The organism is Kocuria kalidii (assembly GCF_044462225.1).
In the GTDB taxonomy this organism is placed as follows: Bacteria; Actinomycetota; Actinomycetes; order Actinomycetales; family Micrococcaceae; genus Kocuria; species Kocuria kalidii.
In genome coordinates this window covers 1-56,393 of record NZ_JBISWJ010000008.1, presented here as the reverse complement: position 1 = coordinate 56,393, position 56,393 = coordinate 1, and the positions used below count along the sequence as shown (strand labels likewise).

50 protein-coding genes and 1 pseudogene (1 of these 51 running past the window's edge) are annotated in these 56,393 nt (G+C 73.6%); 21 read left to right on the top strand and 30 right to left on the bottom strand.

The window, feature by feature from the left end; all coding sequences use genetic code 11:
• Both ACH9D3_RS01160 and ACH9D3_RS01155 read left to right on the top strand, forming a co-directional pair.
• A protein-coding gene (locus tag ACH9D3_RS01160) for a hypothetical protein (protein ID WP_396409541.1) crosses the window boundary here: on the top strand, positions 1-524 show its 3' portion. It extends 196 nt beyond the left edge of the window; the window shows 524 of its 720 coding nt (coding positions 197-720); its start codon lies beyond the left edge, outside the window; the stop codon is at positions 522-524.
• A 293-nt stretch (positions 525-817) separates the two neighbouring features.
• Positions 818-1,540 (top strand): peptidoglycan DD-metalloendopeptidase family protein, encoded by a 723-nt coding sequence (locus tag ACH9D3_RS01155; RefSeq protein ID WP_396409540.1) that lies wholly within the window; start codon positions 818-820, stop codon positions 1,538-1,540.
• Positions 1,541-1,706: 166 nt separating this feature from the next.
• Here the strand turns inward: ACH9D3_RS01155 and ACH9D3_RS01150 are convergent.
• Positions 1,707-2,210, bottom strand: a pseudogene (locus tag ACH9D3_RS01150) (dihydrofolate reductase family protein); the annotation flags it as partial.
• Positions 2,211-2,378: 168 nt separating this feature from the next.
• Positions 2,379-3,590: an aminotransferase class I/II-fold pyridoxal phosphate-dependent enzyme gene (locus tag ACH9D3_RS01145; RefSeq protein ID WP_396409565.1), complete on the bottom strand. Its 1,212-nt coding sequence runs from the start codon at positions 3,588-3,590 to the stop codon at positions 2,379-2,381.
• Between the two features lie 1,147 nt (positions 3,591-4,737).
• On the opposite strand from ACH9D3_RS01145, the gene ACH9D3_RS01140 reads away from it, so the two are divergent.
• From ACH9D3_RS01140 to ACH9D3_RS01125, 4 genes are all read left to right on the top strand, one after another.
• Positions 4,738-7,260, top strand: a complete 2,523-nt coding sequence (locus ACH9D3_RS01140) for a PEP/pyruvate-binding domain-containing protein (protein WP_396409539.1) — start codon at positions 4,738-4,740, stop codon at positions 7,258-7,260.
• A gap of 34 nt (positions 7,261-7,294) precedes the next feature.
• Positions 7,295-7,648: a hypothetical protein gene (locus ACH9D3_RS01135; protein WP_396409538.1), complete on the top strand. Its 354-nt coding sequence runs from the start codon at positions 7,295-7,297 to the stop codon at positions 7,646-7,648.
• Between the two features lie 204 nt (positions 7,649-7,852).
• Positions 7,853-8,164: a putative quinol monooxygenase gene (locus ACH9D3_RS01130; RefSeq protein ID WP_396398045.1), complete on the top strand. Its 312-nt coding sequence runs from the start codon at positions 7,853-7,855 to the stop codon at positions 8,162-8,164.
• A gap of 479 nt (positions 8,165-8,643) precedes the next feature.
• Positions 8,644-10,731, top strand: a complete 2,088-nt coding sequence (locus ACH9D3_RS01125; RefSeq protein WP_396409537.1) for a M3 family metallopeptidase — start codon at positions 8,644-8,646, stop codon at positions 10,729-10,731.
• Between the two features lie 157 nt (positions 10,732-10,888).
• Here ACH9D3_RS01125 and ACH9D3_RS01120 read toward each other — a convergent pair whose 3' ends face one another.
• The 5 genes from ACH9D3_RS01120 to ACH9D3_RS01100 form a co-directional block, all read right to left on the bottom strand.
• Positions 10,889-11,467, bottom strand: coding sequence for an HIT family protein (locus tag ACH9D3_RS01120; RefSeq protein ID WP_396398043.1), 579 nt, complete (start codon positions 11,465-11,467; stop codon positions 10,889-10,891).
• Positions 11,464-13,581: a threonine--tRNA ligase gene (gene thrS / locus ACH9D3_RS01115; protein ID WP_396409536.1), complete on the bottom strand. Its 2,118-nt coding sequence runs from the start codon at positions 13,579-13,581 to the stop codon at positions 11,464-11,466. The genes ACH9D3_RS01120 and thrS overlap by 4 nt, the downstream gene beginning before the upstream one ends.
• Positions 13,582-13,802: 221 nt before the next feature.
• On the bottom strand, positions 13,803-14,705 hold the full coding sequence (locus ACH9D3_RS01110; protein ID WP_396409535.1) for a DUF2382 domain-containing protein: 903 nt from the start codon (positions 14,703-14,705) through the stop codon (positions 13,803-13,805).
• Positions 14,706-14,948: 243 nt separating this feature from the next.
• The gene (locus ACH9D3_RS01105) at positions 14,949-18,431 is read right to left on the bottom strand and encodes a DNA polymerase III subunit alpha (protein ID WP_396409534.1); all 3,483 of its coding nucleotides are present in this window, start codon (positions 18,429-18,431) and stop codon (positions 14,949-14,951) included.
• A gap of 96 nt (positions 18,432-18,527) precedes the next feature.
• On the bottom strand, positions 18,528-19,922 hold the full coding sequence (locus tag ACH9D3_RS01100; RefSeq protein ID WP_396409533.1) for an FAD-binding protein: 1,395 nt from the start codon (positions 19,920-19,922) through the stop codon (positions 18,528-18,530).
• 622 nt (positions 19,923-20,544) lie between these two features.
• Between ACH9D3_RS01100 and ACH9D3_RS01095 the strand changes: the two genes are divergently transcribed.
• The 3 genes from ACH9D3_RS01095 (at position 20,545) to ACH9D3_RS01085 (ending at position 23,300) form a co-directional block, all read left to right on the top strand.
• Positions 20,545-20,733, top strand: a complete 189-nt coding sequence (locus ACH9D3_RS01095) for a BBE domain-containing protein (RefSeq protein WP_396409564.1) — start codon at positions 20,545-20,547, stop codon at positions 20,731-20,733.
• 400 nt (positions 20,734-21,133) lie between these two features.
• Positions 21,134-22,084, top strand: a complete 951-nt coding sequence (locus ACH9D3_RS01090; protein ID WP_396409563.1) for a LysR substrate-binding domain-containing protein — start codon at positions 21,134-21,136, stop codon at positions 22,082-22,084.
• Between the two features lie 118 nt (positions 22,085-22,202).
• Positions 22,203-23,300: a tartrate dehydrogenase gene (locus ACH9D3_RS01085; protein WP_396409532.1), complete on the top strand. Its 1,098-nt coding sequence runs from the start codon at positions 22,203-22,205 to the stop codon at positions 23,298-23,300.
• 26 nt (positions 23,301-23,326) lie between these two features.
• Here the strand turns inward: ACH9D3_RS01085 and ACH9D3_RS01080 are convergent, their stop codons facing one another.
• A complete protein-coding gene (locus tag ACH9D3_RS01080; RefSeq protein WP_396409531.1) occupies positions 23,327-23,902 on the bottom strand; it encodes a hypothetical protein in 576 nt (191 codons plus the stop codon).
• 257 nt (positions 23,903-24,159) lie between these two features.
• Positions 24,160-25,101: an EamA family transporter gene (locus ACH9D3_RS01075; RefSeq protein ID WP_396409530.1), complete on the bottom strand. Its 942-nt coding sequence runs from the start codon at positions 25,099-25,101 to the stop codon at positions 24,160-24,162.
• Between ACH9D3_RS01075 and ACH9D3_RS01070 the strand changes: the two genes are divergently transcribed.
• The gene (locus tag ACH9D3_RS01070) at positions 25,100-26,512 is read left to right on the top strand and encodes an aminotransferase class I/II-fold pyridoxal phosphate-dependent enzyme (RefSeq protein ID WP_396409529.1); all 1,413 of its coding nucleotides are present in this window, start codon (positions 25,100-25,102) and stop codon (positions 26,510-26,512) included. The genes ACH9D3_RS01075 and ACH9D3_RS01070 overlap by 2 nt on opposite strands.
• Before the next feature lie 95 nt (positions 26,513-26,607).
• The gene (locus ACH9D3_RS01065) at positions 26,608-27,180 is read left to right on the top strand and encodes an MOSC domain-containing protein (RefSeq protein WP_396398034.1); all 573 of its coding nucleotides are present in this window, start codon (positions 26,608-26,610) and stop codon (positions 27,178-27,180) included.
• Positions 27,181-27,310: 130 nt separating this feature from the next.
• On the opposite strand, the gene ACH9D3_RS01060 is transcribed toward ACH9D3_RS01065, so the two are convergent.
• From ACH9D3_RS01060 to ACH9D3_RS01050, 3 genes are all read right to left on the bottom strand, one after another.
• On the bottom strand, positions 27,311-28,279 hold the full coding sequence (locus ACH9D3_RS01060) for a TIGR03885 family FMN-dependent LLM class oxidoreductase (RefSeq protein WP_396409528.1): 969 nt from the start codon (positions 28,277-28,279) through the stop codon (positions 27,311-27,313).
• 75 nt (positions 28,280-28,354) lie between these two features.
• Positions 28,355-29,194, bottom strand: coding sequence for a fumarylacetoacetate hydrolase family protein (locus ACH9D3_RS01055; protein WP_396409527.1), 840 nt, complete (start codon positions 29,192-29,194; stop codon positions 28,355-28,357).
• Between the two features lie 63 nt (positions 29,195-29,257).
• Positions 29,258-29,581 (bottom strand): DUF6504 family protein, encoded by a 324-nt coding sequence (locus ACH9D3_RS01050; protein WP_396409526.1) that lies wholly within the window; start codon positions 29,579-29,581, stop codon positions 29,258-29,260.
• A 303-nt stretch (positions 29,582-29,884) separates the two neighbouring features.
• Between ACH9D3_RS01050 and ACH9D3_RS01045 the strand changes: the two genes are divergently transcribed.
• Positions 29,885-30,388 (top strand): GNAT family N-acetyltransferase, encoded by a 504-nt coding sequence (locus tag ACH9D3_RS01045; RefSeq protein ID WP_396398030.1) that lies wholly within the window; start codon positions 29,885-29,887, stop codon positions 30,386-30,388.
• 25 nt (positions 30,389-30,413) lie between these two features.
• Here the strand turns inward: ACH9D3_RS01045 and ACH9D3_RS01040 are convergent, their stop codons facing one another.
• The 8 genes from ACH9D3_RS01040 to ACH9D3_RS01005 form a co-directional block, all read right to left on the bottom strand.
• Positions 30,414-30,806, bottom strand: a complete 393-nt coding sequence (locus tag ACH9D3_RS01040; protein WP_396409562.1) for a pyridoxamine 5'-phosphate oxidase family protein — start codon at positions 30,804-30,806, stop codon at positions 30,414-30,416.
• Between the two features lie 23 nt (positions 30,807-30,829).
• Positions 30,830-31,669 (bottom strand): SOS response-associated peptidase family protein, encoded by an 840-nt coding sequence (locus ACH9D3_RS01035; RefSeq protein ID WP_396409525.1) that lies wholly within the window; start codon positions 31,667-31,669, stop codon positions 30,830-30,832.
• Positions 31,670-31,707: 38 nt separating this feature from the next.
• A complete protein-coding gene (locus tag ACH9D3_RS01030) occupies positions 31,708-32,424 on the bottom strand; it encodes a lipoate--protein ligase family protein (protein WP_396398028.1) in 717 nt (238 codons plus the stop codon).
• Between the two features lie 44 nt (positions 32,425-32,468).
• Complete coding sequence (locus ACH9D3_RS01025) at positions 32,469-33,038, bottom strand: nucleosidase (RefSeq protein WP_396398027.1); 570 nt, start codon at positions 33,036-33,038, stop codon at positions 32,469-32,471.
• A gap of 320 nt (positions 33,039-33,358) precedes the next feature.
• A complete protein-coding gene (locus ACH9D3_RS01020; RefSeq protein ID WP_396409524.1) occupies positions 33,359-34,366 on the bottom strand; it encodes an MsnO8 family LLM class oxidoreductase in 1,008 nt (335 codons plus the stop codon).
• 81 nt (positions 34,367-34,447) lie between these two features.
• A complete protein-coding gene (gene sufU / locus ACH9D3_RS01015; protein WP_396409523.1) occupies positions 34,448-34,912 on the bottom strand; it encodes a Fe-S cluster assembly sulfur transfer protein SufU in 465 nt (154 codons plus the stop codon).
• A gap of 113 nt (positions 34,913-35,025) precedes the next feature.
• A complete protein-coding gene (locus ACH9D3_RS01010) occupies positions 35,026-36,309 on the bottom strand; it encodes a SufS family cysteine desulfurase (RefSeq protein ID WP_396409522.1) in 1,284 nt (427 codons plus the stop codon).
• Between the two features lie 83 nt (positions 36,310-36,392).
• A complete protein-coding gene (locus ACH9D3_RS01005) occupies positions 36,393-36,770 on the bottom strand; it encodes a hypothetical protein (RefSeq protein ID WP_396409521.1) in 378 nt (125 codons plus the stop codon).
• Between the two features lie 213 nt (positions 36,771-36,983).
• Between ACH9D3_RS01005 and ACH9D3_RS01000 the strand changes: the two genes are divergently transcribed.
• Positions 36,984-37,442, top strand: coding sequence for an ArsI/CadI family heavy metal resistance metalloenzyme (locus tag ACH9D3_RS01000; protein WP_396409520.1), 459 nt, complete (start codon positions 36,984-36,986; stop codon positions 37,440-37,442).
• Positions 37,443-37,689: 247 nt separating this feature from the next.
• On the top strand, positions 37,690-38,931 hold the full coding sequence (locus ACH9D3_RS00995; RefSeq protein ID WP_396398021.1) for an FG-GAP repeat domain-containing protein: 1,242 nt from the start codon (positions 37,690-37,692) through the stop codon (positions 38,929-38,931).
• 134 nt (positions 38,932-39,065) lie between these two features.
• Here the strand turns inward: ACH9D3_RS00995 and ACH9D3_RS00990 are convergent, their stop codons facing one another.
• A complete protein-coding gene (locus ACH9D3_RS00990; RefSeq protein ID WP_396409519.1) occupies positions 39,066-39,584 on the bottom strand; it encodes a hypothetical protein in 519 nt (172 codons plus the stop codon).
• 369 nt (positions 39,585-39,953) lie between these two features.
• Between ACH9D3_RS00990 and ACH9D3_RS00985 the strand changes: the two genes are divergently transcribed.
• On the top strand, positions 39,954-41,039 hold the full coding sequence (locus ACH9D3_RS00985) for an excalibur calcium-binding domain-containing protein (protein WP_396409518.1): 1,086 nt from the start codon (positions 39,954-39,956) through the stop codon (positions 41,037-41,039).
• Between the two features lie 134 nt (positions 41,040-41,173).
• Positions 41,174-41,884, top strand: coding sequence for a hypothetical protein (locus ACH9D3_RS00980; RefSeq protein WP_396409517.1), 711 nt, complete (start codon positions 41,174-41,176; stop codon positions 41,882-41,884).
• A gap of 30 nt (positions 41,885-41,914) precedes the next feature.
• On the opposite strand, the gene ACH9D3_RS00975 is transcribed toward ACH9D3_RS00980, so the two are convergent.
• The 3 genes from ACH9D3_RS00975 to ACH9D3_RS00965 all read right to left on the bottom strand — a co-directional run bounded on the left by ACH9D3_RS00975 (position 41,915) and on the right by ACH9D3_RS00965 (position 44,386).
• The gene (locus ACH9D3_RS00975; protein ID WP_396409516.1) at positions 41,915-43,378 is read right to left on the bottom strand and encodes a protein adenylyltransferase SelO family protein; all 1,464 of its coding nucleotides are present in this window, start codon (positions 43,376-43,378) and stop codon (positions 41,915-41,917) included.
• A gap of 60 nt (positions 43,379-43,438) precedes the next feature.
• Positions 43,439-44,053, bottom strand: a complete 615-nt coding sequence (locus ACH9D3_RS00970) for a class I SAM-dependent methyltransferase (RefSeq protein WP_396398016.1) — start codon at positions 44,051-44,053, stop codon at positions 43,439-43,441.
• Between the two features lie 93 nt (positions 44,054-44,146).
• A complete protein-coding gene (locus tag ACH9D3_RS00965) occupies positions 44,147-44,386 on the bottom strand; it encodes a hypothetical protein (RefSeq protein ID WP_396409515.1) in 240 nt (79 codons plus the stop codon).
• 303 nt (positions 44,387-44,689) lie between these two features.
• Here ACH9D3_RS00965 and soxR point away from each other — a divergent pair, with 303 nt between their 5' ends.
• Complete coding sequence (gene soxR / locus ACH9D3_RS00960; protein ID WP_396409514.1) at positions 44,690-45,139, top strand: redox-sensitive transcriptional activator SoxR; 450 nt, start codon at positions 44,690-44,692, stop codon at positions 45,137-45,139.
• A 73-nt stretch (positions 45,140-45,212) separates the two neighbouring features.
• Entirely contained in the window at positions 45,213-45,737 is a 525-nt protein-coding gene (locus ACH9D3_RS00955; RefSeq protein ID WP_396409513.1) for a flavin reductase, read from the top strand.
• A 116-nt stretch (positions 45,738-45,853) separates the two neighbouring features.
• Here ACH9D3_RS00955 and ACH9D3_RS00950 read toward each other — a convergent pair whose 3' ends face one another.
• Complete coding sequence (locus tag ACH9D3_RS00950; RefSeq protein ID WP_396409512.1) at positions 45,854-46,219, bottom strand: hypothetical protein; 366 nt, start codon at positions 46,217-46,219, stop codon at positions 45,854-45,856.
• Positions 46,220-46,519: 300 nt separating this feature from the next.
• Between ACH9D3_RS00950 and ACH9D3_RS00945 the strand changes: the two genes are divergently transcribed.
• Together ACH9D3_RS00945 and ACH9D3_RS00940 are read left to right on the top strand one after the other, a co-directional pair.
• Complete coding sequence (locus tag ACH9D3_RS00945) at positions 46,520-47,287, top strand: hypothetical protein (RefSeq protein WP_396409511.1); 768 nt, start codon at positions 46,520-46,522, stop codon at positions 47,285-47,287.
• 149 nt (positions 47,288-47,436) lie between these two features.
• The gene (locus tag ACH9D3_RS00940) at positions 47,437-48,612 is read left to right on the top strand and encodes an MFS transporter (RefSeq protein WP_396409510.1); all 1,176 of its coding nucleotides are present in this window, start codon (positions 47,437-47,439) and stop codon (positions 48,610-48,612) included.
• Positions 48,613-48,643: 31 nt separating this feature from the next.
• Here the strand turns inward: ACH9D3_RS00940 and ACH9D3_RS00935 are convergent, their stop codons facing one another.
• The 5 genes from ACH9D3_RS00935 to ACH9D3_RS00915 all read right to left on the bottom strand — a co-directional run bounded on the left by ACH9D3_RS00935 (position 48,644) and on the right by ACH9D3_RS00915 (position 55,212).
• The gene (locus tag ACH9D3_RS00935) at positions 48,644-49,762 is read right to left on the bottom strand and encodes a GTP-binding protein (protein ID WP_396409509.1); all 1,119 of its coding nucleotides are present in this window, start codon (positions 49,760-49,762) and stop codon (positions 48,644-48,646) included.
• Entirely contained in the window at positions 49,759-51,438 is a 1,680-nt protein-coding gene (locus ACH9D3_RS00930) for an amidohydrolase family protein (RefSeq protein ID WP_396409508.1), read from the bottom strand. Before ACH9D3_RS00930 ends, ACH9D3_RS00935 begins: the two co-directional genes overlap by 4 nt.
• Before the next feature lie 146 nt (positions 51,439-51,584).
• The gene (locus tag ACH9D3_RS00925; RefSeq protein ID WP_396409507.1) at positions 51,585-53,042 is read right to left on the bottom strand and encodes a sodium:solute symporter family transporter; all 1,458 of its coding nucleotides are present in this window, start codon (positions 53,040-53,042) and stop codon (positions 51,585-51,587) included.
• A gap of 254 nt (positions 53,043-53,296) precedes the next feature.
• On the bottom strand, positions 53,297-53,584 hold the full coding sequence (locus tag ACH9D3_RS00920) for a DUF4287 domain-containing protein (RefSeq protein WP_396409506.1): 288 nt from the start codon (positions 53,582-53,584) through the stop codon (positions 53,297-53,299).
• Positions 53,585-53,703: 119 nt separating this feature from the next.
• Entirely contained in the window at positions 53,704-55,212 is a 1,509-nt protein-coding gene (locus ACH9D3_RS00915) for an MFS transporter (protein WP_396409505.1), read from the bottom strand.
• Positions 55,213-55,571: 359 nt separating this feature from the next.
• Here ACH9D3_RS00915 and ACH9D3_RS00910 point away from each other — a divergent pair, with 359 nt between their 5' ends.
• On the top strand, positions 55,572-56,192 hold the full coding sequence (locus tag ACH9D3_RS00910) for a dihydrofolate reductase family protein (protein WP_396409504.1): 621 nt from the start codon (positions 55,572-55,574) through the stop codon (positions 56,190-56,192).
• Positions 56,193-56,393: the final 201 nt, after the last annotated feature.

Here is a 56,393-nt window from a genome sequence, read left to right as displayed (position 1 = left end):
CGCCGGCGGCAGGAGCGACCCGCCGGGACCGGCAGCACGTGCATCGCCGGGCGGGACTGGAGCTCCAGCACCACGCGCTGGTGCTGCGCCGGATCACCACCGCCTACGTCGTGGACGTGGCCAGGCCCTGCTTCGAGGCCGGCTGGAGCGTCGCCGACGTCCTGCACGCCCTGGACTGGACACCGCAGGGGGTGCGCTACCCCCACGACTCGGTGACCGGGATCGAGAACCCCGGGGCCTGGTTCGCCGCCCGCCTGCGCACCTGGACCCACCAGGACGGCACCCCGATGCGCTCGATCGGCCAGCGCGCCGCCGTGGAGGCCGAGCAGCGGCGTGCGGAGGCCCTCGCGGCCGCTGAACGGCACGCCGACCGCCGGCGGGCCGGGACGGACGCCGGCGCGGACGAGGCGGCCGCGACGGCGCCGCAGGCGGCAGACCCGGACCGGCGGCCGTTCCGGGAGCGCTGGGCCGCCCAGATCGCCGCCGGCCGCGCGGAGGCGAGCCGGCCGGGCCGGGAACGGTGACCCGAAGCGGCGGCCGAGGCGACAGTGCGGATCGGCTGCGCGGGTGCCCGCTGTCGCGCGGTGAGCGGAGCCTGATCAGGACGTCGAGTGCCGTGCCGAGGAGCAAGGAAGGAAGGGACGGGAGGACCGGCCGACGCGGGTCGGCGCAACCGGCGTAGCATTCTCCGGGTACCTGCGGCCCGGGGCCGTCCGCACCTCGAGCCGGCCGGGGAGTCGCAGGCCGCCGCGCCGAGCCCCTCGAGGGGTCGAGGCGGACCAGCGCAGCGGAGCACCGTAGGAACAGGGTGACGGGCATGAGAATCAGCTGGGGAGCAGCCGCCGGCCGGGCCGTGACCGGGCGGCCCGCTCCGGGCCCGCGCCGCCGGACGGCCGCCGCCTCCTCGGCGGATGCGGTGGTCCTCGACCTTCCCTTCCGGGGCAGCTGGCGGGTGGAGAACAGCCCGGCCCGCCGGGTGCCCAGTCACGGCACCGAGGCCTTCGGCAGCTCCCACGCCATCGACTTCGTCGCCGTCGACGCCGGGGGCAGATCCGCACCCCGGACCTGGCGCGGCCTGGCGGCCGCGGAACCCCCGGAGCTCTTCCGAGGCTTCGGGGCGCCGATCCTGGCGCCGGTGACCGGGACGGTGGTGCTCGCCCATGACGAGGAGCCGGACCACGAGGCCCGACGTTCACCGTTGACGCTGGTGCCCTACATGCTGGGCCAGGCGGGACGGGCGCGCGGCGGCGTCGCGGCACTGGCCGGCAACCACGTCGTCGTCGCGGTGGGCCCGGGGGGCCCGTTCGTGGTGCTGGCCCATCTGCGCCACGGTTCGGTGCAGGTGCGTCCGGGCCAGCGCCTGCGCGTCGGCGCGGTGCTGGCCGAGTGCGGCAACTCGGGCAACAGCACCCAACCGCACGTGCACGTCCAGGTCTCCGACTCCACCGACTGGCACCGGGCGCACGGTGTGCCGCTCGCCTTCCGGGACCGGACGGGCCGGACGTGGGTGCCCGCCGAGTCCGAGGTCGTCCGCGCCTGACTCCGGTGCCGCCGGCCCACGCACCCGGGTCGATGTCCTGAGCGCGCCCACCGTCGTCCCCGGCGGAGCGCGCTGCAGCAGGGTGCCCGTGCCCCCGCTGCGCCGGCTCGCGCGGGCAGCCCGGCGGCCACCTCCTCGGCTCGTAGCGCATCGCCACGGCTCCCGAGCCCAGTTCCCGACGGCCGACGAGCGTCAGGTCGAGGTGCCTCGACAGCCCCGCGAACACGACCGGTCCGTGACCCGCGAGCCGGGGGTGCACCACGAACTCGTACTCGTCGATCAGGCCGAGCTCGGCGAGCGCGAGCAGGAGCCGCACCCCTCCGACGAGCAGTCCCCGGTCCGACTCCCGCTTGAGGTGCCGCACGGCCTCGCCCAGGTCTCCGCGCACGAGTTCCGCGTTCCAGTCGACCTGCTCCAGGGTGCTGGGCACGACGTACTTGTGCGCCGCGTCGATCGTCCGGTCGAAGGGCTCCAGCTCCTCGGCTCTCGTTCCCGCCGGCGGCCGCCACCCCGACTCCATCATCTGGTAGGTCACCCGGCCGAAGAGGAGGGCATCCGCCCGGCCGAGGGTCTCCGCCGCGTGACGATGCAGCTCATCGTCCGCGGGGATCGCACGATGGTCGCAGCACCTGTCCAGGGTGACGTTGATGGAGTACCGCAGAGGTCCCATGGCGCCGGAGTACCCCCGGTGGGCCGCCCGGCCGCTGTGTGGAGGGGGTCTCGCCGGACCCGCCCGACGGGCATCCGGCGGGAACCCGGACGCGACCACAGCGGGCGGGACGGCCGCCACAGGGCGTGCGCGCCCGAGCCCGCGGGATGCCCACGGACAACGGTGGGGTCAGGGCAGGCCCCGCACCGCCTGTCCCATGCGGGTCAGCGCCTCGGTGAGGATGCTCGGCGAGGTGGCGAAGTTCAGGCGCACGTGGCCGGCTCCGCCGGTGCCGAAGACGTGCCCGGAGCTCAGGGCGACCCGGGAGCGGTCCAGGAACAGCCGGGCGGTCGCGGCCATGTCCGAGACGACGGCGAGCCCGCCGGGGCCCGCGCCGGACTCCACGCCCAGTGGGCGGCAGTCCAGCCACGCCAGGTAGGTGCCCTGCGGCGGGGTGTACCGCACCCCCGGCAGGTGCTGTGCCAGCAGGCGGCCGAGCAGTGCCCGGTTGGCGTCCAGGCCCTGCAGGAGCGCGTCCAGCCACGTGTCCCCGTCGGTGAAGGCCGCGGTGTGGGCGATGATCCCGACGTGACTGGGCCCGTGACCGACCTCTTCGGGCATGCGCTGCAGGTCCGCGGCGGACTCCGGGCCGGCGACGGCCAGCGCGGCCTTGAGCCCGGCGAGATTCCATCCCTTGGAGGCCGACAGCAGCGCGAACCCGTTCTCGGCACCGGGCACGCTCAGATACGGGGTGAACCGGGCCCCGGGCAGCACCAGGGGCGCGTGGATCTCGTCGGCGACCACCCGCACCCCGTGCCGGCGGGCCAGCTCGGCCACCGCGGCCAGTTCTTGACGGGTGTGGACGGTGCCGGTGGGATTGTGCGGGTTGCTCAGCAGGTAGGCGACCTTGCCCCCGTTCGCCCGGGCACGCCGGAACGCCGACTCCAGGACGTCCGGATCGATCCGCCCGTCATCGCCCAGCGGTGCTTCCACCACGCGGCGGGCGTCGTGGGAGACGAAGGCGTAGAACGGGGCGTAGACCGGGGAGTTCACCACGACCGCGTCCCCCGGGTCGGTCAGCAGGCGCAGCAGCTCGACCGCCCCCAGCATGACGTCCGGGACGACGGCGGTGCGCTCCACCGCGATCCCGTCCCACTGCCATCGCCGGGCAGCGAAGGCGCTCAGCGCCTCGGCGTAGTCGGTGCCGGCCGGGTATCCGGTGTCACCGCGATCGATGGCCTCGTGCACTGCCCGAGCCACCGCCGGAGCCAGAGAGACGTCCATCTCCGCGACCCACAGCGGCAGCACGTCCTCGGGATGGGCCCGCCACTTGATGCTGGTGCGCCGGCGCAGCTGATCCAGCGACAGCGTCTCCAGGGGATTCGGCACTGCGTCCACCATCACGGAACCTCCCTGGCCACCGGATCAACCGTCAGCGGCCGGCGATCGTGCGGGGCACGCCACCAGCGCTCAGCACCTACGATGCCACAGCCTGCCGTGCGTGCCGCCCGACGACCGGTGGCGGCGCCGGAGGACCGACCCTCGGCGCCCCGCAGGGGCCGACGACGCGCAGCGACGCGTGCACCGGACGGCCGGAGCCCCCGACGTGCCTCGTCCAGCCACCTCGGCCGCCGCGGCCGTCGAACAGCCGGAGTGTCACCGGAGGAGGGGACGATGCGGAACTCCTCCGGCACGGTCACGACAGGGCCGTTCGTCCTGGTGGGGGTCGCGAGCCGGGGCACGACCACCGGCCCGGGAACGGCGCTCCTGGCGCTTCCCGCCGTCGCGCCGGGACTGCTCGGGCCGGCGCCGAGGCCACCATCGCCGCCATCGCCACGACTGCGGAACTCCGCGCCGCCGACACGTCTGGCGCCGTCCGGTCGCGGAGTCCCTGTCGCCCCCGGTGATCGGTCCACCGACTGCTGCGCCTGACTCGCCGCGGTGGTCCGAGGCGAACCGGATGGGCGTCGATGCCGAACCACCGCACCCGGAATCACGCGTCCTTGCCGACGGCGCCCGGGGTGGTCGGCATCGTGGTCGGCATCGTGTCCGGCTGCGGTGACGGCACCGATGAGCTGCCGGTCGTCGGTTCCCCGGACACCCCCGCTCAAGCCGTCGACGAGGTCGTGGACTGCTCCGAGGACGCCCCGGAGCCGGCCGTGAGGCTGCCGGGGTCCGGCGAGCCCCCCAAGGATCCGACCTCCGCGTCCCGGCGCCGGCCGGCGCCGGGATCCGCGGGTGGATCGTCGTCGACCGGATCATCGCAGTGGTCGCCTCGCTGTTCTGGGTCGTCGACCAGCTGACAGCCCGTCGCGGCCGACCCGGGACCGGCCCGAACGGTCCGCCTGGGTGGACCGACCCCGCCGACGGGACCCGTCCTCGTCCACCACCGGCACCGCCGCGCACAGACGCCGGCGCCTCAGGGCACGGGGAGGTTGACCTGCCAACGGCCGGACTGGATCATCGGCTACGAACGGGGCATCGGACGCTCGGATGGCACTGCGCCTTCCTCAGCTCCCGTCGCCCCCGGGCAACAGAGAGGCATCCCATGGACCTGATCGACCTCGCCCACATCACCCCGGGGACGACCGAGCTCGTCGGGGGCAAGGCTGCCGGCCTCGGGGCCCTCATCGCTGCGGGCGAGCGCGTCCCGGACGGGTTCTGCCTGACCACCGAGGCCTACCGCTCGGGCGCCGTCCCCGAGCGGGCGGTCCGGGCAGCCTACGAACACCTCGGCGGCGGCCCCGTCGCCGTCCGCTCCAGCGCCACGGCCGAAGACCTGCCGGACGCCAGCTTCGCCGGCCAGCAGGACACCGTCCTCGACGTCCTGGGCGGGGACGCACTGCTCGAGGCCATCCGGCAGTGCTGGGACTCTGTGGACAGCGAACGCGCCGTCGCCTACCGGGCCGGGCAGGGGCTGGAGGCCGGCGAGCTGGCGATGGCCGTCGTCGTGCAGCGCATGATCACCCCGACGGCCGCCGGGGTGATGTTCACGGCCAACCCGCTGACCGGCACCCGCACCGAGACCGTCGTCGACGCGGTCCCGGGGCTCGGCACCGGCGTCGTGGACGGCACCAGGGACACCGACCACTACGTCCTGCCCGGGCACGGCCCGCTCCCCGGGCACCAGGACCACGGCTGCCTCTCCCCCGCCCAGCTGCGCGACCTCCAGCAGACCGGGCAGCGGGTGCAGCGCGCCCTCGGGAGCCCGCAGGACATCGAGTTCGCCTACGATGCGGACGGCACCCTGTGGCTGCTGCAGTCCCGGGCCGTCACCACCCTCTTCCCCCTCCCGCCCGGGACCGACCCGGTGCGGGGAGACCCCCGTGTCTACCTGGAGATCGGCCACATGCAGGGCCTGCGGCGCCCGGTCACCCCCATGGGCGTGTCCGTGCTGCGGGAGACGACCCGCCGCTGGCTGCAGATCATCGGCGTCGACGACGCCGTGGTCGATCAGTTCCTCGTCGACATCGGCGGCCGGCTGTTCATGGACCTCACCGGCTTCGTCCGCAGCCCGCGCCTGCGCTCCCACGTCCCCGAGATGGTGCAGGTCTACGGTCCGGGCGTGGCCCGGGGCGTGCGGCGCATCCTGGACGACCCCCGCTACGCACCCCGTCCCGCTGGTCCCGGTCAGCGTGCGTTCTCCGCCGGTGGGACCGCGCGGCTGCTCCTGGCCATCGTGCCCGCCTCGCTGCTCGGCGCGCTGCGGGCCCTGGCACGGCCCGCCGCCGCCCGCGAGCGTGCGTTCCACGAACTCGAGCAGGTCCGCCGGCAGCCCCTGACCGAACCGGCGGACACGGCGAGCCGGATCCGTGCCGCCGCCGGCCTGCAGGACGCGACGATGACCGGTCCGATGATGCGCTCCCTGCCACCGCTGTGGGCGGCGCTCACCGCGCAGGGGGTGGCCGACGGGCTGCTGCGCGGCGTCCTGCGGCCCGGCGAGCTGAACGCGACCCTGCGCGGCATGCCCCACAACGTCACCACCCAGATGGACCTGGAGCTCTGGTCCGTGGCCGAGGCCGCCCGTCCGCACCGCGAGCTGTTGGTCAGCACCGGCCCCGACGAGCTCGCCGCGCGCTTCTCGCGCGGCGAGCTGCCCGAGTTCGGTCTGACGGCCTTCCTGGAGGAGTACGGGATCCGCGGCAGCGCCGAGATCGACGTCGGCTCCCCCCGGTGGGCCGACGACCCCACCCCCGTGTTCGCCGCCCTGACCGGCTACCTGCGGGTGAGCGATCCGGAGCAGGCCCCGCCGGCCCGCTTCGCCCGGGCCGCCGTCGAGGCCGAGGCCGCTCTGGCAGACCTCATCGACCGCGCGAAGCGCACCCGGCCGCTGCGGGCCCGGTGCGCCGGCTTCCTGCTGCGCCGCAGCCGGGAGCTGGCCGGCCTGCGCGAGCTGCCCAAGTTCCTCTGGCTGACCCCGCTGGCCGAGGTGCGCCGGCAGCTGCTCACCGCGGGGGCCGACCTCACCGAGCGCGGCCTGCTGGAGCAGCCGGAGGACGTCATGTTCCTGACCCTGGACGAGGCCCTCGACGCCGCCCACGGCGCGGACCTGCGCCCGGTGGTGACCGGCCGGCGCCGGGAGCACGGCCGCGAGGCCCGACGCCGGCAGGTCCCGGGCCTGCTGCTGTCCGACGGCACGAACCCCCAGGCCCTGCCCGACGACGCGGCGGCCGAGTACGGGCCGGACGTACTCGTCGGACAGCCGGCGGCCACCGGGGTCGCGACCGGGCCGGTGCGGATCGTCCACCACCCGTCCGAGGCGCGGGTGCAGCCCGGTGACATCCTCGTCGCCCCGACCACCGACCCGGGCTGGACCCCGCTGTTCCTGACCCTCGGCGGACTCATCACGGAGACCGGCTCCACGATCGCCCACGGCCCGACCGTGGCCCGCGAGTACGGCATCCCGGCGGTCATCTGCGTGCCCGACGCCACCACCCGGCTGACCGAGGGCCAGGTGGTCACCATCGACGGCGCCACGGGGCTGATCCGGATGCACGACACAGAACCCCTGTCCCACCGCGACAGGTCGGAACAGGGCGCGGTTCCTGAGACCCCGCCCGCTCCCTCATAGCGCGCGAGGACCACCTCCCGGGAGGCCCACCACCGTGACCGACGTCGTCGCTCTCGGACTGCTCGTCTCATGGGTCGTGCTCATCATGTCCCTGCTGGTGCTCGACAGGGTGATCCGCCAGGCGGTGGCGGCCGGTATCACCGACGACGCCCTGGAACGCGGCGACCGCAGGGGCGTCGCACGGTCGTCGACGAACCTCGGCTGCAACGTCACCGATCGGTGCGGTAGCCCCGAGGGGGTCGACCCCGGACACCGGGGCGAGGGTGGCGTGGGTGCGGCGCACCAGGTGCGGGTCGACACGTGCGGCGATGCCGGCCGCCGGCGGTGGCGAACAGCCACCGGTCCGTCCCATCCCCACGAGCGACCTCGTGACCGGTGCTGCCGGTGACCTCCGGGAGGGTTGCCGCGGTGTGGTCAGGAAGGGGTGTCACGGCGCTGCTCAGAGCCGATGGTTCTCGCTCGAGCAACGTGCACAGCCGTCCCCACGGGTGGCAGTGCGGGCGTGATCGTCAGGAACATCCCGCTCCGGTCAGCTACCTTTGTCGATCGAGCCCACTCGGCTGTCTCCGTCACCGCCTGGAAGGACAGTTCCATGACTGTTGTCGTCACCGCTGTGTTCACCCCCGCCGCCGGCTCCCGGGACCGGCTCATCGAAGCCTTGCAGCACGCCGTTCCCGCCGTGCACGAGGAACCAGGATGCCTGCTCTACGCGCTTCACGACGCCGCGGACGGGTCGATCGTGATGATCGAGAAATGGGCCTCCGACGGCGACCTCGCAGCCCACGCCGAAGGGCCCGCCGTCGCACGCCTGAACACCCTCATCGACGGGCTGACCGCGAAACCCGTCGTTGTCACCACCATGGCACCGCTGCCCGCCGGCACCCGTGAGCAGGGCGCGCTCTGAGAGCAGTCCGGGGCGCAGGCTCCCCGCGAGGGACCACCCGGAGGGCGGAGCACCGCGCCGGCTGTCGCCCACGGCCATGCCCTGGCCGACGTCTTGAGAGGATTCCTCCAGCACGCCCGACCGGGCGGAGCCGATCGCCCGGCAGAACCAGGCGGAGCTCGCCCCTTTCCGGGACGCTCAGCGTGCCTCCGTTCCCCGCGACAGCGGTCGCAGAAACCGTGAGAAGCTGATCGGCGGCGTCGCGGGCGACCCCAGCGACCCGGTCGGCTGCTGTTCACCGTGCTGGGCCGGGAGGCCGCGTTCGCGCCGGACCGGGTCCGCACGCGCGGATCCGCGGCGGGGGCTGCCCGGGGAGGACGGCCTCGAGGTCGTCGATGTCCGCGTCGCCTCGTCGACGGGCGCGGCCTGATAACACCACTGTCACAGTGGGCGGCTAGTCTGGACTGCGCCCGTCCCCTCACCACGACAGAAACCGGCCCTTGGACAATCCACTCCTGCGCCCCAGCGACCTCCCCTACGAGCTGCCCGACTTCGGGCGGATCAAGGAGGAGCACTTCCTGCCGGCCTTCGAGGCGGCGATGGCGCAGGACCTCGAGTGCGTGCGGGCGGTCCTGGCCGACCCGGCCCCGCCCACCTTCGAGAACACCGTCGAGGCCCTCGAGCGCGGCGGCCTGCCTTTGGACCGGGTCGAGTCGGTCTTCTTCACGCTGACCGCCGCCCACAACACGGAGGGCATCCAGCAGATCTACCAGGAGCTCGCGCCGCGGCTGTCGGAGCACAAGGCGGACTACACGCTCAACAAGGACCTCTACGCCCGGGTGCGCAGGGTCGACCGCACGGACCTGGAGCCGTGGCAGGTGCACGCGCTGGACGAGTACGTGTCCTGGTTCGCGAACTCGGGCGTGGAGCTGAGCCTGGACGACCAGCAGCGGCTGCGGGAGATCAACGACGAGATCTCGGGGCTGAGCATCCGCTACGGCAACGGCCTGATCCGGGAGGTCAACGCCTCGGCCGTGGTCGTCGACGACCCCGCGGAGCTGGACGGGCTGTCTGCCGCGGACGTCGAGTCCGCCGCCTCCGCGGCCGCCGAGAACGGCCTGCCGGGCCGGTACCTCCTGACGCCCTCGCTGTTCACCGTGCAGCCGGTGCTGTCGGTGCTCACGGACCGCGCGCTGCGCCGCCGGATCCACCTCGCCGCCGTCAACCGGGGCACCGGCGAGCACGGGGGCGAGGGCTCGCAGAGCCGCACGGACCTGCTGCCCGTGGCCGCCCGGATCGCCCGGCTGCGCGCCGAGCAGGCCGGACTGCTGGGATTCCGCAGCCACGGCGACCACGTGATGGCCGGGGCCACGGCGCCGTCCCAGGAGGCGGTGCACGAGATGCTGGAGCGGATCACCGGCCCCGCCGTGCGCAACGCCCTCGAGGAGCGGGCCGAGCTCGAGGAGCTGGCCGGGCACCCGATCGAGGCGTGGGACTGGCCGTTCTGGGCCGAACGGCTGCGCCGGGAGCGCTACGCCGTGGACGCCTCCGCGCTGCGGGAGTACTTCGAGCTGGAGTCCGTGCTGGAGCACGGGATCTTCCGCACGGCCCGCGAGCTCTACGGGCTGGTCTTCACCGAGCGCCCCGACCTGCACGGCTACCTGCCGCAGGTGCGGGTGTGGGAGGTGACCGACGAGGAGGGCCGCGATGTGGGCCTGTTCCTCGGCGACTGGTTCACGCGGCCCACCAAGCAGGGCGGTGCCTGGATGGGCTCGCTGGTGCACCAGAACCGGCTGACCGGGCAGCGCCCCGTCGTCGTCAACAACGCGAACTTCACCCGACCGCCCGCGGGCAGGCCCAAGCTGCTGACGCCGGACGAGGTGGTGACGGTCTTCCACGAGTTCGGCCACGCCCTGCACGGGCTGCTCTCCGACGTGCACCTGCCCTCGTTCTCGGGGACGAAGGTGCCGCGGGACTTCGTGGAGTACCCGTCCCAGGTGCACGAGATGTGGGTGCTGCACCCGGAGGTGCTCCGGCACTACGCCCGCCACCACCGCACGGGCGAGCCGATCCCCGAGGAGACCCTGGCGGGCCTGCGGGAGGCCGCCGCGCACGGGCAGGGCTTCCGGACCGTGGAGTACCTCGCCTCGACCTACCTGGATCTCGCCTGGCACGGGATCGAGGACCCGGCCGAGCTGCCGGACCCGCGCACCGTGGAGCAGGAGGCCCTCGTCCGTGCCGGGGTGGACGTGGACGGCATCGCCCCGCGCTACCGGTCCGGGTACTTCAAGCACATCTTCGCCGGTGGCTACTCCGCCGGCTACTACTCCTACATCTGGGCCGAGATCCTCGACGCGGACACCGCCCAGTGGTTCACGGCCCGCGGCGGGCCCACCAGGGAGAACGGGCGACGCTTCGCCGAGGAGGTGCTGTCCCGGGGCAACGAGACCGCTCCGATGGAGGCCTTCGAGGCCCTGCTGGGGCGCCGCCCGCACCTCGGCGCGCTGCTGGAGCGGCGCGGGCTCCAGCCGCGGGAGGAGTTCGTCCACCAGCAGCGCGGAGCGCCCGCCCCGGAGGTCGGCGGCTGAGCGACCGGGCGCCGGGCGCGGACGGCGGGCACGCCCCGGTCACGGACCGGGAGAACGGGCGGAAAGAGGTGCGGGCCGGATGACTCCGGCCGGAGGACCGGACCGGAGGACCGGACCGGAGGACTGGATGACCGGACCGGGTGATGGGACCAGGGGATCAGGCCGCGGGCCAGGCGTCGGCGATGTCCTGCCGGGTGTCGCCGAGGGTCTGCATGATCGCCTTGGTGCCGGCGAGGACGGGCATGAAGTTGGCGTCACCGTTCCAGCGCGGCACCACGTGCTGGTGCAGGTGCCCCGAGAGGGAGCCGCCGGCCGCGGCCCCCAGGTTGATGCCCACGTTGAAGGCGTGCGGGGACGCGACGCCGCGGATCGTCGCGACCGCGGTGCGGGTGAGGTCCGTCAGCTCCCGCAGCTCCTCGAGTTCGAGCTCGGTCAGGTCGGCCACGTGCCGGTAGGGGCAGACCATGAGGTGGCCGGGGTTGTAGGGGAACAGGTTGAGGATCACGAAGCAGTGCTCGCCCCGGTGGACGATCAGCGACTCCTCGTCCGCGCGCTGCGGTCCGTTGCAGAAGGGGCACCCCGGGTCCTCCCGCACGGACGGGTCCTCCCCGCGCACGTAGGCGAGCCGGTGCGGGGTCCACAGCCGCTGGAAGCTGTCCGGCACCCCGGGGATCTCGAACTCGTCCTGGCGGATCCAGTGGTGCGGGGGCCCGGCCTCGGGCGCCGCCCCGGTCACTGACCCACCCCTGCCGTCTCCGCGGCGGCGCGGTGGTCCTCGGGAGCGGCGGCCGTCGGCTCGTCGTTGACTCGGCGCTGGATGTGGGCCACGATCCGCTCAACGGCCTCGCCCACGAGGACCCCGTTGTCCTGCGACCCGTCGCGGAAGCGGAAGGAGACCGCCCCGGCCTCGGCGTCCTCGCCGCCGGCGATGAGCACGAACGGGACCTTCTCCTTGGAGGCGGTGCGGATCTTCTTGGGGAAACGGTCCGAGCCCGCGTCCAGCTCCACGCGCACGCCACGGGAGCGCAGGGTGTCCACGACGTCCTGCAGGTAGTCGTTGAAGGCCTCTGCCACCGGGATGGCCACGACCTGGACGGGGGCCAGCCACGCCGGGAACGCCCCGGCGTAGTGCTCCACGAGCACGCCCATGAAGCGCTCCACGGACCCGAACAGGGCCCGGTGGATCATCACGGGCCGCTGCCGGGTGCCGTCGGCGGCCTGGTACTCGAGGTCGAAGCGCTCCGGCAGGTTGAAGTCGAGCTGGATGGTGGACATCTGCCAGGTCCGCCCGATCGCGTCCTTGGCCTGCACCGAGATCTTCGGGCCGTAGAACGCGGCGCCCCCGGCGTCCGGCACCAGGTCCAGCCCGGACTCGGCCGCGACCTCGGCGAGGGTGTTCGTGGCCTCCTCCCACAGCTCGTCCGAGCCCACGAACTTCTCGGGGTCCCTGGTGGAGAGCTCGAGGTAGAAGTCGTCGAGCCCGTAGTCCTTGAGCAGGTCGAGCACGAACCCGAGCGTGGTGGTCAGCTCGGCCTTCATCTGCTCGCGGGTGCAGTAGATGTGGGCGTCGTCCTGGGTCATGCCGCGGACTCGGGTCAGGCCGTGGACCACGCCGGACTTCTCGTAGCGGTAGACCTGCCCGAACTCGAAGAGGCGCAGCGGCAGCTCGCGGTAGGACCGGCCGCGGGACCGGAAGATCAGGTTGTGCATCGGGCAGTTCATGGGCTTCAGGTAGTAGTCCTGGCCCTGCTTGGTCAGCTCCCCGGTCCGCGGGTCCCGCTCCTCGTCCACGTGCATCGCGGGGAACATGCCCTCGCGGTACCAGTCGAGGTGGCCCGAGACCTCGTACAGGTGCCCCTTGGTGATGTGTGGGGTGTAGACGAACTCGTAGCCGGCCTCCGTGTGCCGCTCCCGGGAGTAGTCCTCCATGGTCCTGCGGATGGTCCCGCCCTTGGGGTGGAAGACCGGCAGACCGGAGCCGAGCTCGTCCGGGAAGGAGAACAGGTCCATCTCCGACCCGATCCGGCGGTGGTCCCGCCGCTCCGCCTCGGCCAGGCGCTCCTTGTACGCCGTGAGGTCCTCCTTGGAGGGCCACGCGGTGCCGTAGATGCGCTGGAGCTGCTTGTTCTTCTCGGAGCCGCGCCAGTAGGCGGCGGCCGAGCGCATGAGCGCGTAGCCGTTGCCGATCAGCTTGGTGTCGGGCAGGTGCGGGCCGCGGCACAGGTCCTTCCAGACCGTCTTCCCGGTCTTGCGGTCCACGTTGTCGTAGATCGTCAGCCCGCCGGCGCCGACCTCCACGGAGGCGCCCTCCGCGGCGGCGTCCACGTCCCCGCCGGAGCCCGGGCCCTGGGACAGGCCGACGAGCTCGAGCTTGTAGGGCTCGTCCGCGAGCTCGGCCCGGGCCTCCTCCTCGCTCACCGCACGGCGGCGGAAGGACTGCGTGGAGTTGACGATCTTCTGCATCCGCTTCTCGATCGCCTTGAGGTCCTCGGGCGTGAAGGGGTGCTCGACGTCGAAGTCGAAGTAGAAGCCGTCGGTGATGTAGGGGCCGATGCCGAGCTTGGCGTCCGGGTGCAGCTGCTGCACCGCCTGGGCCATGACGTGGGCGGCGGAGTGGCGCAGCACCTCCAGGCCCTCCGGCTCGGAGACCAGCACCCGCTCCACGACGTCGCCGTCGGCCAGTTCGGTGGCGAGGTCCCTCAGCACCCCGTTGACCCGGGCCACCACCACGGAGCGGTCCTCGCGGTAGAGGTCCGCGGCGGAGGTCCCGGTTCCCACCGTGCGCTGCCGGCCGTCGACGGTGATCGTGTGGGCGGCGGACTCGGGCGGCTGCTCCGGCAGGGTGGTCATGGGGAAGGGGCTCCTTGGATCGGCAACGGCACGCACCCGTACGGGGGGCGCGTGGCAGGGGCACCGGTGGGCGGTGCGCACTGCATCGATGGTACCCGTCGCCCGGCACGGGCGGCGGGCGGTGGGACGAGGACCGGCGGGCGGGGGCGAACCGGGCCGCGCACGACGACGGGGCCCCCGTCACCTTGCGGTGACGGGGGCCCCGGACGGACCGGCTGCGATCAGCGGCGGTCGCGGCGGTCGTTGTCGGTGCGGCCGGTGCCTCGCTCGGCGTCGGTCTCCACCTCGACCTGCTCCTTGCGGACGTCGGCCTCGACACGCTCGGTGTCGCGGACGGTCTCCTTCTCGAGGCCGACCTTCTCGACGCCCACGGTCTCCTTGGCGACGACGGGGTGCTCCTCGTGGAGGGTCACCTCGACGTCCTCCTCGCCGATGGTGCCGGAGTCGGCCTCGGTGCCGCTCAGCGGGGTGCGCTCGACACGGACCTCTTCACGCTCGACGGGCACGTCCACGCTCTCGTGCTCGGTGACCACGTACTTGCGCAGACGGGCACGGCCGGTCTCGCGCTGCTCCTTGCCGACGTGGAGCTGCTCCTCGTGGCGGACGACGCCACCCTCACGGTCGGTGAGGTCGGCGCGGTCGCGGTCGGTGCGGTCACGGTCGGTGACCGTGCGGTCGACGTCGGCGATCCCCGCGGTGCTGTTGCGGTCGGTGGCGTCGCGGTCGACCTCGGCGTAGCCGGCGGTACCGGCCGTGCCGGCGGCCGGGACGGCGTTGCGGTCGGTGTCCGCGGCGTAGCGGTCATCCGTGCCGGCGTAGTTCATCTTGTAGTAGCGGTAGATCTCCTCTTCCTCCGCCGGGGAGAGGTGCTGGTCCGCGTCCACGTTCGGGGCGTCCTTGATGACGTCCTTGGTGTAGGGGAGGACGAAGCGGTCACCGTCCTGCTGGGCGCCGTCGACCGGGACGAAGCTCTCCTTGGTGCCGAACAGACCGGTGTTGACGGTCACGAAGGTGACCTCTTCGGTGTTGTCGTCCAGGAAGACCTGCTCGACCTTGCCGATCTTGTCGCCGTCCGACCCGTAGGCGGTGGCCGAAAGCAGTGCGTTGACGTCGTACGTAGCCATGTGAGAACTCCTTCTCTTCGTCTGCTGGGCAACGGGCCCCTAGGAGGGAGCCCGCCGCGGACGATTCCCGCCGGGGCGGGGTGCAGCTCATCCGCTGTTATTAGTAACCATACTGGCAATCAGTTCTCTGGCCAACGGATTCACCGAGAGTGAAACCGTTGGATTCGCACCGATCTCCTGCCCATCCTGCCCCGGCACCCGGGCCGTGCGCCAGACCCCACACCGGACCCCACGCCGGACTGCTCACCGGACCGCACGCGGGGACGCCCGCAGGGCCGGGGTGCGCACGGCCACCGGGGTCGCCGGGTCGGTGAGGTCCCAGGCCTGCTCCGCGCTGAGGCTGATCCCCCGGGGACCCGTGCGCCGGGTCCGCCCCCGCACCAGCAGCAGCCGGGTGCCGAACAGGTGCTGCCCCGAGCGGTCCTGGGCGTCGGGGAAGAAGGCGCAGTCCACCGCCCCCGTGCCGTCGTCGAGACTGACGAACACCACCCTCCGGCCGCTGCGCATGGGAGGGGTCATGGTGGAGACGCGCACCCCTGCCACGAGCACCTCGGAACGGCTGCGCAGCTCCAGCAGCCGCTCGGCGGGCGTGACCCCGAGCTCGCGCAGCAGGGGCGCCCAGCTCTCCAGGAGGTGCGCCGAGACGTCCACCGCGAGCAGGTCCAGCTCGGTGCGGACCTTCTCCTGCAGGGTGGGCTCCGGGAGTTCCGCGGGCAGCCCGCGCAGCTCGAGGTCACCGAGCGGGAGGGCCAGCTGCCCCTCGACCTCCACGGCCGGCCGGACCGGCCGGGCGCTGTCCGCCCGGGTCCGCAGGGCGTGCACGAGGTCTGCGCGGGAGGCCCGGCCGCCGGACCGGCGCAGCAGGCCGTCGAAGGCCCCCACCGCGGCGAGACGCTCGAGGGTGCGCCGGGCGGGACGGGCCCGCTGCCGCAGCTCGGCGAGCGACGCGTAGGGCTGCCCGGCCACGATCCGCCGGACCTCGGCCTGCGAGACCCCGTGGATCCCGGTGAGGGCCAGTCGCACGCCCAAGCGGTCGGGGTCGTCGTCGAGCCGCTCCACGCGGTAGTGCTCGTCGGAGCGGTTGACGTCCACCGGCAGGACGGGGATGCCCATCCGCCGCGCCTCCCCCACGAGCAGGCGCTTGGGGTACATCCCGGGATCGTGCTCCCACAGCCCCGCCAGGAACGCCTCTGGGTGGTGGGCCTTCAGCCACGCGGACTGGTAGGTGGGCACCGCGAACGCCGCGCCGTGGGCCTTGCAGAAGCCGAACGAGCCGAACGCCGCCAGGGTGCCCCACACCCGGTCCACCACGTCGAGCGGGTACTCCTGCTCCCGGGCCCGCTCGCGGAAGAACGCCTCCACCTCGATCTGGCGGTCGGAGCCCAGCCGGCGGCGCAGCTCGTCGGCCCGGGCGAGACCGCAGCCGGTGAAGGCGTCCAGGATGCGCAGGACCTGCTCGTGGAAGACGGTCACGCCGTGCGTCTCGGCGAGGATCGGGTCGAGGACCGGGTGGATCGAGGCGGGCACGGACCAGCCGTGGCGGTGCTCCAGGTAGGGGCGGACCATGTCCGAGTGCATGGGACCGGGGCGGAACAGGGAGATGTCGACGATGAGGTCCCGGAAGCTCGAGGGCGCCATCTTGCCGATGAGCTCCCGCTGGCCCGGGGACTCGATCTGGAAGCAGCCCAGGGTGTGGGTCGAGCGGATGAGTTCGAACGTGCTCCCGTCGTCCACGGGGATCGCCTCGAGGTCCAGGCGGGGCCGGTCCGGGTGGGTGCGGGCCACCTCGTCGACGGCGTGGGCCAGGGCCGACTGCATGCGCACGCCGAGGATGTCCAGCTTGAGCATGCCCATGGGGTCCATGTCGTGCTTGTCGAACTGGCTCATCGGCATCCCGGTCCCACCGGCCTGCACTGGGGTGCGGTCCAGCAGGCTCCGGTCCCCCAGGATCACCCCGCACGGGTGCATGGAGATGTGCCGGGGCAGCCGGTCCAGGCGCTCGGTGAGGTCCACGAGGAGGTCGAGCTGCCTCTCCTGCGAGACCTGCTCGGCGAAGTCCCGCAGCTCCGGCTGACGGGCGATGGTCTCCCGCAGCGCCGACGCCGGCAGGTGCCACAGCTGCTTGGCGACGCCGTCCACGGTCTCGGGGTCGATGCCGAGGGCGAGACCGGCGTCCCGGACCGCGCCGCGGGCCCGGTAGGCGTTCTGCATGCTCATGAGGCTCACCCGCTCGGGACCGAAGCGGTCGAAGATCCTCCGGTAGACGCGGTGGCGCTGGGCCGACTCGACGTCGATGTCGATGTCCGGGAGGGTCGAGCGGTCGTGGGAGAGGAAGCGCTCGAAGAGCAGCTCGTGCTCGAGGGGGTCCACCGGGGAGACGTCGAGCAGGTGGTTGACGAGCGACGAGACCCCGGAGCCCCGGGCGGCGTGGCGGACGCCCATCTGCCCGATCATCGCGGAGACCTCGGCCACGGTGAGGAAGTAGGAGGCGAAGCCGAGGCCCTCGATCACCTCCAGTTCCTGCTCCAGCCGGTCCCGCACGGCCCGCGTCGCACGACGGCCCGGGTAGCGGCGCCCCAGGCCCGCCTCGCAGCGCGCCCGCAACTCCGCGGGCGCGGGCCGCTCCAGCCCCAGCACGGAGGCCTCGGGCACCACCGGCCGCCCCCAGCCGCAGTCGGCGACCGGGTCCAGCCGGCACCGGTCGGCGACCCGCTGGGTGCCCGCCAGCAGGGCCGCGGCGCCGGCGGGGCCGAGGTCCGCGGCCCGGGAGACCTCTTCGGCGAGCGCGTGCATCTGCCGGGCGGGCTTGAGCCAGCCCTGCCCGTTGGGCTGCAGCGGCTCCGGCGCCGTCGTCCGCCGGGACGCCCCGGCCCGTCCGGCCGGCCCTCCCCCGTCGTCTCCCCCTCCGGTCCCACCCCTGCCGCCCTCTCCCCTGCTGACCTCTCCCCTGCTGACCTCTCTCCTGCTGTCTCCCGTGCTTCCTCCTCTGCCGCCGGGGGTGCGGCCGGCGCGCGCCCCGAGGCTCCCGAGCGGGGTGAGGGCACGGGCGGCGTCGAGGACGTCGGCGGTGGCGGCCTCGGCGGGAGTGGCGTAGCGCACCGCGTTGGTCAGCACGGGGGTCAGTCCCCCCTCGAGGGCGGCGCGCAGCATCCGGGCCGCGTGGGAGGTGCTGCACACGGTGCCGGGGGCGGCCAGGTGGGAGACCACCTCCACGGCCAGCGCCTCCGCGGGGAGCAGGGCCCGCCACCGGGCCAGGGCCGCGCGCCCGGTGCGGTAGTGGCGGGCCGCTAGCTCCTGCCCGACGTCGGAGGCGGGCCCGAGCAGCACGGTCAGGACCGGTCCGTCGTGCCGGTCCGAGGCGGAGGAGGCCGCGATCTCGGCCGCGGTCACCCCGGGCGGTCCCCCGCCGGCGTGGGCGGCGGAGACGAGCCGGCACAGGGCGGCGTAGCCCGCACCGGCGGTGCCGCCGGCCGCCAGGACCACGACGCGGCCGAGGACGCGCTCGCGGGCGGGGCACAGCAGGGACAGGTCGACCCCCAGGACGGGGTCGATGCCGTGCTCCCGGCACGCGCCCAGGTGCTTGACCGCGCCGTAGAGCCCGTCCCGGTCGGTGCAGGCGAGCACGTCCGCACCGTCCGCCGCGGCCGCCGCGGCGAGGGCGGCGGGCCGGCTGACCCCGAAGTGGGCGCTGAAGGCGGTGGCGACGTGCAGGTGCGGAAAGCTCACGGCCCCATTCGAATACGTGTTCGAAGGTTAAGTCAATTGCAAACCACCGGGCTGCAGGTCTCGCCGGCCCCGAGCCCCTCCTGCTGAAGTCACCTCTCAGTGGATGTTCTGGTTGCGGTGGAAGAGGTTGTCGGGGTCGTAGCGCCGCTTCACCGCCAGGAGCCGGTCATAGTTCTCGCGGTAGCTGGCGCGTACCCGGTCTTGTCCTTCTTCCATCATCATGTTCACGTAGGCGCCCCCGAGCGAGTACGGGTGGATGGCCTCCCAGTACACGGCGCTCCAGTCGCGCAGCTCCGAAGCCATGGCGGGGTCGTGGTCCACGCCGGCGATCACCATGGCCCAGGTGGCGTCACGGTAGCTGAACGCGGTGTCCGCGCTGTCGACACGGTGGGCGGCGCCGTCGATCGGATACAGGTGCATCGTCGACTGCACCGTCGGCAGCGTCGACCCGTGCCGAGCGTGCAGGTCCACCGCCTCGTCGGGGATCTCCCCGATGTAGTCGGCCCGCCAGTACCACTGGTCGCCCGGGGGCAGGAGGCCGTCGAATGCGGTCTGCAGCACCGGGTAGGGCATCGGCTGCACGCCGTCCAGAACCGGCTGCTGCGCGCGCGCCGGGGCGAGCGCAGCAGCAGCGTCCTCCTCCGGGCCCGTCCAGCACCACACCACCCCGCACATCTTCTGCAGGTGCAGCTCCTCGGGGAACGGCGGGACGGGCGGAACGATGTGGAAGGCGAAGAACCCGTGGAGGTCCTCCGGGGCGGAGGGAAGGAAGTCGCGGTACCAGCGCAGCAGCTCAGCGGCCCGGTCGACCGGCCACAGCATGGGCCCGCCCACGACCGTGTCGACCGGGTGGAGGCGGAAGGTGAACGAGGTGACCACCCCGAAGTTGCCCCCGCCACCGCGCAGGGCCCAGAACAGGTCGGGATGGTGCTCGGCGTCCGCCGTCACGAAACTGCCGTCGGCGAGCACGACGTCGGCGGCCAGCAGGTTGTCGACGGTCAGTCCGTACTTGCGGGTCAGGTAGCCCATCCCGCCCCCGAGGGCCAGCCCGCCGACACCGGTGGTGGAGATGATCCCGGACGGGCAGGCGAGGCCGAAGGCGTGCGTGGCGTGGTCGACGTCGCCCCACCGCGCCCCGCCCTCGACGACGGCGCAGGCCTCGACCGGGTCGACGTGCACCCCGTTCATGGGCGCGAGGTCCAGCACGATCCCGCCGTCGCAGGTGCCCAACCCGGGGCCGCTGTGCCCGCCGCCGCGCACGGCCAGGTCCGTCCCGGTCTCCCGGGCGGTGTTCACTCCGGCGATGACGTCGGCGACGTCGTGGCACCGGACGACCAGGGCCGGCCGCTTGTCGATCATGGCGTTGTACACGGCGCGGGCCTCGTCGTAGCCGGGGTCACCCGGCTGGTACATCTGTCCGCGCACCTGGCTCTGCAGGCGATCCAGCACCTCGGGTGCGAGCGTGCCGGTCGCAGTGGAATTCTCGGTCATGACGGCATCTCCTCATGCGTGGTCGTGTGCGGCCGCGGTGCGGAGCCAGGTCGGACCCTGGCCCTGCACGGCCGCAGCACCGGGGCAGATTGCCTCGCCGGTGCGCAGTCGGGGAGCGCGGTGTCCTGGCAGGTCGGCCGGTCTGCACGCGATCCGGCAGTTCGGCCGGTGGTCCATGGCATGGCGTTCGCCCCCTCCACTTCCAGGCTAGGAGCGACGACTTCCGCGTGTCCCGTGCTGTTTCCGGATCGCAACCTGTGACGCGCCGTTGTTTCGCACGGAGGAAGTGGCGACCGGTGTCGCGGGGCCGCTCTTCTGGCCGCGCGCTTCGGTGCCCAACGATTGCCTAACGGCCGTTGCTCCTGCCGGAGCATGGTGGTGTCGAACGGCATGATCGACCTGCATCCTCGGGACGGTGTCCGGGCCGGATCGGTGGCGGACATCGATCCGGCGCTGGGCGGGAACTCCTTCTACCGTCCGGAGCGCTGGAAGATGGCGGTGGGGCCTTCGGTCGGTGGGCACAGGGTCTGCCCGGGGAGATGAACCCCATCGTCACCTTCATGGTGCTTCCTCCTGATCGCACCATGCCGAGACCGGCCACGACCTCACCGGGTCAGCCCGCCTGGCCTACGGACCGGACACCCTCGAACGGCTGGTGGCACTGAAGAACCGCTACGACCCGCACAACCCCTTCCGTCCCCTTCCGTCGCAACCACAACATCGCACCGTCCCCGGCCTGAGACCATTCCCCGTGCAGTCCGACCCGATCCGCCCCAACAGTCACGACCCGTCTTCCTCCACGGCGGAGTGAGGCGTCGCCCCGCCACCCTGTCCGAGCACCAGGGCGCCACCGCCAGGAGCAGTCCGCCGATGGAGGAGGGCACGTGCTGACAGGGCCGCTCCTGCCGCGGTCCGTGGGTCGCAGGCCGGCCACCTCATCGCCCCTCTCGCCCGGACGCGCACCGGATCCGGGCAGGCTTCCCGCCACGACGACGTCTTCGTCCTCGACGTGGCCGTCTCCCGGAAGAGGGTTGCCGCGTTCGTATCCGCCTCCCCCACCGCCGGCCGCAGACTCCGGCCCGGACGGATCCCTCGACCGTGGGGCCTCCTCGGCACGAGCCGGGGATTTCCGTCCTGTCCGTGGCATGTTGTTCACTGCACCCACGGGCCGGACCCGCCGGGTCACCGCACGGACGCAGGAGGAGACGACGATGGACGCCCGTCAGCTGACGCACTTCCTGGCCGTGGTCGACCACGGAGGATTCACCCGGGCGGCCGAGCACCTGCTGGTGGCCCAGCCGTCGTTGTCGCAGACGATCAAGGGTCTCGAGCGGGAGCTGGGGGTTCCGCTGTTCCACCGGACCGGACGCCGGGTCGTGCTCAGCCGGGCCGGCCACGAGCTGGTGGGCCCGGCGCGGGTGGTGGTCCGGGACCTCGAGGCCGCCCGGGCCGCCGTGGACGACCTCAAGGGGGTGCGCAGCGGACGCCTGGAGATGGTGGCCATGCCCTCCCCGGGGGTCGAGCCGCTCACGTCGATGATCGCCGCCTACGCCCGCAGCCACCCGGCGGTGACCGTCGACGTCGCGGCGGCGTTCACCCCGGAGGAGGTGAGCGAGGCCGTGCGCGCGGGCAGCGCGGAGATCGGCATCCTGGGCTCGGACCGGCCGTTCCGCTCCGCCGACGTCGACGTGCTGCACCTGGAGCAGCAGCTGCTGGTGCTGATCGTGGACCCGCGGGCGGACACCTTCGGGGCCGGGCCGGTGCTCCGGCGGGAGGACCTCGCCGGGCACCGGGTGGTGGTCTCCCAGCCGGGCTCGCTGATGCGGTGGCTGGTCGACGACGTCCTCGCCGACGGGGTGGGCGTCGAGATCGCGGCGGAGGTCGCCCACCGCACCTCCGTCCTGCCGCTGGTCCTGGCCGGGGTGGGTCACGCGGTCCTGCCCTCGTCCTGGGCACCGCTGGCCCGGCAGATGGGACTGCGGGTGGTGCGGATCGAGCCGGTCACCGTGCTGCACGTGGCCGTGCTCAGCCGGCCGGCGGACCTGACCCCGGCGGCCCGGGCCTTCCTGGGTGTGGCCGCCGGGCACGCCACCGGGCCCACCGGCGAGCTCGGTGGCGGGTCCGACGGCGGGTCCAGCGGCGGAGCCAGCCAGCGCGCATAGGCACTGCCTATGCGGGGAAGACGGAACAGGTCTTGGACCGGGTGGCCGGGCAGCGGTTCTACTGGAACCCGACACCGCGGCGTGCCGCGGGGACCACACGGACAAGGAGCGCACCACCATGGCTGAGCAGCAGGTCTTCACCATCGCCTCGATCCCCGCCGACGGGGTGGGCAAGGAGGTCGTCGCGGCCGGCCGGACGGTCCTGGACGCCCTCGCCGAGCAGTCCGGCGGGGCGTTCTCCTTCGACTGGACCGAGTTCCCCTGGGGCTCGGAGTACTACGACCAGCACGGGGTGATGATGGACCCGCACGGGCTGGAGGACCTGCAGGACTTCGACGCGATCTACTTCGGCGCGGTCGGCTGGGAGAACGTCCCCGACCACGTGAGCCTGTGGGGGCTGCGGCTGAACATCACCCAGAACTTCGACCAGTGGGCCAACATCCGCCCGGTGCGGTTCCTGCCCGGGGTGGTCTCCCCGCTGCGCAAGGCCGAGACCACCGAGCTGGACTGGGTCGTGGTCCGGGAGAACAGCGAGGGCGAGTACGCCGGACTCGGCGGGCGCAACCTCGCCGGGCGCGGACCCGGCAACGAGGTCGCCGTCCAGTCCTCCCTGTTCACCGAGAAGGGCTGCGAGCGGATCATCCGCTTCGCCTTCGACTTGGCCCGCACCCGGACCGTGCAGAAGGTCTCCAGCGTCACCAAGTCCAACGCCCAGCAGTACGGCATGGTGCTGTGGGACGAGGTCTTCGCCCGGGTCGCCGCCGACTACCCCGACGTGCAGACCGAGAGCGTGCTGGTGGACGCGATGAGCGCGAAGTTCGTCCTGCACCCCGAGGACCTCTCCGTGGTGGTGGCCTCGAACCTCAACGCGGACATCCTCTCCGACCTCGGCTCGGCCCTGGCCGGCAGCCTCGGCCTGGCCGCCAGCGCCAACCTCAATCCCGAGCGCCGCTTCCCCTCCATGTTCGAGCCCGTCCACGGCACCGCCCCGGACATCGCCGGGCAGGGCATCTCCAACCCGATCGGGGCGATCGCCAGTGCCGCGCTGATGCTCGACCACTTCGGCCTGCACGACCAGGCCCGCCGGGTGGAGGCGGCCATCGAGGCCACCACCGCCGCCGGGCACCTCACCCGCGACCTCGGCGGCACCGCCGGCACCGAGGAGGTCACCCGGGCGATCGTCGACGCCCTGACCGCCTCACCGGTCTCCGCCTGAGGCCCCGTCCGTCCCGGGTGGGACGGTCACCGGCAGGTGGCGCAGATCGCGCGCTCGATCAGCGTGGCGCTGCGCCGGTCGACCTCGTCCTCCACGAGTCTGCCGGGGGCATCCGGGTACCACCCGAGGTCGTCCCGCACGTCGGCGGTGACCGCCGATCCCGCGCCCCGGGGGACGACCCGGAAGACGGCCAGCAGGGGCAGGGCCCGCCAGCCGAACTCGGAGGCGGTGCCGCGCCGGCGGAAGACGACGTCCGAGCCCACCGCCACCTCGACGCTGCACGCGGCGGAGCGGACCTCCGGGCCGAGGTCCTCGAACGCCGTGCGGATCCGCTCGAGCGCCTCCTCCGGGGGCACCGGGCACGTCCACGCACGGGTCGCGGTGATGCGTGGACGGTTCGGGGGCCTGCGCGCCAGCCAGGGGACGACGAACCGCTGACCGAGCACCAGTGCGACGACGACGAGCGCCGCCGCTCCCAGTGCGAGCTGGGCCAGCGAGACCACGCCCCGCAGGAGGAGCTGGACCACGACGAGGACGACGACCGCCGACCCGGCGGAGCCGGCCAGCCGGTCCCATCCCAGGGTGGAGCGTCCGGCAGACACACGACCTCCTCTGCTGACCCGGACCACGGTGCACCGCGGCCGCCCTCCGTCGCTGTCATTCTTGCCCTCCGGCACCCGCGACACCAGATGTGCACCTGTAAAGGGGACAACTCCGCAGCACTGCCCGGGTCGGGAGCGGCGGGTGGGGCGTCCGGCTGGCCACGGCTACCTCCTCACCGCAGCGGCCGGGCCCCGCGGGTGGGGCCACCGGCTCTACCCGGGCCGTCGGCTCCGCCCGGGCCTGTCCGGGGACCGGCTCAGCGGGACGTCGGAACCCGCGCAGGACGCAGTCGCACGCGGACGGCGAGGCCGGCGCAGAGGACGACGGCCGCACCTCCGGCGACGGTGCCGGCCATGAGGTCCTCCCCCAGCAGGAGGGCGGCCCAGCCGATGCTCAGCACGGGCTGCACGAGCTGGATCTGGCTCACCCTGGCCATGGGGCCGAGACCCAGGCCGCGGTACCAGGCGACGAAGCCGAGGAACATGCTGATCACCCCGAGGTAGGCGAAGGCGGCCCACTGCCCCGGCGTCCCGGTGGGAGGCTGCTGGACCACCGCGAGGACGCCGAGGACCAGCATGACGGGCGAGGAGAGCACCAGGGCCCACGAGATGGTCTGCCAGGCGCCGAGCTCACGGGACAGCAGACCGCCCTCGGCGTAGCCGAGGGCCGCCGCCACGACCGCGCCGAGGAGCAGGAGGTCCACCCCGTGCAACCGGCCGGGGCTCCCCGACTGCGCCGAGGCGAAGACGACGGCTGCGAGCGCGCCCGCCGCCGACACGAGCCAGAACGCCCGCGGAGGACGCTCACCGGTCCGCAGCACCACGACGACGGCGGTGACCGCCGGCAGCAGGGCGATGACCACGGCCCCGTGACTGGCCGGAGCGGCGGTCATCGCGTAGGAGGTCAGCAGCGGGAAACCGGCCACGACCCCACCGGCGACCACTCCCAGACGGAGCCACTGGGCTCCGCGTGGCCGCTGCGACCGGGTCAGTGCCAGCGCGGCGGCAGCCAGGGCTGCGGCCACGACCGCCCGACCCGCGCCGACGAACAGCGGGGAGAGTCCCTCGACGGCGAACCGCGTGAGGGGGACCGTGAACGAGAACGCCGTCACCCCCAGCAGGCCCCACAGCAGTCCTGCCGTGAGCAGGGACGATATCGGTGGGTGGTCAATGGCGATAGCGCTACTCTTGGCTTCCATGGACCACGATAGCAGTTCGCGGATCGTCGACAGCCTCCGGGAGTGGATCGCCGCCGCCGCCCCGGGAGCGCGGCTGCCCTCCACCCGGGCGCTGGCCGCCCAGCACCAGGCCGGACCGGTGACCGTGCAGAAGGCGCTGCGCGTCCTGGCCGCCCAGGGTCTCGTCGAGACCCGCCCCGGTGCCGGGACCTTCGTGCGGGCGGTGCCCACCGCGAGACCCGCGGACTACGGCTGGCAGACGGCCGCGCTGCGCGCGCCCCGGTCGCCGCTCCGGACCGTGTCCACCGCGCTGCGCAGCACCCCGAACGACGTCATCGCCTTCCACTCCGGCTACCCCGATCGGGAGCTGCTGCCGGAACGGCTGGTGCGCTCCGCGCTGGGCCGGGCAGGACGCGGGGAGGCGGCCCTGTCCCGTCCGCCGGTGGTCGGGCTGCCGGAGCTGCAGTCGTGGTTCGCCCACGAACTGCGCACCGTCACTCCGGCCGGTGTCACTGCGCCCACGCCCCGCGACGTGATCGTGCTGCCCGGCACCCAGAGCGGGCTCAGCTCCGTGTTCCGCGCCCTGGCCGGCGCCGGAGGACCGGTGCTCATGGAGTCCCCCACGTACTGGGGGGCCATCCTGGCCGCCGCCCAGGCGGGGGTCCGCGTCGTGCCCGTGCCCAGCGGCGCGCACGGCCCCGACGCCGAGGAGCTGGCCCGCGCCTTCGAGGAGACCGGTGCCCGGCTGCTCTACGCCCAGCCGAACTACGCGAACCCCACGGGGGCGCAGTGGTCCGCGCCGCTGGGACGGCAGGTGCTGGACGTGGTGCGCGCGCACGGCGCCTTCCTGGTGGAGGACGACTGGGCCCACGACTTCGGGATCACCGGCACGCCGGTGCCCCTCGCCGCCCAGGACGACTCCGGTCATGTCGTCCACCTGCGCTCCCTGACCAAGAGCGTCTCCCCGGCCCTGCGCGTGGGCGCGGTCGTCGCCAGGGGCCCGGCCCGGGACCGCATCCTGGCCGACCGGGCCGCCGAGTCGATGTACGTCAGCGGTCTGCTGCAGGCGGCGGCCCTGGACGTCGTCACCCAGCCCGGGTGGCAGACCCACCTGCGCCGGCTGCGCGAGCAGCTGCACGCCCGCCGGGACCTGCTCCTCACCAGTCTGCGCGAGCACGCGCCCCGGGTGCACGTCGAGCACGTGCCGCGGGGAGGGCTGAACCTCTGGGCACGGCTTCCCGACGGCACCGACCTGCACCGGCTCGTCCGCGAGTGCGAGGCCGCGGGAGTGATCATCGCTCCGGGCACGGAGTGGTTCCCCGCCGAGCCCACCGGGCCGTTCGTCCGGCTCAACTACGCCGGCCCGCGCCCCGCCGCCTATCCGGACGGGGCGCGCATCCTCGGCGAGGTGCTCGCACACCAGCACGGCTGAGACCCGCGCCCCCGCGGCACGGGGTCCCGCCTATGCTGGGCCCGACGGCGGCGGCACGGCGCCGCGACGACGGACGCGGGAACGAGGGAGCGGACATGACGACGACCTACCGGTACGACGTGGAGGTCCTGCACCTGCTCGTGTCCCCGGCGCACGCCTACTTCGGCCGCGCCCGGGACGGCGCCGCGGACGTCCCCACCACCGATGCGGACCGGGTCGAGCTGGTGGCCGGCAAGGGTGTGGTCGGCGACCGGTTCTTCGGCAAGGCCGCGCACATGGACGCCGCGGTCACCCTGCTCGCCGTCGAGGCGCTCGAGGCCATGGCCGCGGACCTGGGCACGGCCCCCTTCGACCCGCTCCTGCCCCGGCGCAACGTGGTCCTGCGGGGCGCCCACCTGCCCCCGCTGCTGGGCGAGGAGTTCGCGCTGGAGTCCCGGGGTGCCCTCGTGCGGCTGCGGGCAGGGCGGCCGGCCCACCCCTGCGCCTGGATGGACCGGGTGCTCGCGCCGGGTGCGCACGCCGCCATGCGGGGGCGTGGGGGTCTGCGCTGCCGGCCGCTGTCCAGCGGCGCCCTGCACCGCGGGCCGGCCGTGCTGCACAGCCCGGTGCCGCTCGAGCCGGAGCAGGCCGGTGCGGCGGTGCTGCGGCCGCCGTCCCGGCTCCCGTAGCGCACGCCGGGCGACCCGTGCGGGAGGCCGCGCCTGCTCCGCGGGCCAGGCCCCGGGGACGGGCATGCCGTCGTTCCCCAGGGTGATCCCCTCGGGCTCCGCCCCGTGCCCTCCGCGCCGCGGCGGCGGCTCAGGGCTGCACCAGGCGGGGCAGCACCGCGTCCCCGAAGGCGTCGAGGAACCGGCCCTGCTCCTGCCCCACGTGGTGCAGGTAGATCTCGTCGAAGCCGAGCTCGGCGTACTCGTGCAGCCACTGGGCGTGCCGGCCGAGGTCGGCGGAGACGTTGACCGCCCCGGCGACCTCCTCGTCCCCGACGTCCTCCTGGACCGCCTTGCGCAGATAGTCCTGGGGTGAGGCGAGCTCGGCCATGGTCACGGGGTCGAAGACGTTGGTGCGCCACTGCTCGAAGGCGATCGCGCGGGCCTGCTCCGAGGAGGGCGCCCAGCTCAGGTGCACCTGCAGCGCGGCCCGGCCGGTGCCGCCGGCCTCGCGCCAGGCGTCGAGCATCCGGCGCAGGTCCTCGAGGGGCTGGTTGACCGTGATGAACCCGTCCGCCACGGGGGCGAAGCGGCGGGCCGTCGTCGGGGTGAGCGCGGCGACGAGCAGGGCGGGCGGCACCTCCGGCGGGTCCCAGACCCGGGCGCGGTCGGCATGGAACGGCTCCCGGCAGGACACCTCCTCCCCCGCGAGCAGCCGGCGGACGACGTCGAAGCTCCCCTCGAGGAACCGCTGCCGCTGCTCCTTGGCCGGCCAGTCCGGGGTGACGGCCCGCTCGTTGAGCTTCTGCCCGCTGCCCAGGGCCGCCCAGAGCCGGCCGGGGAACATGCGGGCGAGGGTGGCCGTGGCCTGGGCGGTGACCACGGGGTGGTAGCGCCGGCCCGGGGCGTGCACGAACCCGAACGGCAGGTCCGTGCCGGCCAGGGCCGCGCCCAGCCAGGAGAGGGCGAACCCGGAGTGCCCCTGGTGCGGTGACCACGGCTCGAGGTGGTCGGAGCACATGGCCGCACCGAAGCCGACCTGTTCGGCGTGCCGGACGTCGTGCAGCAGCTGCTCGGGAGGGATCTGCTCGTGGGAGGCGTGGAAGCCGATCGTCGCCATGGTGTCCTCGGGTCGAAGGCGGGAACAGGAAGTCGAGGGCGGGCACCGGGTCCGGAACGGGTGTCGCGGACCGGGTCAGCCGGCCGCCGCCCGGAGGTCCTCGGCGGGGGTGCAGACGTTGCGCAGCGCGCCGATGCCCTCGATCTCGGTGACGACCTCCTGGCCGTCGCGCAGCCAGATCCGGCGGGGCTTCCGGGCGAGGCCCACGCCGGCGGGGGTGCCGCAGGCCACGAGGTCCCCGGGCTCGAGGGTCAGGAACCGGCTGATGTACTCGACCAGCTCCACGGCCGAGAAGATCATCCGGTCGGTGCCGGAGTCCTGGTGCAGCACGCCGTCCACGGTGCAGCGGATCGCCAGTCCCGCCTCGGGGTCGATCTCGTCGGGGGTCACGACCACGGGACCCACCGGGGTGGTGCGGTCGAAGTTCTTGCCCTGGAACCACTCGGAGGTCCGGCCCTGCCAGTCCCGCACCGAGATGTCGTTCATGACGGTGTACCCGGCGATCGCGGCACGCGCCTGGTCGGGCGTGGCGTGGCGCAGGGGCGAGCCGACCACCACGGTGAGCTCGGCCTCCCAGTCGATCTTCTCGGACTCCTCCGGCATGGCGATGGGGTCCGTGGGACCGATCAGCGCGGTGGCGTACTTCGCGAAGATCGTGGGGTGCGTCGGGACCTCCTGGCCGACCTCCTCCGCGTGGTCGTAGAAGTTCAGACCGGCGCACAGGATCTTGCCCGGGCGCAGGACGGGGGTCGCCAGGTCCTCCGGGGCGGGGGCGGGACCCGGCTCCCCCGGCAGCCGCAGGTCGCCGCCGGCCAGGAGCGCCCCGACGTCGGGGACGGGAAGGTAGACGGTCCGGCCCTCCTCCTGCCGGAAGGCCTGGGTGGTGCCGTCGCGTCGCACGGTGCCGAGTCTCACGGGTGCTCCCTCACAGTCTGCGGTGCGGTCTCCGTCACCGAATCCTATGCACCCCCGAGGGGCCTATGCACAGCGCACCACCTGCGCCCCCGTGGCGCTCGTGGCCGCGAGCAGCCGCCAGCGCCCGGTGTCGAGGGTGTGGACGAGCTCGAGGGTCAGCAGCTCGGAGCGGACGTTCAACTGGACCTGGACCCGCCACATCTGCTGGTCCACCGCCCCGATCCCGTGGTCCTTGGGCAGCCGCGCGTCCTCGGCCCACCACGCCCGGCGCTCGTACCAGCGGACGGGGTCCTGTGCCACCAGGTAGTTCCGTCCGCGCCAGCGCACACCCACCGGCATCCCGTCCGTGTCGCAGTCCACGTCGACGCTCTCCGTCAGAAAACCCACGACGGCTCCTCTCTCCCTCGGCCGGCGCCCGTTCCGCGGGACGCCCTGTTCCCCTGGAAGCTAGAACACCTGTACGACACGCTAACTCCCACAGGGGCTGAGAAGGAACACGTGTTCCCCGAACTGTTTCTGCCGGAGAACTGTATTCGCTTTTGCAACGCACGGTCCGGAAGCATGGACAAGCCCAACGAAATGGATACGCTGAGTGCACGGAGGGCTTGCCCCGCGAGACCCGCCCGGACGTCCCCTGTCCCCTCGTCCGCCCCGCCGGAGCAGCCGGCGCCGACATCACGGAGGCCTCCCATGACCGGAAACATCACGCTGATCGCCCACACCGCGGCGAACAAGAAGACACCAGCGGTGGACCTGCGGCCGGCAAGCCCGGAGGACGCCGAGAGCCTCGCCCAGCTCTACTACTCCTCCTACGAGCAGGGCGGGGTCTCCAGCCTGGACGAGGCCCGCGAGGTCGTCCGGGGCGTCTTCGACGGGAAGTACGGCCCCTTCCTGCCCGACGCCTCGCCGGTGGTGGTCGACGACGACGGGACCGTGGTGGCCGCGGCCCTGGTCCTGGCCCGGCGGATCGGTGACGACCTCCCCGACGTGCCCTACATCTTCGAGCTGTTCACCGCGGCCTCCCGCCGACGTCAGGGACTGGCCGAGCAGCTCGTGCGCTGCGCCATCGGCACCCTCTTCGACAACGGCTACGACCAGGTCTGCCTGCGGATCTCCGAGGACAACGCGGCGGCGCTCGCGCTCTACCTGACGCTGGACTTCAACCGGTGGGCCCCCGAGACGGACTACGTCTGAGCCCGACCCGCCCTCTCCGGCCGGGTCAGAGGGCGAGCTCCTCCCGGACCGGGGGCTCGGCCGCGACGTCGACGAACCGCGCCCAGGTCGGGCGCACCGCCACGAGCCGGGTGCTGGGCTTGCCCGTGGCCCCCGGGTGACGGGACTCCAGCACCTCCCCGGCGTCCTGCGCGGCGGAGCCCTCCAGCACCGCGGCCTCGCCCTCGAGCTGGAACTCCTGACCCGCTCCGGAGACCAGCACGAGCGAGACCTGCGGGTCCGCGAGGAGGTTGGCGTACTTGCGGCTGCGCTCGTTCGTGCCGAAGACCAGCCGCCCGTCCCCGAGGGCTGCGAGATTCACCCACGCGGACTCGGGACAGCCTCCCCCGCTGTTGGTCGCCACGACCCCGCCGCCGTGGGCGCGGACGAAGTCGACGATCCGCCCCGCGGGCTCCCGGGGGCTCAGAACAGGCTCCGCTGCGGTTCCACGAGCTCCGGGGAGTTGTTGCGCACGTTGCCGACCGCGGGGTCCACCGGGTCGAGCACCCAGCGGGCGGCCGTCCGGTGCGCCTCGGACCGGACCATGTCCACGAGCTGCGGGGCGTCGGCCTCCCCCGGGCGCAGCCAGTCCCGCACGTGCTCGGGCGCGAGCGGGATCGGCATGCGGTCGTGCAGCTCGTGCAGCTCCGTGAGCACGGGGTGCTCCGCGGAGGGCTCCGGGGAGTCGGTGGTGAGGATCGAGCAGGACAGCAGCCAGGCGCTCCCGCCCTCGTCCCGCCCGGGCTGCAGGGCCGCGGAGTGCAGCTCCGTGCCCTCGGGGACCCGCCACCACTCGTAGATCCCGGCGAACCAGATGGTCTCCGCCGGGTCCGCCGGGTGGACGTAGTAGGGCTGCTTGCGCCCGCCCTTCCCGGCGCCGGGCTCCTTCTTCCACTCGTAGTAGCCGTTGGCCGGGACCGCGCACCGGCGGGCGCGGACCGCCTTGCGGAAGGACGGCTTCTCCAGGACGGTCTCCGACCGGGCGTTGAACATCCTGGACCCGACCGCCGGGTCCTTGGCCCAGCCCGGGACCAGCCCCCACCGGGCGACGTGCAGCTCCCGGACCAGCTCTCCGTCGTCGTCGCGGCCGTTCCCGCCCGCGAGGCGCTCCAGGACGATCGGCACGTCGGTGGTGGGCGCGGTGTTCCAGTTGGCCCGCAGCCGCGCGGAGTCGGCGGCGTCCCCGAGGCTCTCGTCCGGGACGGCCCCGGTCGCGGCCACGAGGTCACCCACGGCCCGGGCGATGACGTAGCGTCCGCACATCTGGTACCTCCTCGGTCTGCCCGGCCCGTGGCCGGGACTCAGTCGGTGAGCGGCCCGTACCCCAGGTACTCGGAGTACATGCCGTACACCTTGCGGATCCCGCGCTCGACGTCGGCCACGGTGGTGCCCGGGCGCAGGTCGTCCACGGCCCCCGCGGTCACGGGGTCCCAGTCCACGTCGAGCGCGGCGTAGACGTCGGTGAGCACCGAGCGGATGGGCTCGGCCTGCTCGACGACCAGCACGGTGCTGAAGTACCAGGCGCCCGCGACCACCCGCTGGGCGGTGCCGGCCAGCTTCACCTTCCGCCCCGGGGCCGACGACGACGCCGGGTGCGTCCCGTGCACGCTGTGCTCGCCGGCGCAGTACTCGCCGGGGATCTCGCCGACGTCGGCCTCGACCTCCAGCTCCTCCAGGGCGGCCACGATCATGTCGCCGAAGAGCCGGTAGCGGTCCTGGATGCCCGTGGTCGGGTCCTCGGCGGGTTCGAGGTGGTCCACGATCAGGCACCCGCCGTGGTAGGCCGCGGCCCGGCCGCCCACCCGGCGGACCAGCGGGGTGAACCCGCTCTCGCGGGCGGCCCGGGCGGCGTCGGCGAAGCCGGGGCGCAGCTCGTCCCGGCGGCCGAAGGCGACCGTGGGGGCCGGTTCGTAGAGGCGCAGGACCGGCCCGCTGCGGCGGACGTCGGCGAGGAGGGTCATGGCGCTCTCGTAGTCCTGCTGGGCGCCCAGGGACTCGCGCTGGCGGAGAAGTCTCATGCTGGTCCCAGTCTAGTGGCGGATCCGGACGGTCCTGCGGCGGGTCACGGCCGGGTGATCCCGCTGCCGCGGAACCACCGCCCGAGGGCCAGGGCACTGAGCTCGACCTTCTCGGCCCACGCGACCGCCTCCTCGTCGGCGGCGTCGGAGACGTGCTTGACCATCCGCAGCGGCACCCCCAGGTGCCGGCAGGCCACCGCGATCGCCCAGCCCTCCATGTCCACGAGGTCCGCCCGGGCGGCCAGGGCGTCCCGGGACGGTCCGCCGGCCACGAAGGAGTCCCCGGTGGCGAGGACGGGCCCGTCGCCGCCGAGCTCGATGACGTTGTCCACGGGGATCCCGGCCGCGCGCAGCAGCTCCTCGTCCACGTCCCGGTTGATGACCCGGGAGGGCTCGAGCACTCCGTGCAGCCCGCCCCTCAGGGCACCGGCGCTGCCGATGTTGAGCACCGTCAGCTCCGCCCGCCGCGCGGGGTCCGGGCAGCGGGTCAGCACCGCCTCGGTGGTGCGCACCGCCGCGGCCGACATCCCGACGCCCGTCAGGACGAGGTCGATGTCCTCCGGGAAGTACTTGGTCTCCAGGGGATGGGCGGCGAGAACGAGCAGCTGTGGCACCCCGCCACTCTATCGGCACTCGCTCGCCACCTCCTCCCCCGCCGCCTCCCCGCCGCTCTCCCGCCCACCGCGTCGCACTCCCGCCGCTCCCCCGCTGCTCCCCCGCTGCCTCTCGTCGCCGAGTCCCCACATGGTCGCCGGATCCCCATGGCGAATCGTGGGGATCTGCGGCTGCTCGGGGGACTCGGCGCCGAAGGATGGATCCACTGGGGGACTCGGCGGGACAGCAGGGCGTGAAAGCGCCGCGGCGAGCGGGATGGCGGGGCGGCGGGGCAGGACTGAGGGGCGGCGGGGCGGCAGCACCGCGGCGCTGGGAAAGGTCAGTCCCGGCGGGGGGCGAAGAGCGCGGCGAGCTGCCGGTCCGACGCCGCCCGGGCGTCGAGGTCGTACGCCCCGCCGGTCACGAGGAGCTCGTCCGCGCCGGTGTCCGCGACCAGCTGCTCCAGGCGGGCCCGGACCTCCGGGGGCGTGCCGTGGACCGAGTTCGCCAGGGCGTCCTCGACCAGGCTGCGCGTCCGGCCGGGGAGCCGGTCCAGCTCCGCAGGACGCACGGGCGCCAGGGGCGGGAACTCGCCCCGCGTCCGGGAGACGGCGAGCGCGAGGGCCTCGGGCAGGAGCAGCTCCCGGGCGGTCTCGCGGGTGTCCGCCACCGCCACGTTGGCCGAGACCAGCACGTGCGGCCGGGACCACCACGGCGACGGCCGGAACCGCTGCCGGTAGCGCTCCAGCACCGGGACGGCGCTGCCGGCGCCCTGGCGGAAGAGCGCCGGGCCGCCGAGGACGACGGCCAGTCCCGCCCGCGCCGCGATCTCCACCCCGGCGCCGGTCGCCAGGACGAAGACCGGTGTGGCGGCGTGGTTCCGGGGCCGGACGGTCACGGGCGCCGTGCCGGACAGGTGCTCGAGCAGTTCCGCGAGATCGTCCCCGAACCGGTCCGCGGCGTCCTTCCCGGTGCGCAGCGCGTCCCGGACGGCCGCGGTGAACCCGACCGAGCGGCCCACGCCGAGGTCGATCCGGCCGGGGTGCAGGGCTTCCAGGGTGGCGGCCTGCTCGGCGACCACGAGGGGCTGGTGGTTGGGCAGCATGATCCCGCCCGAGCCGATCCTGAGGCGCTGGGTCCGCGCGGCCAGCGCGGCCATCAGCACCGCCGGCGCGGAGCCGGCGATCCCGGGCACCGCGTGGTGCTCGGCGACCCAGAACCGGTGGTAGCCCAGTGCCTCCGCGCGCACGGCCCGGTCCAGGACGTGCGCGAGGTCCTCGGCCTCCGAGGAGCCGGCCCGGACGGCGGCGCGGTCGAGGAGGGAGAGCGGGACGTCGGAGAGGGGCATGTCCGGCTCAACCCCGGGGGGCGGAGGGGAATTCCGTGCCGGTGGAGCGGCGCTCCCGGCACCGCCCGGAGCCGCAGCCGTTCAGCCGGCGCGGCCGAGGGCCTCCTCGGCGGCGACCCAGCCGAGCATCGCGCACTTGACGCGGGCCACGAACCGGGACACCCCGGCGAAGGCGGCGGCGTCGCCGAGGACCTCCTCGTCGGGCTCCACGGTGCCGCGGGAGCGCAGCAGCTCCCGGAAGGACCCGATCAGCGCCCGCAGCTCGGAGCGCGTCATCCCGGGGGCGGCCTCGGCCAGCACCGAGGCCGCGGCCATGGAGATCGAGCAGCCCTCGCCCTCCCACGTGAGCCGTCCGACCACGGGCTCCGTCCCGGCGCCCGCGGGAGCGAGCTCGACGCGCACGGTGATCTCGTCGCCGCACGTCGGGTTGTACTGGTGCGACTCCCCGCTCCCGTGCCCCGGGTCCGGGGCGACCAGGCCCTCACCGGAGCGCCGCTTGGCGTGGTCCAGGATGACCTCCTGGTACAGCCCGTCCAGCGCGCTCACGGGTTCCTCCTCATGGCGGGTTCCTCCTCATGGGTTCCCCTTCCGGCGCTCGGGTGCTCCGGTGCCGTGCGGTCCGGTGCGGTGCGGTGCGGTCCGGTGCGGCGGCCACGGGCTCAGCCGGCCACGCGGAAGTAGGACCGGACCCCGGCGAGCTCGGCCAGGAACCGGTCGACGTCCTCGGTGGTGGTGTAGAGGTAGCCGCTGGCCCGGGTGGAGGCCGTCAGCCCCAGCGCCCGGTGCAGCGGCTGGGCGCAGTGGTGGCCCACCCGCACGGCGACCCCGGCGACGTCGAGGACCTGGCCGACGTCGTGGGCGTGCACCCCGTCCACGTCCACCGCTGCCAGACCCACCCGCGCAGTGCCCGGGGGCGGGCCGATCAGCCGGATCCCCTCGAGCTCGGCGAGCCCGCTCGCGAGCCGCTGCCCGAGCGCGTGCTCGTGGGCGGCGATCCGCTCCATCCCGACGTCCTCCAGGTAGCGCACGGCCTCGGCCAGCGCCACGGCCTGGGCCACCCGCTGGGTGCCGGCCTCGAAGCGGGTGGGGGCGGGCAGGTAGTGGGCGGTCTCCATCGTGACCTTGGTGATCATGGATCCGCCGGTGAGGAACGGGGGCATCGCGTCGAGCAGCTCGGTCCTCCCCCACAGGGCGCCGATGCCGGTGGGGCCGAGCATCTTGTGCCCGGAGAACACCGCGAAGTCCACGCCCAGGGCGGGGAGGTCCACGGACAGGTGCGGCACCGACTGGCAGGCGTCCAGCACGGTCAGCGCCCCGGCCGCCCGGGCCAGTCCCACCAGCGCCGCGACGTCGGTGATCGCGCCGGTGACGTTGGAGACGTGGCTGAAGGCCACCACCCGGGTCCGCTCCCCGACGACCTCGGCCGCCGCCCCGAGGTCGAGCGCCCCGGTGTCGTCGACGGGGATCCAGCGCAGGACGGCCCCGGTGCGCGCGGCCAGCTCCTGCCAGGGGATGAGGTTGGCGTGGTGCTCGAGCTCGGTGGTCACGATCTCGTCGCCGGGGCCCAGCCGGAACCGCCGCCCCGCCTCGCCCCCGCGTCCGGCCGTGGCGTTGGAGAAGGAGTAGGCGAGCAGGTTGATCGCCTCGGTGGCGTTGGAGGTCCACACCAGCTCGGTCTCGGCGCCGCCCACGAAGCCGGCCACGACCCGGCGCGCCTCCTCGTAGGCGTCGGTGGCCTCCACCGCCAGGGTGTGCGCCCCGCGGTGGACCGCGGCGTTGCGGTGCAGGTAGAACTCCCGCTCGGCGTCCAGCACGGCCAGCGGCTTCTGGGAGGTGGCCCCGGAGTCCAGGTAGACCGTCGGGGTGCCCGTCAGGAGCGGGAAGTCCTCGCGGATCCTGCGCACCTCGGCGTCGGTCAGGGACGGCTCGTGGTTTCCTTCCATGGCCGACACTGTACGTGCCGGGCCCGGTCCCGGGACGGCCGGGTGCCTCTCCGCGTCATGGGCGGGTCAGCGGTCCCGGGGTCTCATCCCCGGAGAAGACGCAACAGGAGTCCCACGCCGAGCAGCAGGGTCCCGGCCGCGGTGAGCGACCACAGCCAGCGGTACGGGGCGACGAGGGACCAGCGGTGCGGGTGGCGGGCGTGGTAGTAGACCGTGACCTCCGCCCCGGCCCCGGGGTCCGCGGGCGGTGGGCGCAGCCAGGGTTCTTCGTGGATCTCGTACCGGGTGGTGTACCAGCGCAACCGGTGCCGGCCGTCCTCGACCAGGTGCACGGCGACGGTCCTGACCCACCAGGCGTACAGGCACCGGACGAGCAGCGCGGCCACCAGCAGCGCCACTCCTGCCGTGAGGCACGCGCTGCTCACCACACCGGTGAAGGCCGTGTCGCTGAGCTCGGTCACGGAGCGAGCCTACGGGCTGCACGCCCCGGAGGGCCCGATCGGGGTCGTGTCCGCGCAGAGCTTCCGGCAGCAGCCGACCGGGCTGCCCCCGCTGCGAGCCCTCCGGCGGCGGCCGGGAGGAACATATTGACGAACGTCGATGCTGGTGGCACTATGTCACATAGACGGCTGTCGATTTGAATGAGCAGCCGTCCCACCCGGAAGGAGACCGTCATGTCCAGAGTCCAGCTCGCCCTGCGTGTGGCCGACCTCGAGCGCTCCATCGCGTTCTACTCCACCCTGTTCGGCACGGCCCCGGCCAAGCGACGCCCGGGCTACGCCAACTTCGCCGTCGCGGAGCCGCCCCTGAAGCTCGTGCTGCTGGAGGGGGAGCCCGGCGAGGACACCCGCATGGACCACCTCGGCGTGGAGGTGGAGAGCACGGCAATGGTCGACGCGGCCGCGCGCCGACTGGCCGACGCCGGCCTGGCCACCCGGCCGGAGGAGCAGACCACCTGCTGCTACGCCGTCCAGGACAAGGTCTGGGTGACCGGTCCGGGCAAGGAGCCGTGGGAGGTCTACACCGTCACCGCCGACGCCCGGCCCGACCTCGAGGGCCGCACCGACCGGGAGGCCTCCGCGGTGGACGGCGACGGCGCCTGCTGCCCCGCCGGCGCCGCACCGCAGCCCTGACACGCGGGCCGCAGGAGGCGTCACGGACGCGAAAGCCCTTGGTGAGCAACATGTTGCACGAGTAAACTGGCACTCTCAGCTGTTGCGCCTCGACCCCGGGACCTCGTTCCCGGGGTCACCGGTTCCCCGGTGGCACACCCTGCTCCCGGGGAACATCTCCCGGTCGACCGGGGGTCGACCGACGTCCCCGGCACATGCCACCTGCACCCGTGCCGACGAACCACCTCACCACTTCGGGGCCACCACCATGAAACACTCTCTCGTCTCCCGCACCCTCACCGGCGCATCGGTCACCGCGCTCGTCGCCGGCGGGCTCGCCGTGGCCGGTCCGGCCCACGCCGCGACCTCGCAGCCCATGTTCTCCTACGTCCAGGGCTGGCGCGTGGACCAGCACGTGCGCGAGCTCGCCGACGTCAACGGCGACGGCCGCGCCGACGTCGTCGGCTTCGGCAACACGGGCGTCCAGGTCGCCTTCGGCCAGGCCGACGGCACCTTCAGCACGCCGCGATCGAGCGTGCGCAACTTCAGCGCCGCCCAGGGCTGGACCGAGGAGCGGCACATCCGCACGCTGGCCGACGTCGACGGCGACCGGCTCGACGACATCGTGGGCTTCGGGAACGCCGGGGTCTACGTCGCCTACTCCCTGGGCGACGGCCGCTTCACCACGCCGGAGCTGAAGGTCCGCGACTTCGGCTGGAACCAGGGCTGGCGGGTCGACAGGCACCCTCGGGAGCTGGCCGACGTCGACGGGAACCTGACCGCTGACATCGTCGGGTTCGGCCACTCCGGTGTCCACATCTCGCACGGCGGGACCGACCGGACCTTCTTCGGCACGGGCAAGCGGCTCGACAGCTTCGGCTGGGAGGACGGCTGGCGGATCGAGAAGCACCCCCGGATGCTCGACGACATGGACGGGGACGGCACGGCCGACATCGTGGGCTTCGGCCACGCCGGGACGTACGTCTCGTACTTCTCGCGGCCCGGTGACACGTTCACCCAGCCGGAGCTGGAGATCCGCAACTTCGGCTACGCCCAGGGATGGCGCGTGGAGGACCATCCCCGGATGCTGGCCGACGTCAACATCTACGCCGTCGAGCCCATCGCGTCCGCCGACGTCGTCGGCTACGGCTACGCGGGGGTCTCCACGGCGTACTCGCTCAACCACGGCGAGTACACCGGGGTCGAGCTGGAACCGCGCAACTTCGGGCAGGCGCAGGGGTGGGACGGCGACCGCCACCTGCGGACCCACGCCGACATCAACGTCGACGGGATCCAGGACCTGGTCGGGTTCGGGAACGCCGGGGTGTACGTCGCGCACGGCCGGGCCCAGAACACCTACGGGCCCGTGTACCTGAAGGTCGACGCCTTCGGGTACGAGGACGGGTGGACCGAGGAGCGCTATCCGCGCCTGCTCGGCGACGTCAACGGCGACGGCCGTGACGACGTCGTGGGCTTCGGTCACTCGGCCACGTACGTGCAGCTGTCCTGAGCCCGCCGGCCGCGATCCGTCGCGGCCGCCCACGGTGCCGCCCCCGCCCCTGCGGACGGGGGCGGCACCGTGCGCCGCCCGGCGCGTGCACCCGCGGGCCCGGCGGCAGGACGACCCCTGCGGACCTCCGGACGCTACCCGACCGGCTCCGCGCCGCGCTCGTGGACGTAGGCGGCCATGGTGACCACGGTGACGAGCTGCGCGGCGACCACGACGAAGGTCCAACCGGCCTCCGCGACGACGTAGACGGCGCCGGAGACGACGAGGACCAGCTGCAGGACGCGCGAGACGGCGAGGACGTGACCGCGCTCGCCGTCGGTGTCCGGACGCTCCGGGTCGGGATCGACGGGGGCGGGCGGGACGACGCCCGCGGCGGAGGCCATCCGTGCCCAGCGGCGCCGGCGTCTCACGTCGAGGAGCACACGGACCAGCACGACGGCGTACAGCGCCGCGACGACCCCGGTGACGAACAGCATGACGGAGCCGTCGTCGTCCCCGACGCGCGTCCCCACGACGAGCCCGAGGCCCACGGGCAGGAGCCAGAGGCCCAGGAGCATCCTGTCGCGCGCGGTCAGCACGAGGCCCTCCCCCCGCTCGACGTTCCCCGTGCTCGCATCCTCGCACCGGTCGGGCCCGCGTGTCTGACCCCTCATGCGGGGATGGCGCGGGCACGAGGCCTCCGCCGGGCCGTCGGGAGACGGCCGTGCGGGGGCACTCAGCGACGGACCGGGAGCACGGCGCGGTCCGTGCGCGCAGGGGACGGGTGCGGTTGAGAAGGGGGTGCAGCCGAGGGGGTGCGGCCGAGGGGTTTCGGCCGGGGCGGGAGCCCGTCGGTGCCCGGCCCGGCGCCCCGCGGCGACCGGCACGACGCGCTCCGCACGTCACACTCCGACCGGTGTCGGCGCACGCGGCGCGTCGTGCGGTTCCGGGCCGCCCCGGAACGTACAACAAGAAGGTGCCTCGCGCGCTCCCCCACCGCGTGCCCTCCACCAGGCGATCTCCCCCCACCCCCCAGGAGCACCATGAGCAACACCCCGCCCTCCTCCCCCGCACCCGGAGGAGGCGTGGCCCCCCGCCGCAGTTCCGCCGCGGGCACGTGGATCGTGGCCGTGCCGCTGCACCTCGTCCTCGCGATCGGGCTGGTCGTCGGGTGCACGTCCAGCACCGCGTCCACCGACCCGGACGCCGACCCGGGCACCGTGACGACGGTGCCCGCCACCCCGTTCCCGTCGCCGAGTGCCACGGCCGGCGCAGCTCCCTCGCCTGCTGCGTCGAGGACCCCGGGATCGGTCACCACGGTGACCCCCGCACCGGAGCCGTCGGAGACCCCGGTCCGCGCCGTCACCCCGCCCTCGGGCGCTTTCCTCGCTCTGGAGGACCTCCCGGTCGCCGCCGCCGGGACGATGTCCGACTACGACCGGGACGCCCTGTTCGGCGGGTGGATCGACGCCGACGGAGACTGCGAGGACTCCCGCAACGAGGTCCTGGCGCGGGATCTGACCGGGGTCGTGTCCGCCGACGGGTGCCGGGTCGACACCGGCACCCTCGCCGACCCCTACACCGGCGCGACCATCGACTTCGTGCGCGGGGTCGCCACGTCCGGCGACGTCCAGGTCGACCACGTCGTCTCGCTCGGCAACGCCTGGGTCACGGGGGCGCGCCGGCTCTCCCCGACCGACCGGGTGGCCCTCGCCAACGATCCGCTGAACCTGCTGGCGGTCGACGGCCCGACGAACGGATCGAAGTCCGACAAGGACGCCTCCGAGTGGCTGCCCCCCGACCGGGCCTTCGCGTGCGACATGGTGGCCGTCCAGATCGCGGTGAAGGCCCGCTACGGACTGTGGGTCACGGCCCCGGAGAAGAACGCGATGGCCGAGGTGCTCTCCGGCTGCCCCGACCAGCAGCTGCCCGGCGGCACCCCGTTCGGCGACGTCCCCGGTGGTGCGGCGCCGGCCGAGGCCCCGGAGGGTCCGGCGCCCGCCCCGGCCGACGTGCACTACGCCAACTGCACCGCCGCCCGGGAGGCCGGCGCCGCCCCGCTGCACCGCGGTGACCCCGGCTATCGGAACGCCATGGACGGCGACTCGGACGGCGTCGCGTGCGAGTAGGACGAGCGAACGACGCACGGACGAGGAACAGACGGACGCACGGACGGACGACCGGTGAGGGCCCAGGACCCCCGGTGAACGCCGTGCGCTGCACCCCCGCCCCCCCATCCCCCACCACGAAGCTGAGGCACCCCATGAGCACGAAGGCCGTCGTCACCTGTCTGTTCCTCGCATCCGGTCTCGCCCTGGCCGGATGCTCCGACGATTCCGGGATCCAGGAGGCCACCGCCGCGGCCCGGTCGTCGGCCCCGTCCTCCCCCGCGGGGACCGCGCCGGACCCCTCGTCCGAGCCGAGTGCCGGGCCGAGTGCCGAGCGGACCGCCGAACCGACCGCCGAACCGGCCGAGGAGTCCGGGCCGGCGCCGGCGGAGCCCGGTGCCGCCGACCCGTGGACCGCGTTCTCCGCCACCCCCGAGGGCCGGCAGCACGCCGGGACCGTGTCCGGGATCGAGCAGCAGCCCGCGCAGGAGGGCGGTCTGCTGCACCGGCTCACCGCGGATGTGAACGACCGCTCGGTCGCCGTCGACATCTGCCGGGCCTACCAGTCCGCGATGGGCACCGGGCAGGACCGGATCGACGTCGTCGACACGGCCGGCCAGCTCCTGGCCTCCGCCACGGGCGACCCCAGGACCTGCCGGGTGGAGGTGAACACCGGCGTGGGGGCGGTCCCCTTCCCGGAGAAGTTCACCTACGACGAGGCACTGGCCGCGTGGCAGAACGGGGTGCCCTACTACGACGCCTTCTGCCTCAACTACGAGCCCGTGACGGCCGCCGGCGCCGCACAGTGCGCGGGCATCGAGAACGGCACCGTGAACAGCGTGACCGGCGAGTACATCGGCGGGTGACCGGCGGCCCCGAGGAGCCGGACCGGTGCCTCAGGTCCCGCAGTAGGTCGTGTACGGGCCGAAGGTGTCCGGCGCGGGCTCGGCGTAGCGGTCCAGGCCGGGCCGCTCCACGTAGGGGTCCGTCACGGCCTCCAGGAGCCCGGTCAACGGCTCCGGATCTCCTGCGGTGGCGGCCTCGAGCGCCTCCTCCACCAGGTGGTTCCGGGGGATGTACACCGGGTTGACGCGGTCCATCGCCGCGGCCTCCGGGCCCAGGGCGCGCCAGCGCTCCACCCAGGCGTCGACGGCCGGCAGGTCGAGGAACAGTCCCCGCACCGGGCCGGTGTCGCCGCGGGCGGCCCGGCCGAGGAGACGGAAGAAGGACGTGTGGTCCACGCGGTCGGCCGCCAGCAGGGGGAACAGCTCGTCGATCAGCTGCTCGACGAGATCGTCCCCGTGGTCGCCGGCGAGGCCGAGCTTGGCGCGCAGCCCGGCCTTCCACACGGTGCTGTACTGCCCGGCGAACCCGCGGAGGGACGTCTGCACCTGCTCGACGGCCCGGTCCTGGTCCTCGTGGACGAGCGGCAGCAGGGTCTCGGCGAGGCGTGCGAGGTTCCACTCCGCGACCACGGGCTGGTTGCGGTAGGCGTACCGTCCGCCCACGTCGATGGAGCTGTAGACCGCGGCCGGGTCGAAGCCGTCCAGGAAGGCGCACGGCCCGTAGTCGATGGTCTCGCCCGAGATGGTCGTGTTGTCCGTGTTCATGACCCCGTGGACGAACCCCACCAGCATCCACTGCGCCACGAGCTCGGCCTGGGCGGTGACGACCGCCTCGAACAGGGCGAGGTAGGGGTTCTCCGCCCGGGCCGCGTGCGGGTGGTGGCGGCGGATCGCGTGGTCGGCGAGCCGGCGCAGGAGGCCGGGATCGCCCGTCGCACGGGCGTACTGGAAGCTCCCCACGCGCAGGTGGCTGCTCGCCACCCGGGTGAGCACGGCTCCCGGCAGCAGGGTCTCGCGGCGCACCTGCCGTCCCGTGGCCACCACGGCGAGGGACCGTGTCGTGGGGATGCCCAGCGCGTGCATCGCCTCGCTCAGCACGTACTCGCGCAGCATCGGGCCGACCGCCGCGAGGCCGTCGCCGCCGCGGGCGAAGGGCGTGCGCCCGGAGCCCTTGAGGTGGAGGTCGCGGCGCCGGCCGCCGGCGTCCACGACCTCGCCCAGCAGCAGCGCGCGGCCGTCGCCGAGCCGCGGGGAGAACGAGCCGAACTGGTGCCCGGAGTAGGCCTGCGCCACCGGCCTGGCACCCTCCGGGACGAGGTTCCCGACCAGCAGGCGCGTCCCCTCCTCGCCGCGCAGCCATCCCGGGGCCAGGCCGAGCTCGGCGGCCAGCGGCTCGTTGAGCACGAGCATCCGGGGATCGGCGACGTCGTCGGCCTGCCAGGGCACGGAGAGTTCCCCCAGCTCCTGGGCGAAGCGGCTCTCGAGGGTGATGGCGGACAGGGGTGCGGTGCTCACCCCGTCCACGCTACCGGACGCGCCTGTGGCCGCGGGGTGCGTGCCGGGGCCCGGCGTCCTTCAGGGCCGTGCGGCGGCGCGCAGGACGGCCACGAGGAAGTCGCTGTCCTCCCGGAACGGGCGCAGGTCCCAGGTGGACAGGAGCAGGTCGGGCACGAGCCCGGCCCGCTCGGCGTCCCGCAGGAACTCCGGGAACGGGTAGCCGCGTCCGGCGCCGAAGCCCACGGCCGCGCGCCCGTCGGCGGCCAGGTGGCGACGGAGGCGGCGCAGCACCTCGGTACGGGTGCTGGGGGCCAGGAAGGCCATGACGTTGCCGGCGCACACCACGGCGTCGAAGGGTTCCGGGACGCCCCGGGCCGGCAGGTCCAGCTCCGCCAGGTCCCCGACGAGCCACCGGGGACCGGGGTGGTCCTCCCGTGCGGCGGCGACCAGGGAGGGGTCGACGTCGACCCCGACGACGGTGTGCCCGCTCCGGTGCAGGTGACCACCCAGCCGACCGGGGCCGCACCCGGCGTCGAGGATCCGCGATCCGGGCGGGACCATGGCCTCCACCAGCCGCGCCTCCCCCACGATGTCCTCACCGGCGGCCGCCAGCGCCCGGAACCGCTCGACGTACCACGACGAGTGCCCGGGATCCGCCTGCACCTGCTGCATCCACATGCTCTGCTCCACCACCCCGCCAGGCTACCGCCCGCCGGGCGGCACCGAGCACGGTCGCCGGGTGCTGCCCGCGCCGCCCCGCCGCCGTCCCGGCGTGCGGGGCCCGGGTCAGTCCTCGTCCTCGACGAGCTCCCCCGCCCAGGCCTCCCGGCCCTCGGCCCGGCCGGCCACCGGTCCGCAGCCACGGAGACAGGCCACGTGGGCCGAGACGGTGGACCGGGCCCGGCCGGTCTGCTCCACCGGATCCCGGACGCGCGCCTCGCCGTCGGCCAGACGGGTGGGGTCGGACAGGGAGCGGAACAGGGCCACGGCGGGCTCCAGCCCCGTCGTCCAGGAAACGTTCGTCACGGCTCGACACCGTCGCTGGAGGACGATCGATCAGACGTGTCCCGAGAACCGTGCTCCGTGCCGTGGAGCGGTGCGCCCGCACCGGTGGGGAGGACGGATCTGCCCGGGCGATGCACCGACGGCTACCCTGGGTCACTGAACGAGCTAGGGGAAGCAGAGACCTGGAAGCAGGTGCAGGCTCGCGCAGGAACCCAGGAGGAGACCCATGTGGACAGGCCGGGCGGATCCCTGTCGGCGCCGCTGCCCGGCAGGGCAGGGACGGCCGTGACGGCCGGGTCGGCACCCGGCAGGACGGAGCTCAGTGTGGGGCAGCTTGCCGCCCGCAGCGGGTTGTCGGTGTCGGCGCTGCACTTCTACGAGCGGCAGGGGCTCATCGGCAGTCGGCGCACCTCGGGCAATCAGCGGCGCTATCCCCGGTCGGTCCTGCGGCGGGTGGCGGTCGTCAGGGCGGCCCAGCAGGCGGGCATCCCGCTGGCGACGGTGGCCGCGGCGTTCGAGCACCTGCCGCACGACGGGGTGCCGGACCAGTCCGACTGGCAGGAGCTCTCCGGTGCGTGGCGTGACGAGATCGAGGCCCGGATCGCCCAGCTGGAGCACCTGCGCGACCGGCTGGACGGGTGCATCGGGTGCGGGTGCCTGTCGTTGTCGGCGTGCAGCCTCATCAATCCGGACGACCGCCAGGGTGCCGCCGGTCCCGGAGCCCCCGCGCTGGAGCCCGCCGAGCCGCGGCGTGAGCCGCCGCACAGTCCTTGACCTCAACCACGGTTGAGGTCCTAGCGTCGTCACTGTCCCGAAGAGTTCGGGGACCGGCAACGAAAGCGCAGGCATGACCATCTCCTCCCTCAGCGCGGCCACGACCACGGTCGGCGGCGAGCTGTTCAAGGACGCCTTCCGGGCCCACCCGGCCGGGGTCGCCGTCGTCACCGCCGCCGGGCCCGACGGCCCGGTGGGGCTGACCGCCTCGTCCGTGGCCTCGGTGTCGGCGGACCCGCCGGCTCTCGCCTTCTCCGTCTCCGAGGGTCGCTCGGCCTCGCAGCTGGCCGGGGCCGGGACGGTGGTCGTCCACCTCATGGGCGCCCAGCAGCTCGACCTGGTCCGCGCCTTCTCCACCCGGGGAGCGCCGCGGTTCACCGATCGGATGGACTGGGAGCTCCTGGCCTCGGGTGAACCGCTGCTGCGGGCGGCGCCGTGGGCGCTGCGGTGCGAGATCGCCCACCGCGTACCGGTGGGCGGGTCGGTGCTGATCGCCGCGACCGTGCTCGACGTCCGCACCGTGGCCGGCGGTGGCGAGCCCCTGGTGTACCACGACCGGGCCTTCCACTGCCTGGGCCCCCACTCCCGCCTGCCCTAGCCGGCACCCCGGTCGGGACCGACGACGATCCCGGGCTCGGGACGGGCGTTCCGTCCCGGACCGGGTCCGGGCGACCGCCGCACCGGGCGGCGGTGTCCCCTACGGCTCGGCACGACCTATCGGATCTCCTCCACCACGCTGGTGCCGGTGCCCGGCCGGGACTCCCAGGCCCAGGACTCGTGGAACCGGACGCGCCCGTCGGCGAGCACCTCGATCCGCGAGGTGCACTGCCCGCCGGCGGTCCCACCCGTCACGCTGAGGTGGGCGTAGCGGAACTCCAGGGTGTCGTCGGTGCGCGTGCCCACGAGGAAGCCCCGGCGGACCGCTCCTCCGGCGTAGTCCGCCCAGATCGCGTCGCCCTCCTGGTGATAGGTGAAGACCGTGGTGGAGCCGACCTGTCCCGCGGCCGAGTTGCTGACACCGGCGAACCGGCGTCCGTCGATCCGTGCGGTCCTCGGGTCCTGTGCGGCGATGTCGTCCATGGCCCCATGCTGTCAGGGCGTTCCGGGGCTCCCGGCCGTGACGCCGCCGGCCTCGCGGTCCGGGACGTCGGCGAGATCCTCCGCCGTGCGGTGGGAGAACCCCCATCGTTCCCTGGGAGTCCTCGCCGGGGGCCGTCCGCTCTGCTATAGCTGGAACCCCGCTGCACCGACGAAGGAGTGCGTCATCGTACGGAGGAACGCCGTGACCGGTCCCGGAGTCCCCGGACCGGTCCCGACCCGGGTTCCGGCCGGCACCGGCCCCCACGTGGTCACCGTCCGGCACCCGGGCAGGCCCCGGTGATGACCGCCGACGGGGCGCCGGGACGCCGCCGCCCGGCCCGGGCGCTCCTGGGGCTCCTCCTTCTGCTCGGGATCCTCGCCGGAGCGCTGGCGCTCCTCGGGCCCGGAGTGCTCAGCGCCCTGCGCCCGGGGGACGACTGGCTGCGGTGGGGCTCCGAGTGCACGGTCGAGACCGCGGACGGGGAGGTCGGGCTCGACCGCGAGGAGGCGCAGCGGGCCACGACGGCAGTGGCGCTCGCGGCCCGCGGGGCGGAGAGCCCGGACACCTCCGGCATCGAGCCCGCGGTGCTGGAGCGCCTGGCCGACGGGCCGCCCGGTGACGCCGGCGCGAGCCTGGCCTGCCGGGGCTCGGCCGCCGGTGACCTGCCGGAACAGCAGCTGACCGGCACCGGCCTGACACCGCGCGCCGAGCAGCTCCGGGAGGCGATGACCGAGGTGTTCGGCGACCAGAGCCTGGGCGGGTTCGCCCCGGGGGGCATCGGCCACGGCCACGGAGAGGAGTCGGCGCACTACGACGGCCGCGCCGTCGACGTCTTCTTCCGCCCGGTGACCGAGGAGAACCGGCGTGCGGGGTGGCTGCTGGCCCACTGGCTGGTCGCCCACGCCGAGGACCTGGACGTCCAGTACGTCATCTTCGACGACCGGATCTGGAGCGCCCACAGCTCACGGGGGCAGTGGCAGGACTACGACGCACCGGAGCCGTCCAACGAGATCCTGCGCCACCTCGACCACGTGCACGTGGACGTGCTGCGCGGAGGTCCCGTCTGAGGAGGAGGCCGGGCATAGGCTGGCGTCACCATGCCGATCACCGATGTCCGCGACGAGCAGTCGCCCGCAGCGCCGCGATGCCGTGCGGGACGCCCGCCCACCGCAGGCGCGTGCCACGAGGGCGGAGCCGTCGTCCGAGGCCTCGGCCGGTGGTGAACACCTCGGTCTGGCGGGCCCCGGGGATGCCGCTGCTGCTGACGATGACCGTCCTGGGCTTCTCGGGGTACGCGGCGCTGCTGGCGGTCGCACCGCTGTGGGTGGTCCACGGCGGGGCCGACTCCGTCGGCGCGGGGCTGGTGAACGGCGTGCTCATGCTCTTCACCGTGCTCACGCAGCTGGTCGTCCCCGGTGCGCTGCGCCGCTGGGGCTGGGCACCGGTCCTCGTCACGGGCATGCTCCTGCTGGGCCTGCCCGCCCTGGCGCACGGCGTCAGCGACGCCCTCGGACCGACCCTGGCGCTCTCCGCGGTGCGTGGGCTCGGCTTCGGCGTCCTGACCGTGACCGGCAGCGCCCTGGTGGCCGAGCTGGTGGAGCCGCAGCGGCGCGGGAAGGCGATCGGTGCCTACGGCCTGGCCATCGCGGGACCGCAGATCCTGTTCCTGTCGGCGGGACCCTGGATCGCCGAGCACCTCGGCTTCGGGGTCGTGTTCGCCGTGGCGGCCCTGCCCGTGGCCGCTGTGGTGCCCGCCATCGGTCTGGCCCGGATGCTGGACCACGTCCCGGAGGAGGACCGGGAGGAGGACCAGGAGAAGGTGCGGGCGCCCTACGTGCTCCTCCTCCCGCCGATGGCCCTGCTGATCGGCGTGACCCTGGCCGGCGGTGCGCTGATCACCTTCATGGCTCAGATGAGCAGCAGTGCCGTGCTGACCGCGCTGGCTCTGCTGCTCATGAGCGTCGCCGCAGCGCTCGCGCGCTGGCGGGTCGGTGCCTGGTCGGACCGGTTCGGACCGCGGAGGTTCATCGCGCCGCTGGTGCTGCTGACCACGGCAGGCATGACCGTGATCGCCTGGGCCGTCCGCGATCCCCGGGCGACCGAGGCCCCGGCGCTCATGATCGGCGCGGCGATGGTGGGCATCAGCTACGGCGGCCTGCAGAACCTCACCCTGGTCGTGACCTTCCAGGCGGTCCGCCGGCAGCACTACGGCCCCGCCAGCGCGGTCTGGAACATCGGCTTCGACGCCGGGACCGGTGCCGGTGCCGTCCTGGTGGGCATGGTCGCGGCAGGCACCTCGTTCAGCACCGCGCTGCTGGTCGCCGGAGCGCTCTCGCTGCTGACCCTGCCGCTCGCCCTGCGGCGGCGCCGTTCCGGGGCACCGGTGGACTGACACGTCCGACACGACGGCCTCGGCCCGGTCCTCAGGGCGTCCCGGGACCGGCGGTCGCGCCCGGCGGAGCCCCGGGGAGGTGCTCGAGCAGCGGGGCCAGGGCCGCGCGGACGGCACGCAGGGACTCCTCCGCGTCCGGGCCTGCCGCGATGAGCACCAGGGCCGGGCGCCCCGGGGCGGGCCGGCCGGGCGGGCGGGATCGCACGTCCACCCGCCCGCCCGCGAGCTGGACCTCGTGCCACCGTCCGTCCGTGCCCCGGAGGATGCCCTTGGCCCGGACGAGCCGCTCCACCCGGCCGGCCAGCACTCCGGCGAGCGCCTCCACGTCGAGAGGACCGGGACACTCGAGGACGGCGGACACGTGGACCGCGGCGTGGTCGTCGCGCTCCGCGAGGACGTCCAGAGCGGCGTGGTCGTCCGGCTCCGCGAGGACGTCCAGAGCGGCGTGGTCGTCCGGCTCCGCGAGATCGTCCAGAGCGGCATGGTCGTCCGGCTCCGCAGGGTCGTCCGGCTGCGCAAGGGCGGGATCGGGCGGCGCGCCGCCGTCGTCGGCCGCTCCCGGGGCCGAGCCCGCGAGGGCCTCGGCCGCCGTGGCACCGGGATCGGCCGGGTCCTGCAGGAGGAGCCGCGCCCGCGGCGCGGCGCGGCGGCACGCCTCCGCCGCGTCCGCCACCTCGGGGGGCAGGGCCAGGTCCGTCTTCGTCACGAGGACCACCTCGGCCGCGGTGAGCTGCCGCCGCACCGTGTCCCCGACGTACTCGTCCCCCAGCAGCCGCCGCACGGCGGTCGCGTCCGCGCAGACGAGCACCGGGCCGGGCGAGAAGCCCGGGAAGTCCCGCCACGCCGCCAGCTGCCCGGGGTCGCCCACGCCGCTGACCTCGCACAGCACGTGGTCCAGGTCCCCGCGCGCGGCCAGCGCCGACATGGTGCGGGCGGCGTCGTCGCTGATCTGGCAGCAGATGCAGCCGTTCGTCAGTTCGACCGTGTCCCCGGAGGCCGACGCGATGAGGTCGGCGTCGATGTTGACGCTGCCGAAGTCGTTGACGACGACGGCGACCCGGCCGGGCAGCACCCCGGCCAGCAGCCGGTTCACGAGCGTGGACTTCCCGGAGCCGAGGTAGCCTCCGATGATCCCGAGCCGGGCGGTCACGGCGCGGGGGCTGCCGCGGGGGCCGGGACCCGGGTGGCGTGGTGCCGGCCGCCGACCACCGTGCCGAGGACGTGGATGTCCCCGATGTCCTCGGGCGCGACGGCGAGCGGGTCGTCGGCCAGGACGGCGAGGTCCGCGAACTTGCCGGCCTCGAGCGAGCCGACCTCGTGGTCCGTCCTCAGCAGGTAGGCCCCGCCGATCGTGACGGCCTCCAGCGCCTCCTGCACGCCGATCCGCTCGTGCTCCCCCATGACGCGCCCGGACACCGTCAGCCGGGTGACCGCGTGCTTCACCGAGTGCAGCGGGCCCAGCGGCGTGACCGGGGTGTCCGAGTGCAGCGAGATCGGCACGCCCAGCCGCAGCGCCGTGGCGGCGGCGTTCATGCGCGCGGCCCGGTCGGGGCCCACCGTGAGGTCCAGGTGCTGGTCGCCCCAGGCCCAGATGTGGTTGGCGAAGATGTTCGCGCACGCCCCGAGGGCGGCCATCCGCCGGTACTGGGCGGGTGTGCTCAGCTGCGAGTGCGTGCAGGTGTGCCGGTGGTCGGGACGGGGGTGGGCGGTGAGGACGGCCTCGAGCGTGTCGAGGAACAGCTGGGTCGTCTGGTCCCCGTTGCAGTGCACGTGCACCAGCAGCCCGGCCCGGTGGAACGTCTCGAACGCCTCGTGGAACTCCTCCGGGCTCACGGCCCAGATCCCGTTCGGCTGGTCGCCGAAGTAGCCGGGCTCCAGCAGGCGCGCCGTGAAGCCCTGGATGGAGCCGTCCAGCATGAGCTTGACGTTGCCGAAGCGCAGACGCTCCGTGGAGAGTCCGCGGAGCCGCACCAGCCGCTCCGCCGCGTCGGCCAGGGAGAGGGCGACGCGGCCGACGCCGGCGCCGAAGTGGAACACGTTCAGCCGGGCCGGGTAGTCCTCGTCGACGGTCGAGCGGTACAGGGCCACGCCGTCGTCGTCCATCAGGGTCGTCGTGCCCAGGTCCGTCAGCGTGGTGGTGCCCGTGTTCACGCCGTCCTGCGCGAACCGGCGCAGCGCCCGCTCGTCGACGTCCAGCAGGCTGGAGCCCGCCGTGAGCTCACCGACGAGCGCCATCGCGGCGAACTCCCGCAGCTCCCCGGTGGGCTTCCCGGTGTCGTCCTTGACGACCCCGGTGACCGGCGTGGACGCGTCGATCCCGAACCGGTGCAGCACCGCGGTGTTCACCGCGCACACGTGCCCGCTGGTGTGCGCGACGTGGACGGGGCGCGTGGCGGAGACCCGGTCCAGCTCCGCGGCGGCGAGCGGCCGGCCCGGGAAGTAGATCGGGTCCAGGCCCCAGGCCAGCAGGGGCTCGTCCGGGGCCTCCAGCTCCGCCTCGGCCTCGCGGAGCCGGTCCAGCACCTCGTCGATGGTCCGGCACCCGGCCCAGCGCCGGCCGTCGGGGTCGGTGCGGTCCACGAGGCCCACGTAGGTGCTGGCCCACACGTTGCCGGAGCCGGCGTGGCTGTGCGCCTCGACGAAGCCGGGGAGCAGGACGGTGCCGGCGTAGCGCTCGTCGAGCACCGCGCCGGGGTAGGACAGCAGCTCCGCGACGCCGCCGACGGCACGGATCCGGTCGCCGCGCACGGCGACGGCCTCCGCCGTCGGCCGGGACGGGTCCATCGTGCGGACGATGCGGGCCGGATAGACGGTCGTGGGCTCCATGGGGTCCTCTCGACGGCGGACTCGGACGTCCGCGAACTGGCCTCAGTGTCTGGCGTCGCGGCCGGCCGTCGCAAGCGCCGGCTCCCGGGCGACGGGCCCCGACGACGGAGCCCAGCAGGGGGCTGGAAGGCCCCGGGGTGCACGGCTCACGGTGCGACCGGGCCCTCCACCGGCACGTCGTCCTGGCGGTCGCGGTCGCGCCGGAAGGCGTGGAAGTACGCGGTGACCTGTTCGTCCCGCGAGTGGGACGTCAGGAGGCTGACCACCACCAGCAGCACGGCGGAGGCCACGAGACCCGGCGCGATCTCGTGGAGGCCGAACGGCTGGCCGGCGAGGCGCCAGAGCAGGGTGGCTGCCAGGGCCCCGACCGTGCTGACGACCACGCCGGTCTTCGTGGCCCGCTCCCAGAACATGGCCGCCAGGACGGGCGCGACCAGCGCGGATGCCGTGAAGGACAGCGCCACCTGGTAGATCCCGATGATGTCCTCGACCCACAGCGCGATCAGCAGGCCGAGGACGGCCATGAAGCCGACGGACAGGCGGGAGACCCGCAGGATCTTCTGGTCGTCGGCCGTGGGATCGACCCACCCCTGGTAGATGTCCTTCGAGATGTTGATCGCCCCGCTGAGCAGGAAGGAGGTCGCGCCGGTGAGCAGGGCCGCCAGGAGCGACACCATGAAGAGGCCGCCGATGGAACCGGGGAACACCGCCGCGACGAACGAGGTGTAGATGGTGTCCGGGTCCGTCCCGGCCGGGAACGCCTGGACCGCGGCGATGCCGATGAAGATGGCCAGGAGCGCGATGAGGCCGGAGATGACGAACCCGGTGACGACGGCGGAGATCCCCACCGTGGTGGTCCTGGCCGCGGTCAGGCGCTGCCAGGTGGTCTGCCAGACGATGTAGAACGGCCCGAAGACCAGGAACCAGTTCAGCAGCTCGGTGAAGCCGATGCTGCCGAAGCTCAGCAGCCGCTCGGGCGTGGCCTCGACGACGGCACCGGGGCCCCCGACGTACGCGATGCCCATGACGAGCGTGATGACGACGCCGGCCACGATGACCACGGTCTGGACGGCGTCGGTCCAGGCCACGCTGGGCATGCCCCCGATCAGGGTGAAGGCGAGGGTCACCGCGAACCCGAGGACGATGCCCCAGAAGGACGGCAGCTCGGTGATGGAGGAGAGGATCGCGCTCATGCCCACCAGCTGCATGCCGAACGTGGGGGTCATGTAGAGGAACCCGATGATCAGTGCCGGGACGAGCGCGGACAGCCTCCCGAATCGCCGCGCGAACAGTTCGGGGACCGTGTAGAGCCGCAGCCCGCGGATGGTGGGCCCGAGCACCAGCACCGCGACGACCGTGAACAGGGTGAAGCTGATGGCGGTGATGAAGTACGAGATCCCCATCTCGAAGCCCTTGCCGGCGCTGCCGATGAGCGCCGCGGATCCTGTCACCGTGGCGATGACGGACCCGCAGATCGGGAAGAACCCGAGACGGAAGTCGGCCATCACGTAGTCGTCGGCCGTCCTGACGGTCCGGGCCGATCTGACGCTGACGGCGAACAGCAGCAGGAGAAAGCCCACTATCCACACGAGATACCAGTTCATGCGCCGCACCACCGTTCCTGTCGGAGTTCCCTGGACGTCGGTCCTGCTCGGTTGCGCACGGCGTGCCTCACCCCCCGGTGGTGGGACTCATCGTCCGGTCGTTGGCCTCACCGTCCACGGGGTGCACCACCCGATCGTGTCGCGGCGGACCTCGTCGGAACGGCGTCCGAGCACGGGTTCATCCTTGCCGCGAGGAGGGATCCTCACAAGTCGGCGGGCAGCTGTCCGCGGAGCCGGCCACGATGAAGCGGCTCCTACTGTGGGCGGGACGCCGCGCCGTCGAGCCAGAGCTCGTCCGACTCGTCGCGGTGGGCGCCCCCGCTCCCAACGTGCTTCGGGTTGATGCCGGGGCCCTTCGTGATCACGTGGACCAGGGCCATGGCGTGGCCACGGCCGAGGCCGTAGTCGTCCCGGAGCCACTCGAGAATGGGGGCCGCCCTGGTCGAGGCGTCGAAACCGCGTTCGTGCGCCAGGTCGACGAACTGCCGCGGCGTCAGCCCCGTTGTCGCTTCGATGCTGTCGAGATAGGCCTGGAACGACATGCGACCACCTTCGGCTCTGGGCACGGGCACGGGGCGCGCTGCGGAATGTCCAGTCTCACCACCGTCGTTCCGGTGGTCAAGGAGACCCCTGGCCCTGCGTCTCATCGGCGCCACCGCGCTCATCCGGTGGGCGAGGGCGCGGTGACGCCGCCTCCGGCGTCCTCCGCTGCCTGCCGCGCGTACGACGCCGAGACCCGGCGGTAGACCGGGGTCAGGAACGCCAGCAGCGCCGCCAGGATCATGATGAGGCCGGCCACCAGGAACACCAGGGCGATCCCGCGGGAGGTGCCCTCCCCCAGCAGCGGCGCCAGCTGGGCCGAGCCCTCCGCCGACCGCGCGTACGGGATGATCCAGAACTGGGCGATCGGCGCGATGAGGAACGCGGTGATCGGTGCCGCCGCGGACTCGAACGCCATGGCGAACCCGAACACCCGGCCCTGCCGCTGCAGCGGCACCACCCGCTGGATGATCGTCTGCTCGGCGGCCTCCACGAACGGGAACAGGCACATGTAGAGCCAGATGCCGGCGATGTACAGCCATGCCCACTCCCGCAGCGTGAACACCGCACCGAGGACCCCCATCGCGATCACCGTGATGAGCATGGTGCGCAAGGGGTTGGAGCCGAGTCCGAACTTGCCGATCAGCGCGCCGCCCACGATGAAGCCGGTGGCGCCGAGCGCGAAGAAGGCTCCCCACAGCTCCACGGGGAACAGTTCCAGGCCGTAGGGATCCATCAACGCCATGTAGACGCCACCGATGAAGTTGTTGAACGTGGAGAACAGGATCAGCGCGAACAGTCCCGAGACGGCCAGCACAGCGGCGTAGGAACCGCGCAGGTCGAATCCCCCGTGCGCGTCCGTGGCGGCCGGGCGCACCTCCTCGGGGATGCTCAGCGTGAGCAGGTGTGCGAACGCCAGCGCCGTGAGCACCACGGCGACGACGATCGTCCAGCCCATGCCCATCAGCCCGATCGACAGCCCGGAGAGCACCGAGGTGACGATGAACATCAGTCCCTGCACCATGCCCACCATTCCGTTGGCGTTGGCCCGCCGATCCGGCTCGATGAGGATGGTCACCGTGGTGGACAGGGCGATGTTGCGCATGTTCTCCACCACGCCGCCGATCAGAATGACCAGGGTGAAGAGCCAGAACCACGGCTGGGTCAGGTCCAGCAGCGAGGCCGTGGGCGTCAGCAGGAACATGACTCCGGACAGCGCGAACATCACCAGCGTGAAGCCCGCGGCGAAGCGCATCACGGCCAGCTTGCGGTAGCGGTCCACGAACGTGCCGAAACTGATGCTGGAGAGCGCGATCAGCAGCATGTACGCGCCGCCGATCACTCCGGTGGCGATCACGTTGCGCGTCTCCAGGTACACCCAGAACGTCAGGGAGAACCACAGGTAGCTGGTCGTGATGTTGGCGAGCGCGGTGTTTCCCAGGATCCCGGCGAAGGTGCGGGAGCGCTGGGCCGGAGTGCGCAGGGACGTGTCGACGGCGCCGGGGTCGACCAGGTCCGGGGCCTCTGCGTCGTCGACCGGAGCGGGCGTGACGGTCGCGTCCGCGGGAAGTGCCGCACGGCCGGCGGGGGCCGCAGCGGCCCGGGACAGACCCGGATCCTGCTCGTTCATGCGGCCCAGTGTAGTGACGGCCGCGGACACGCTAACGGATTCGGGGCAGACGACGGAACACCCCCGTGCTCCTGGGGATGGCGGGGCCGGAGCGCGGGGTCAGCTGGTGCGGGCGGCCCGGCGACCCGCCGCCTTCCGGACCGGACCCCTGGACTTCCGCCCGTCGGTCCGGCGGACGACCCCCCGCCGTGCTGAGCGCGAGACCGTGATGGACGCCGCGATCGTCCCGGCTCGCACGATGCGTCGGGACCGGTGGGGCCGGGTGTGCCGTCGTCGGCGTGCGAGGGTTGACGCCCGGGTTCCGTGGCGGGACCATGGTCCGCCTCGGACGTCTCAGCACCACACCGGAGGACACCACCATGGGCATCATCCAGGCCGACATCTTCCTCACCCTCGACGGTGTCTACCAGGCCCCGGGCGGGCCCGAGGAGGACCGTGCGGACGGCTTCGCACTGGGTGGCTGGCAGGGGGCGTACTTCGACGACGAGTCGGGCGAGACGATCGGTGCCGGCATCGCGCGTCTGGATGCGCTGCTGCTCGGTCGCAGGACGTACGACATCTTCGCGGGCTACTGGCCGGCCCACGGCGACGACGACCCGATCGCCGCCACGTTCAACGCCGTGCCGAAGTTCGTCGTCTCGCGTACGCCGACCGACCCGTCGTGGGAGGGAACCATGGCGCTGACGGACGTCGCGACCGAGGTGCGAGCGCTCAAGGACCGGTTCGAGGAGGTGCACGTCATCGGCAGCGGCAACCTGGTGACGACCCTGCTGCGGGAGGGCCTCGTCGACCGGCTCCACCTCATCCTCTATCCGCTGGTCCTGGGCTCGGGCAAGCGTCTCTTCGGCGACGGCACCGTCCCGGCCGCCTTCACCCCGGTGCAGGCGCCGCGCGCTTTTCCGAAGGGAGCGGTCTCGCTCCTCTACGAACGGGCCGGCGACCCGGTCACCGGGGTCGACGTCTCACAGCGGCCGCAGTAGGCGGCCGCCGAGCGTCGCGCACCGACCAGCCCCGTCCTGGGGACGACGACGGGCCGGCCCGGTTCCGGCATCGCAGGCCGCGCGGACGAATCCCACCTCGATCACGTCGTCGGCCACGCCGTGCTCCGAAGGGAGAGTGTCGGTCGGACATCGGCGGCCGTCTCGGTGTCCGCCGCCCCACCCCGCTGGGGCGGGCCGGCG

Bases quoted from the DNA above. Each gene is read 5' to 3' on its own strand.
- ACH9D3_RS01065 (WP_396398034.1), top strand. From the start codon at position 26,608: ATGACGACGACCTACCGGTACGACGTGGAGGTCCTGCACCTGCTCGTG.
- ACH9D3_RS01060 (WP_396409528.1), bottom strand. From the start codon at position 28,279: ATGGCGACGATCGGCTTCCACGCCTCCCACGAGCAGATCCCTCCCGAG.
- ACH9D3_RS01130 (WP_396398045.1), top strand. From the start codon at position 7,853: ATGACTGTTGTCGTCACCGCTGTGTTCACCCCCGCCGCCGGCTCCCGG.
- ACH9D3_RS01000 (WP_396409520.1), top strand. From the start codon at position 36,984: ATGTCCAGAGTCCAGCTCGCCCTGCGTGTGGCCGACCTCGAGCGCTCC.
- ACH9D3_RS00985 (WP_396409518.1), top strand. From the start codon at position 39,954: ATGAGCAACACCCCGCCCTCCTCCCCCGCACCCGGAGGAGGCGTGGCC.
- ACH9D3_RS01100 (WP_396409533.1), bottom strand. From the start codon at position 19,922: ATGACCGAGAATTCCACTGCGACCGGCACGCTCGCACCCGAGGTGCTG.
- ACH9D3_RS01075 (WP_396409530.1), bottom strand. From the start codon at position 25,101: ATGGAAGCCAAGAGTAGCGCTATCGCCATTGACCACCCACCGATATCG.
- ACH9D3_RS01155 (WP_396409540.1), top strand. From the start codon at position 818: ATGAGAATCAGCTGGGGAGCAGCCGCCGGCCGGGCCGTGACCGGGCGG.
- ACH9D3_RS00920 (WP_396409506.1), bottom strand. From the start codon at position 53,584: ATGTCGTTCCAGGCCTATCTCGACAGCATCGAAGCGACAACGGGGCTG.
- ACH9D3_RS00980 (WP_396409517.1), top strand. From the start codon at position 41,174: ATGAGCACGAAGGCCGTCGTCACCTGTCTGTTCCTCGCATCCGGTCTC.
- ACH9D3_RS00930 (WP_396409508.1), bottom strand. From the start codon at position 51,438: ATGGAGCCCACGACCGTCTATCCGGCCCGCATCGTCCGCACGATGGAC.
- ACH9D3_RS01085 (WP_396409532.1), top strand. From the start codon at position 22,203: ATGGCTGAGCAGCAGGTCTTCACCATCGCCTCGATCCCCGCCGACGGG.
- ACH9D3_RS00945 (WP_396409511.1), top strand. From the start codon at position 46,520: ATGACCGCCGACGGGGCGCCGGGACGCCGCCGCCCGGCCCGGGCGCTC.
- ACH9D3_RS00950 (WP_396409512.1), bottom strand. From the start codon at position 46,219: ATGGACGACATCGCCGCACAGGACCCGAGGACCGCACGGATCGACGGA.
- ACH9D3_RS00995 (WP_396398021.1), top strand. From the start codon at position 37,690: ATGAAACACTCTCTCGTCTCCCGCACCCTCACCGGCGCATCGGTCACC.
- ACH9D3_RS01010 (WP_396409522.1), bottom strand. From the start codon at position 36,309: ATGGAAGGAAACCACGAGCCGTCCCTGACCGACGCCGAGGTGCGCAGG.
- thrS (WP_396409536.1), bottom strand. From the start codon at position 13,581: ATGACCACCCTGCCGGAGCAGCCGCCCGAGTCCGCCGCCCACACGATC.
- ACH9D3_RS01030 (WP_396398028.1), bottom strand. From the start codon at position 32,424: ATGAGACTTCTCCGCCAGCGCGAGTCCCTGGGCGCCCAGCAGGACTAC.
- ACH9D3_RS01145 (WP_396409565.1), bottom strand. From the start codon at position 3,590: ATGGTGGACGCAGTGCCGAATCCCCTGGAGACGCTGTCGCTGGATCAG.
- ACH9D3_RS00910 (WP_396409504.1), top strand. From the start codon at position 55,572: ATGGGCATCATCCAGGCCGACATCTTCCTCACCCTCGACGGTGTCTAC.
- ACH9D3_RS00915 (WP_396409505.1), bottom strand. From the start codon at position 55,212: ATGAACGAGCAGGATCCGGGTCTGTCCCGGGCCGCTGCGGCCCCCGCC.
- ACH9D3_RS01035 (WP_396409525.1), bottom strand. From the start codon at position 31,669: ATGTGCGGACGCTACGTCATCGCCCGGGCCGTGGGTGACCTCGTGGCC.
- ACH9D3_RS01070 (WP_396409529.1), top strand. From the start codon at position 25,100: ATGGACCACGATAGCAGTTCGCGGATCGTCGACAGCCTCCGGGAGTGG.
- ACH9D3_RS01110 (WP_396409535.1), bottom strand. From the start codon at position 14,705: ATGGCTACGTACGACGTCAACGCACTGCTTTCGGCCACCGCCTACGGG.
- ACH9D3_RS01140 (WP_396409539.1), top strand. From the start codon at position 4,738: ATGGACCTGATCGACCTCGCCCACATCACCCCGGGGACGACCGAGCTC.
- ACH9D3_RS00925 (WP_396409507.1), bottom strand. From the start codon at position 53,042: ATGAACTGGTATCTCGTGTGGATAGTGGGCTTTCTCCTGCTGCTGTTC.
- ACH9D3_RS01020 (WP_396409524.1), bottom strand. From the start codon at position 34,366: ATGCCCCTCTCCGACGTCCCGCTCTCCCTCCTCGACCGCGCCGCCGTC.
- ACH9D3_RS01045 (WP_396398030.1), top strand. From the start codon at position 29,885: ATGACCGGAAACATCACGCTGATCGCCCACACCGCGGCGAACAAGAAG.
- ACH9D3_RS00990 (WP_396409519.1), bottom strand. From the start codon at position 39,584: ATGAGGGGTCAGACACGCGGGCCCGACCGGTGCGAGGATGCGAGCACG.
- ACH9D3_RS00955 (WP_396409513.1), top strand. From the start codon at position 45,213: ATGACCATCTCCTCCCTCAGCGCGGCCACGACCACGGTCGGCGGCGAG.
- ACH9D3_RS01090 (WP_396409563.1), top strand. From the start codon at position 21,134: ATGGACGCCCGTCAGCTGACGCACTTCCTGGCCGTGGTCGACCACGGA.